Source organism: Kitasatospora sp. NPDC057500 (assembly GCF_042802195.1).
Lineage (GTDB): Bacteria > Actinomycetota > Actinomycetes > Streptomycetales > Streptomycetaceae > Kitasatospora.
The window spans coordinates 1-55,297 of the sequence record NZ_JBHVER010000008.1 but is presented as its reverse complement, the minus strand read 5'-3'; the positions used below and the strand labels follow the sequence as shown (position 1 = coordinate 55,297).

51 protein-coding genes and 1 pseudogene (1 of these 52 cut by a window edge) are annotated in these 55,297 nt (G+C 75.7%); 21 read left to right on the top strand and 31 right to left on the bottom strand.

Annotated features, from left to right (window positions below):
* A protein-coding gene (gene paaE, locus ACFU74_RS03355; RefSeq protein ID WP_380750993.1) for a 1,2-phenylacetyl-CoA epoxidase subunit PaaE crosses the window boundary here: on the top strand, positions 1-28 show its final stretch. The gene continues 1,118 nt to the left of window position 1, outside the view; 28 of the gene's 1,146 nt are visible here — the last part of the coding sequence; its start codon lies beyond the left edge, outside the window; its stop codon occupies positions 26-28.
* Between the two features lie 20 nt (positions 29-48).
* Here the strand turns inward: paaE and ACFU74_RS03350 are convergent, their stop codons facing one another.
* On the bottom strand, positions 49-1,041 hold the full coding sequence (locus ACFU74_RS03350; RefSeq protein ID WP_380750990.1) for an NAD(P)H-binding protein: 993 nt from the start codon (positions 1,039-1,041) through the stop codon (positions 49-51).
* 76 nt (positions 1,042-1,117) lie between these two features.
* Between ACFU74_RS03350 and ACFU74_RS03345 the strand changes: the two genes are divergently transcribed.
* Positions 1,118-1,492 carry a winged helix-turn-helix transcriptional regulator gene (locus ACFU74_RS03345; protein ID WP_380750987.1) on the top strand — a complete coding sequence of 125 codons (375 nt, stop codon included), beginning with the start codon at positions 1,118-1,120 and terminating at the stop codon, positions 1,490-1,492.
* A 40-nt stretch (positions 1,493-1,532) separates the two neighbouring features.
* Here ACFU74_RS03345 and ACFU74_RS03340 read toward each other — a convergent pair whose 3' ends face one another.
* Together ACFU74_RS03340 and ACFU74_RS03335 are read right to left on the bottom strand one after the other, a co-directional pair.
* Positions 1,533-2,618, bottom strand: coding sequence for an NAD(P)-binding domain-containing protein (locus ACFU74_RS03340; RefSeq protein WP_380751090.1), 1,086 nt, complete (start codon positions 2,616-2,618; stop codon positions 1,533-1,535).
* 210 nt (positions 2,619-2,828) lie between these two features.
* Complete coding sequence (locus tag ACFU74_RS03335) at positions 2,829-3,203, bottom strand: YbjQ family protein (RefSeq protein WP_344330409.1); 375 nt, start codon at positions 3,201-3,203, stop codon at positions 2,829-2,831.
* Positions 3,204-3,350: 147 nt separating this feature from the next.
* Here ACFU74_RS03335 and ACFU74_RS03330 point away from each other — a divergent pair, with 147 nt between their 5' ends.
* Together ACFU74_RS03330 and ACFU74_RS03325 are read left to right on the top strand one after the other, a co-directional pair.
* A complete protein-coding gene (locus ACFU74_RS03330; RefSeq protein ID WP_344330407.1) occupies positions 3,351-4,283 on the top strand; it encodes a hypothetical protein in 933 nt (310 codons plus the stop codon).
* A gap of 44 nt (positions 4,284-4,327) precedes the next feature.
* Positions 4,328-5,077 carry an aminoacyl-tRNA hydrolase gene (locus ACFU74_RS03325; protein WP_380750983.1) on the top strand — a complete coding sequence of 250 codons (750 nt, stop codon included), beginning with the start codon at positions 4,328-4,330 and terminating at the stop codon, positions 5,075-5,077.
* A 100-nt stretch (positions 5,078-5,177) separates the two neighbouring features.
* Here ACFU74_RS03325 and ACFU74_RS03320 read toward each other — a convergent pair whose 3' ends face one another.
* From ACFU74_RS03320 to ACFU74_RS03310, 3 genes are all read right to left on the bottom strand, one after another.
* Positions 5,178-5,579 (bottom strand): hypothetical protein, encoded by a 402-nt coding sequence (locus ACFU74_RS03320; RefSeq protein WP_380750980.1) that lies wholly within the window; start codon positions 5,577-5,579, stop codon positions 5,178-5,180.
* A 90-nt stretch (positions 5,580-5,669) separates the two neighbouring features.
* The gene (locus tag ACFU74_RS03315) at positions 5,670-6,443 is read right to left on the bottom strand and encodes a hypothetical protein (RefSeq protein WP_380750977.1); all 774 of its coding nucleotides are present in this window, start codon (positions 6,441-6,443) and stop codon (positions 5,670-5,672) included.
* Positions 6,440-7,348, bottom strand: a complete 909-nt coding sequence (locus ACFU74_RS03310; RefSeq protein ID WP_380750974.1) for an ATP-binding cassette domain-containing protein — start codon at positions 7,346-7,348, stop codon at positions 6,440-6,442. The genes ACFU74_RS03315 and ACFU74_RS03310 overlap by 4 nt, the downstream gene beginning before the upstream one ends.
* A gap of 143 nt (positions 7,349-7,491) precedes the next feature.
* On the opposite strand from ACFU74_RS03310, the gene ACFU74_RS03305 reads away from it, so the two are divergent.
* Both ACFU74_RS03305 and ACFU74_RS03300 read left to right on the top strand, forming a co-directional pair.
* Complete coding sequence (locus ACFU74_RS03305) at positions 7,492-8,808, top strand: sensor histidine kinase (RefSeq protein ID WP_380750971.1); 1,317 nt, start codon at positions 7,492-7,494, stop codon at positions 8,806-8,808.
* Positions 8,808-9,470, top strand: a complete 663-nt coding sequence (locus ACFU74_RS03300; RefSeq protein ID WP_380751087.1) for a response regulator — start codon at positions 8,808-8,810, stop codon at positions 9,468-9,470. The genes ACFU74_RS03305 and ACFU74_RS03300 overlap by 1 nt, the downstream gene beginning before the upstream one ends.
* A 26-nt stretch (positions 9,471-9,496) precedes the next feature.
* On the opposite strand, the gene ACFU74_RS03295 is transcribed toward ACFU74_RS03300, so the two are convergent.
* The 3 genes from ACFU74_RS03295 to modA form a co-directional block, all read right to left on the bottom strand.
* Positions 9,497-10,576 (bottom strand): ABC transporter ATP-binding protein, encoded by a 1,080-nt coding sequence (locus ACFU74_RS03295; protein WP_380750968.1) that lies wholly within the window; start codon positions 10,574-10,576, stop codon positions 9,497-9,499.
* An 88-nt stretch (positions 10,577-10,664) separates the two neighbouring features.
* A complete protein-coding gene (locus tag ACFU74_RS03290; protein ID WP_380751084.1) occupies positions 10,665-11,495 on the bottom strand; it encodes an ABC transporter permease in 831 nt (276 codons plus the stop codon).
* Positions 11,495-12,298: a molybdate ABC transporter substrate-binding protein gene (modA, locus tag ACFU74_RS03285; RefSeq protein WP_380750965.1), complete on the bottom strand. Its 804-nt coding sequence runs from the start codon at positions 12,296-12,298 to the stop codon at positions 11,495-11,497. Before modA ends, ACFU74_RS03290 begins: the two co-directional genes overlap by 1 nt.
* 244 nt (positions 12,299-12,542) lie before the next feature.
* Between modA and ACFU74_RS03280 the strand changes: the two genes are divergently transcribed.
* The 4 genes from ACFU74_RS03280 (at position 12,543) to ACFU74_RS03265 (ending at position 17,183) form a co-directional block, all read left to right on the top strand.
* Positions 12,543-13,610, top strand: coding sequence for an RNA ligase (ATP) (locus tag ACFU74_RS03280; protein WP_380750962.1), 1,068 nt, complete (start codon positions 12,543-12,545; stop codon positions 13,608-13,610).
* Between the two features lie 133 nt (positions 13,611-13,743).
* A complete protein-coding gene (locus tag ACFU74_RS03275) occupies positions 13,744-15,261 on the top strand; it encodes a cytochrome P450 (RefSeq protein ID WP_380750959.1) in 1,518 nt (505 codons plus the stop codon).
* A 266-nt stretch (positions 15,262-15,527) separates the two neighbouring features.
* A complete protein-coding gene (locus ACFU74_RS03270) occupies positions 15,528-16,139 on the top strand; it encodes an RNA polymerase sigma factor (RefSeq protein WP_380750956.1) in 612 nt (203 codons plus the stop codon).
* A gap of 42 nt (positions 16,140-16,181) precedes the next feature.
* Positions 16,182-17,183 carry a hypothetical protein gene (locus tag ACFU74_RS03265; protein ID WP_380750953.1) on the top strand — a complete coding sequence of 334 codons (1,002 nt, stop codon included), beginning with the start codon at positions 16,182-16,184 and terminating at the stop codon, positions 17,181-17,183.
* A gap of 139 nt (positions 17,184-17,322) precedes the next feature.
* On the opposite strand, the gene ACFU74_RS03260 is transcribed toward ACFU74_RS03265, so the two are convergent.
* The gene (locus ACFU74_RS03260) at positions 17,323-18,759 is read right to left on the bottom strand and encodes a cation:dicarboxylate symporter family transporter (RefSeq protein ID WP_380750950.1); all 1,437 of its coding nucleotides are present in this window, start codon (positions 18,757-18,759) and stop codon (positions 17,323-17,325) included.
* Between the two features lie 291 nt (positions 18,760-19,050).
* Between ACFU74_RS03260 and ACFU74_RS03255 the strand changes: the two genes are divergently transcribed.
* Genes ACFU74_RS03255 through ACFU74_RS03245 form a run of 3 tightly spaced genes read left to right on the top strand, consistent with a single transcriptional unit; the run spans position 19,051 to position 22,453 of the window.
* Positions 19,051-20,742: an ATP-binding protein gene (locus ACFU74_RS03255; RefSeq protein ID WP_380750947.1), complete on the top strand. Its 1,692-nt coding sequence runs from the start codon at positions 19,051-19,053 to the stop codon at positions 20,740-20,742.
* Positions 20,739-21,494 carry a response regulator gene (locus ACFU74_RS03250; RefSeq protein ID WP_380750944.1) on the top strand — a complete coding sequence of 252 codons (756 nt, stop codon included), beginning with the start codon at positions 20,739-20,741 and terminating at the stop codon, positions 21,492-21,494. The genes ACFU74_RS03255 and ACFU74_RS03250 overlap by 4 nt, the downstream gene beginning before the upstream one ends.
* A 53-nt stretch (positions 21,495-21,547) precedes the next feature.
* On the top strand, positions 21,548-22,453 hold the full coding sequence (locus ACFU74_RS03245) for an NADP-dependent oxidoreductase (protein WP_380750941.1): 906 nt from the start codon (positions 21,548-21,550) through the stop codon (positions 22,451-22,453).
* Between the two features lie 25 nt (positions 22,454-22,478).
* Here ACFU74_RS03245 and ACFU74_RS03240 read toward each other — a convergent pair whose 3' ends face one another.
* The gene (locus ACFU74_RS03240) at positions 22,479-22,844 is read right to left on the bottom strand and encodes a PH domain-containing protein (RefSeq protein WP_380750938.1); all 366 of its coding nucleotides are present in this window, start codon (positions 22,842-22,844) and stop codon (positions 22,479-22,481) included.
* A gap of 65 nt (positions 22,845-22,909) precedes the next feature.
* Positions 22,910-23,623, bottom strand: coding sequence for a class I SAM-dependent methyltransferase (locus ACFU74_RS03235; RefSeq protein ID WP_380750935.1), 714 nt, complete (start codon positions 23,621-23,623; stop codon positions 22,910-22,912).
* Between the two features lie 180 nt (positions 23,624-23,803).
* Here ACFU74_RS03235 and ACFU74_RS03230 point away from each other — a divergent pair, with 180 nt between their 5' ends.
* Together ACFU74_RS03230 and ACFU74_RS03225 are read left to right on the top strand one after the other, a co-directional pair.
* A complete protein-coding gene (locus ACFU74_RS03230) occupies positions 23,804-25,255 on the top strand; it encodes a diaminobutyrate--2-oxoglutarate transaminase family protein (protein WP_380750932.1) in 1,452 nt (483 codons plus the stop codon).
* Positions 25,252-26,748 (top strand): pyridoxal phosphate-dependent decarboxylase family protein, encoded by a 1,497-nt coding sequence (locus ACFU74_RS03225; protein ID WP_380750929.1) that lies wholly within the window; start codon positions 25,252-25,254, stop codon positions 26,746-26,748. Before ACFU74_RS03230 ends, ACFU74_RS03225 begins: the two co-directional genes overlap by 4 nt.
* A gap of 40 nt (positions 26,749-26,788) precedes the next feature.
* On the opposite strand, the gene ACFU74_RS03220 is transcribed toward ACFU74_RS03225, so the two are convergent.
* From ACFU74_RS03220 to ACFU74_RS03175, 10 genes are all read right to left on the bottom strand, one after another.
* Positions 26,789-27,586 (bottom strand): inositol monophosphatase family protein, encoded by a 798-nt coding sequence (locus ACFU74_RS03220; RefSeq protein ID WP_380751081.1) that lies wholly within the window; start codon positions 27,584-27,586, stop codon positions 26,789-26,791.
* A gap of 169 nt (positions 27,587-27,755) precedes the next feature.
* Positions 27,756-29,009: a type III PLP-dependent enzyme gene (locus tag ACFU74_RS03215; RefSeq protein ID WP_380750926.1), complete on the bottom strand. Its 1,254-nt coding sequence runs from the start codon at positions 29,007-29,009 to the stop codon at positions 27,756-27,758.
* The gene (locus tag ACFU74_RS03210; RefSeq protein ID WP_380750923.1) at positions 29,006-30,727 is read right to left on the bottom strand and encodes an IucA/IucC family protein; all 1,722 of its coding nucleotides are present in this window, start codon (positions 30,725-30,727) and stop codon (positions 29,006-29,008) included. Before ACFU74_RS03210 ends, ACFU74_RS03215 begins: the two co-directional genes overlap by 4 nt.
* Positions 30,724-32,070 carry an MFS transporter gene (locus tag ACFU74_RS03205; RefSeq protein ID WP_380750920.1) on the bottom strand — a complete coding sequence of 449 codons (1,347 nt, stop codon included), beginning with the start codon at positions 32,068-32,070 and terminating at the stop codon, positions 30,724-30,726. Before ACFU74_RS03205 ends, ACFU74_RS03210 begins: the two co-directional genes overlap by 4 nt.
* On the bottom strand, positions 32,067-33,857 hold the full coding sequence (locus ACFU74_RS03200; protein ID WP_380751078.1) for an IucA/IucC family protein: 1,791 nt from the start codon (positions 33,855-33,857) through the stop codon (positions 32,067-32,069). The genes ACFU74_RS03205 and ACFU74_RS03200 overlap by 4 nt, the downstream gene beginning before the upstream one ends.
* Before the next feature lie 179 nt (positions 33,858-34,036).
* Complete coding sequence (locus ACFU74_RS03195) at positions 34,037-35,281, bottom strand: acetyl-CoA carboxylase biotin carboxylase subunit family protein (protein ID WP_380750917.1); 1,245 nt, start codon at positions 35,279-35,281, stop codon at positions 34,037-34,039.
* 95 nt (positions 35,282-35,376) lie between these two features.
* Positions 35,377-36,396, bottom strand: coding sequence for an ABC transporter substrate-binding protein (locus ACFU74_RS03190; RefSeq protein ID WP_380750914.1), 1,020 nt, complete (start codon positions 36,394-36,396; stop codon positions 35,377-35,379).
* Between the two features lie 111 nt (positions 36,397-36,507).
* A complete protein-coding gene (locus ACFU74_RS03185; protein ID WP_380750911.1) occupies positions 36,508-37,380 on the bottom strand; it encodes an ABC transporter ATP-binding protein in 873 nt (290 codons plus the stop codon).
* Positions 37,380-38,441, bottom strand: coding sequence for a FecCD family ABC transporter permease (locus ACFU74_RS03180; protein WP_380750908.1), 1,062 nt, complete (start codon positions 38,439-38,441; stop codon positions 37,380-37,382). Before ACFU74_RS03180 ends, ACFU74_RS03185 begins: the two co-directional genes overlap by 1 nt.
* Positions 38,438-39,496 carry a FecCD family ABC transporter permease gene (locus ACFU74_RS03175; protein WP_380750905.1) on the bottom strand — a complete coding sequence of 353 codons (1,059 nt, stop codon included), beginning with the start codon at positions 39,494-39,496 and terminating at the stop codon, positions 38,438-38,440. Before ACFU74_RS03175 ends, ACFU74_RS03180 begins: the two co-directional genes overlap by 4 nt.
* 133 nt (positions 39,497-39,629) lie before the next feature.
* Here ACFU74_RS03175 and ACFU74_RS03170 point away from each other — a divergent pair, with 133 nt between their 5' ends.
* Together ACFU74_RS03170 and ACFU74_RS03165 are read left to right on the top strand one after the other, a co-directional pair.
* Positions 39,630-40,565: a (2Fe-2S)-binding protein gene (locus ACFU74_RS03170; RefSeq protein WP_380750902.1), complete on the top strand. Its 936-nt coding sequence runs from the start codon at positions 39,630-39,632 to the stop codon at positions 40,563-40,565.
* Between the two features lie 92 nt (positions 40,566-40,657).
* The gene (locus ACFU74_RS03165; RefSeq protein WP_380750899.1) at positions 40,658-41,059 is read left to right on the top strand and encodes a VOC family protein; all 402 of its coding nucleotides are present in this window, start codon (positions 40,658-40,660) and stop codon (positions 41,057-41,059) included.
* A gap of 181 nt (positions 41,060-41,240) precedes the next feature.
* Here ACFU74_RS03165 and ACFU74_RS03160 read toward each other — a convergent pair whose 3' ends face one another.
* From ACFU74_RS03160 to ACFU74_RS03150, 3 genes are all read right to left on the bottom strand, one after another.
* The gene (locus ACFU74_RS03160; RefSeq protein WP_380750896.1) at positions 41,241-41,948 is read right to left on the bottom strand and encodes a bleomycin resistance protein; all 708 of its coding nucleotides are present in this window, start codon (positions 41,946-41,948) and stop codon (positions 41,241-41,243) included.
* Positions 41,949-41,994: 46 nt separating this feature from the next.
* A complete protein-coding gene (locus tag ACFU74_RS03155; protein WP_380750893.1) occupies positions 41,995-42,258 on the bottom strand; it encodes a hypothetical protein in 264 nt (87 codons plus the stop codon).
* A 709-nt stretch (positions 42,259-42,967) separates the two neighbouring features.
* Positions 42,968-43,480: a GNAT family N-acetyltransferase gene (locus ACFU74_RS03150; RefSeq protein WP_380751075.1), complete on the bottom strand. Its 513-nt coding sequence runs from the start codon at positions 43,478-43,480 to the stop codon at positions 42,968-42,970.
* 282 nt (positions 43,481-43,762) lie between these two features.
* On the opposite strand from ACFU74_RS03150, the gene ACFU74_RS03145 reads away from it, so the two are divergent.
* On the top strand, positions 43,763-45,787 hold the full coding sequence (locus ACFU74_RS03145) for an SMI1/KNR4 family protein (protein ID WP_380750890.1): 2,025 nt from the start codon (positions 43,763-43,765) through the stop codon (positions 45,785-45,787).
* A 74-nt stretch (positions 45,788-45,861) separates the two neighbouring features.
* Here ACFU74_RS03145 and ACFU74_RS03140 read toward each other — a convergent pair.
* The 3 genes and pseudogenes from ACFU74_RS03140 to ACFU74_RS03130 all read right to left on the bottom strand — a co-directional run.
* Positions 45,862-46,356: pseudogene (locus ACFU74_RS03140) on the bottom strand (GNAT family N-acetyltransferase); the annotation flags it as partial.
* 26 nt (positions 46,357-46,382) lie between these two features.
* Positions 46,383-47,366, bottom strand: coding sequence for an ABC transporter substrate-binding protein (locus ACFU74_RS03135; protein WP_380750887.1), 984 nt, complete (start codon positions 47,364-47,366; stop codon positions 46,383-46,385).
* 174 nt (positions 47,367-47,540) lie between these two features.
* Positions 47,541-48,323, bottom strand: a complete 783-nt coding sequence (locus tag ACFU74_RS03130; RefSeq protein WP_380750884.1) for a MerR family transcriptional regulator — start codon at positions 48,321-48,323, stop codon at positions 47,541-47,543.
* A 182-nt stretch (positions 48,324-48,505) separates the two neighbouring features.
* Between ACFU74_RS03130 and ACFU74_RS03125 the strand changes: the two genes are divergently transcribed.
* Genes ACFU74_RS03125 through ACFU74_RS03115 form a run of 3 tightly spaced genes read left to right on the top strand, consistent with a single transcriptional unit; the run spans position 48,506 to position 52,016 of the window.
* Entirely contained in the window at positions 48,506-50,125 is a 1,620-nt protein-coding gene (locus ACFU74_RS03125) for a flavin-containing monooxygenase (protein ID WP_380750881.1), read from the top strand.
* Positions 50,122-51,126, top strand: a complete 1,005-nt coding sequence (locus ACFU74_RS03120) for an alpha/beta fold hydrolase (protein ID WP_380750878.1) — start codon at positions 50,122-50,124, stop codon at positions 51,124-51,126. Before ACFU74_RS03125 ends, ACFU74_RS03120 begins: the two co-directional genes overlap by 4 nt.
* A complete protein-coding gene (locus ACFU74_RS03115) occupies positions 51,123-52,016 on the top strand; it encodes an SDR family oxidoreductase (RefSeq protein ID WP_380750875.1) in 894 nt (297 codons plus the stop codon). Before ACFU74_RS03120 ends, ACFU74_RS03115 begins: the two co-directional genes overlap by 4 nt.
* 72 nt (positions 52,017-52,088) lie before the next feature.
* On the opposite strand, the gene ACFU74_RS03110 is transcribed toward ACFU74_RS03115, so the two are convergent.
* From ACFU74_RS03110 to ACFU74_RS03100, 3 genes are read right to left on the bottom strand one after another with little or no spacing between them, the layout of a single operon-like run.
* Positions 52,089-53,234, bottom strand: coding sequence for a serine hydrolase domain-containing protein (locus ACFU74_RS03110; protein WP_380750872.1), 1,146 nt, complete (start codon positions 53,232-53,234; stop codon positions 52,089-52,091).
* Positions 53,235-54,212, bottom strand: coding sequence for a DUF6895 family protein (locus ACFU74_RS03105; RefSeq protein ID WP_380750869.1), 978 nt, complete (start codon positions 54,210-54,212; stop codon positions 53,235-53,237). It lies immediately after the preceding gene.
* On the bottom strand, positions 54,209-55,096 hold the full coding sequence (locus ACFU74_RS03100) for a hypothetical protein (RefSeq protein WP_380750866.1): 888 nt from the start codon (positions 55,094-55,096) through the stop codon (positions 54,209-54,211). The genes ACFU74_RS03105 and ACFU74_RS03100 overlap by 4 nt, the downstream gene beginning before the upstream one ends.
* Positions 55,097-55,297 lie beyond the last annotated feature (201 nt).

Here is a 55,297-nt window from a genome sequence, read left to right as displayed (position 1 = left end):
GAAGGTCACGGTCGACTACGACCGCTGAGCGGTCCCCGGCCGGGCGCGTCACGGCGATTGCGCCAGCAGTTCGGCGCGGTGGGCGGCGAAGAACCCGGTGAGCGTGACCGGTGCGCGCCCGAGCAGCCGCCGCGTGGTGCCGTCGTCGGGGACGTCGAACCAGCCCCGGCGCCGGAACGCGTCGTTCTCGCCCCAGCCCGCCGCCAGCGGCGCGGGCACGCCGAGGGCGGTCAGTGCGCCGTGGACGTCCGCGTCGGCCACCGGGCGGTGCCGTACCGGCCGTCCGGTGGCCTCGGCGAGCGCGGCGGCGACGTCGGCGTCGGTCAGGCCCGGGCCGGTCACGTCGAGGACCGTGCGGGTGCCATCCGCTCCGCCGGCGCCCGTTCCGCCGGCGCCCGTTCCGCCGGCGCCCGTTCCGTCGAGGGCCGTTCCGCCGCGGGCCGCGACGCTGCCGGCCCCGGCGGGGGCGGCTTCGGTGAGGACGCGGGCGGCGGCCCAGGCGGTGTCCTCCCGGGTGATGTAGCCCACCCGGCCGTCGGCTGCGCTGCTGGGCAGCTCGCCGTGTGCGACCGCGAGCCGGGCCAGTCCGGTCAGCAGCAGCATCTGCGGCCAGACGTTGAATCGCAGGACGGTGTGCGGGAGGCCGGATCCGGCGAGCAGCAGCTCGGTGCGCCGGTGGTCGGCGGCCTCGGGAACCGGGTTGCCCGGGTCGGCCGCGCGGACCACCGAGGTGTAGACGACGTGCTCCACCCCGGCGGCGACCGCCGCTTCCACGGCCGCCTCGTGCAGTCGCAGGCGTCGGGGCGAGCGCTCGGTGCTGACCAGCAGCAGCCGCCTGACCCCGGCCAGCGCCGACGGAAGGGTGTCGGGGCGGGCGAAGTCGGCCTGCCGGACGGGCACGTCGGGGCGGTCCGGGTCCGCGCCGGCCCGGGCCGGATCGCGGGTGAGGGCGACCACGTCGGCCCGGCCTTCGGTCAGGGCGAGTACCGCGGTGAGCGCCAGCAGGCCGAAGCGGCCGGTCGTTCCGGTTACTGCGAGCATGTGAACTCCTCGACTGTTTCGGCGTCCTGCGGAGATCATGGGTGCGGCCGCCGGTTCGTCGAAAGAAGGAACATCCATGTCCACTGGCGCGGACGACCCGCAGGCCGGCGCCGCGGCACCGGTCACCGCCGAGGACCGCGCGCGGTGCCCGGCGACGGCGGTGCTGCACCGGATCGGGGACCGCTGGAGCGTTGTGCTGATCTGCCTGCTCGCTGAACGCCCTTACGGATACAACGAGTTGGACCGGGCCGTCGCGGACCTGAGCCGCCGGGTGCTGACGCGTGTGCTGCGCACCCTGGAGGCCGAGGGGTATGTGAGGCGCACCGCCCGCACCGAGCCCCCGTACCGGGTCGAGTACGCGCTGACCGACGTCGGGAGGTCGCTGCACGCGGCGGTGGCGGAGCTGGGCGTCTGGGCCGATGCGCGGCACGGCGGCCCGCGGGCGCGGTGAGCGCCGGCCGGCACCGCCGCGCCCGTCAGCTGTCAGCCGGTCAGCCGGTCACCAGGGGTGCCGCGGCCCCCGTGGGGGCCGGGTCGCCGAGCAGCCGGACGATCTCGTTGACCGCCGCGCGCCCGGCCCGGTTGGCGCCGACGGTGCTGGCGGACGGCCCGTAGCCGACCAGGTGGACGCGCGGGTCGGCGGTGGCGCGGGTGCCGGTGAGGGCGATCCCGCCGCCGGGGGAGCGCAGGCCGAGCGGGGCGAGGTGACCGACCTCGGGGCGGAACCCGGTGGCCCAGACGATCGCGTCGACCTCCAGCTCCTCGTCGCCCCAGGCGACCCCGCGCTCGGTGAGGCGGTCGAACATCGGGCGGCGGTGCAGCGCGCCCAGCTCCTCGGCGCGGCGGTAGGCGACCGACGGGCCGAGCCCGGTCACGCTCACCACGCTGCGCACCGGCAGCCCCCGGCGGACCCGCTCCTCGACCTTGGCGACCACCGCGCGGCCGTACTCGGGGGTGAACGGCCCCTCGTGGTAGACGGGCGGGGTGCGGGTGACCCAGACGGTCTCGCCGACCGCCGCGACCTCCGACAGCACCTGGATCGCGGACGCCCCGCCGCCGACCACCAGCACCCGCCGGCCGGCGAACTCCTCCGGGCCCCGGTAGGCGGCGTAGTGCAGCTGGCGCCCGCCGAAGCGGCCCGGGTAGTGGGGCAGGAAGGGGCGGGTCCAGGTCCCGGTGGCGTTGATCAGTGCCCGGGCGGACCAGGTGCCGGAGTCGGTCCCGACCAGCAGCCGGGCGTCCGGCCGGGCGGACTCGGAGCGCACCGCCAGCACCGTGACGGGGCGTACGACGGGGAGCGCGTGCTGGGCCTCGTACGCCGCGAAGTACCCCGGGACGACCTCGCGCGCGGGCGCGTCCGGGTCGGGCTCGGGGAGCTCGACGTCGGGCAGGTCGTGGAAGCCGTGCACGGTGGCCATCCGCAGGGACGGCGAGCGGTGCGCCCAGGCGCCGCCGGGGGCGCGGTCGGCGTCGAGGACGACGAACCCGCCGTCGGTGTCCGCGCGGTGCGGTGCGAAGCCGCGTCGGCGCAGGTGGTAGGCGGCGGACAGGCCCGCCTGGCCCGCGCCGATCACCAGGACGTCGACCCGCCGTCCCGCATCCGACGGGACGGCGCCGTCGGTGGCCGCGCCGTCGGTGGCCGCGCGGTCGGTGGCCGCGCCGTGAGCGGCCCCGTGAGTGGTTGCACCGTAAACAGTCACAGCCGTGAAACATCCGCCGGACGGGCCGTGTTCCCGGCTGCGCGAACGCGCGTTCCCGCCGTCACGGCCCGTCCGTCCGGACCGGGGTCAGGCCGTGGCCGGGGAGATCACCACCGCCGTGCCGTAGGCGCAGACCTCGGTGCCCACGTCGGCCGCCGCCGCGACGTCGAACCGGAACATCAGCACCGCGTTCCCGCCGCGCGCCTTGGTCTGCTCGACCAGCCGCTCCATCGCCTCGTTGCGGCTCTCCACCAGCGTCTTCGTCAGACCGCGCAGCTCGCCGCCGACCAGCGACTTCAGCGAGGCGCCGATCTGGCTGCCGATGTGCCGGCTGCGCACGGTCAGGCCGAAGACCTCGCCGATCACGTGGTCGACCCGGTAGCCGGGGATGTCGTTGGTGGTCACTACCAGGACCTGGGCGTCCGGGCGCTGCCCGCCGCCGTACTCGTCGATGTTCGTCATACGGCCCATCCTGCCGGGAATTCGGACGTCGTCGAACAGGGACGCGCGGGGCGTGCGCGGGAACGCGCGGGGCGGTAACGGCGAGAACGCGTAGGGTAGCCGGTACAGACCGGTGATCGGCGGGCCGAAAAGCCGTACCGTAGGCCCATGGGCGAGCGAAGCGATCATCCACAGGGGCCGGGCGCGGCGGAGGACTCCGGCGCGCAGGAGATCGAGGCGACGGTGGTCCTGGGCCTGCGGATCACGAACTGGCCGGCACTGCGCGCCGCGGCCATCGCGGCCGTGGAGGAACTGGACTTCGAGGGCATCGATCCGGCCGGGCAGCGCCGTGAGCTGCTGCGCGAGGTGGCCGAGGACGCCAACGCGGCGCTCGGCGCGCTGCTCCACCCGGACCGGCTGGTGGCGGCGATCCCGGGGGTCGAGGCGATCGGCGGCACGCTGGAGATCAGCGTCACCGAGGACTTCGCGCCCGACTTCGCCGAGCTGTTCCCGCTGGACGGCGACGAGGAGGAGGGCGGCGGCGCGGCCGGCGACTGGACGCTCACCCCGCGCACCGCCTGCCTGCTGCACGCCCAGCTGCTCGGGCTGGCCGATGCCGCCTACGACGACCTCGACGAGCACGAGGACGAGCCGGTCGCCGACGGCGAGGAGGCCGACTGGACGGTGTTCGGACGGCTGCCGCAGCGCACCTGGCGGCTGCACCGGGGCTGGCGCCGGGCCATGGCCCGCACCTTCGACGACCTCGCCGACGACCTCGCGCTCGGCGAGTGGCCGCTGCCGCGCTGCCTGGCGGAGGAGATCGCGCTGCGGATGGCGCTGGTCGACGCCCGGGCGCTGCTCGGCGCGCAGCCCGAGTCGGTCGCCGACATGATGGGCGACCTGCCCGCGGACCTGTACGACTACGACTGGGACGGCTGCCACGACGAGCTGTTCGGCGTCTACGGGCCGGACGACGGCGATCCGGAGCTGACCGCGGAGCAGCGCGCCGAACTGCTGCTGACGGCCACCCACCCGGAGGGCTGGTTCCTCACCTACGACGATGCGGAGGAGCGGGACCCGCAGCGCGGCTACCGCCGCTGAGAGGTGGAGCGGAGGGGTGGAGCGGCGGCTGGCATGCTGGTCGGGTGACTTCTCCCTTCGACGCCCCGGCTCCCGCCTCCGTCCCCGACTCCGTCCCCGACCTCGAACCCGGACCGACGCCCGAGGACCGCGACGCCCGGCCGCAGTACGTGCTGCCGCTGGTGGTCCGGCTGGAGCGCGCGACGCCGCCCGGGCGGACCGACGCGCTGGAGACCTCGGCGCGGGCGGTGCTCACGCTGCTGGACGACCCGCGGGTCGTCGAGGCCGAGGGGGAGTGGGCCGGGCTCGTCGCGGCCTGGGAGGACGCGCGGATCCGCAAGGTGGTCCGGCGGGCGCGCGGCGGGGAGTGGCGCCGGGCCGGGGAGCTGCCCGGCATCACGGTGCCCGGCCGGGAGGCCGAGGTGCGGGTCTTCCCGCCGGTCCCGCTGGACGGCTGGCCGAAGGAGCTCGCCAAGCTCCAGGTGTCGGGCACCGACCTGGAGGAGAGCGGTCCCGTCGGCGCCCCGGCGCCCGGCGTGCCGGTGCTCTGGCTCAACCCGGAGCTGGAGATGAGCGCCGGCAAGACGATGGCGCAGACCGGCCACGCCGCCCAGCTCGCCTGGCGCCGCCTCGACCGGGCGCACCGCAAGGAGTGGGCGGCGAGCGGCTACGCGCTCGCCGTCCGCACCGCGACGCCGCAGGCGTGGGCGGACCTGGTGGCGAGCGGCCTTCCGCTGGTGCAGGACGCGGGCTTCACCGAGATCGCCCCGGGCAGCTGCACGGTGGTCGCGGACCACCCGGCGCTGCGCGGCTGACGTCCGACGGCGGACGGCTGACAGATGACAACTGACAGATAACAGATTCTGAAATCTGTTATCTGTCATCTGAAATCTGTCAGTTGTCATCTGTCAGCCGTCACCGGCGGGGCGTGAGGATGAGGCGCTCCGTGTGGCAGGCGAACTCGGTGAGCCTGCGGGTCCAGTCGGTGCGGTTCTGCTCGAAGCGCGACCGGGCGGCCTCCCGGGGGGAGGTGGGGGAGGCGAAGCCGCTCTCCGCCACGCGCAGGCGGGTGTGGTCGCCCGGCTCGGTGGTCAGGGTGACGGTGACCAGGGTGGAGCCGCCCCCGGTCGCCTCCTCGCCGGCGGCGCCCGGCGGTCGACGGAGGGCGAGGACGGTGGGCGGGTCCGACTGCTCGATCCGGGCGGGGGTGCCCGCGCCGAACCAGGTGCTCAGGGACTCCGCCCGGGTGAGCACCTCCCAGACCCGCTCGCGCGGCGCCGCGATGGTGATCTCACGCTCGATGCTGTCGGCGACCATGCCGTGAACCTCCTCGATCCGTTGCCCGAGGGTCGCATGTTCCGCCCGCCATGTGCAACTCGCGGGTTGCACATGGCGGGCGGCGGTGCGTCAGGCCGCGTGGCGGCGCAGGCTGCACAGGCCCCCGTACGCGGCCACCGCCGCCCACAGGGCCGTGATCAGCAGCCCGGTCCAGTGCCCGTAGGCCACCTGCGGGTCGTCGGCGTACCGCAGGGCGTACTGGCCCGCCCGGTCCGGGAGGAACTGCACGGCGCGGCGCACGCCCGGCACGCCGGACAGCAGCGGGGAGAGCAGGAAGACGCCCGGCAGCAGCAGGCCCATGGCCGCCGTCAGATTGCGCAGCACGGCGGTCAGGCCGAGGCAGAACACCACCAGCAGCACCGGGTACAGGACCCCCGCCGTCGCGCTGCGCGCCAGCGCGGGCGCGTCCCAGACGTCCGGCACGAACGCGGCGTAGCCGATGAACGAACCGGCGGTGCCGAGCACGCCGACGCCGAGGGCGACGGCCGCGCCGAGGGCGAGCTTCGCGCCGTAGAGCCGGCCGCGGTGCGGGACGGCGGTGAGCGAGACACCGATCATGTGGGTGTTGAACTCCTGCCCGAGCAGCAGGACGGCGAAGCAGACCAGCGCCGCCTGGCCGAAGTTGAGTCCGTAGTGGATACCGAGGCCGGGGTCGGCGGTGAGACTGTCGTCCTTCGTGCCGACCACGGCGGCGACGGCGGTGCCGAACCCGACGGTGAGCAGCAGGGCGACGAGCGGGGTGGTCCAGAGCGAGCGCAGCGTGGTGAGCTTGATCCGCTCTGCGCGCAGCACGTTCCGGGTGATGGAGGCGCTCGTGGCGGTGGTGGCGGTCGCGGCGCTCACGCGGCCACCGCCCGGTACTCGACGCTGTCGGCGGTCATCCGCAGGAACGCCTCCTCCAGGGAGTCCTGCCGGACGGCGATCTCGTACAGCACCACCCCCTCCGCGGCCGCCAGGGCGGCGAGTTCCTCGGGCGCCGCGCCGGTGACCTCCCAGGCACCGTCGTCCACACGCTGCGCCTCCAGGCCCGAACGGCCCATCAGCGAAGCCAACTTGTCCGGATCGACGGCCCGCACCCGGACGCTGCTCCGGCCGTGGCGGTCGATGAAGTCCTGGGTCGCCGCGTCCGCGAGCAGTCGGCCCCGGCCGATCACCACCAGGTGGTCGGCGGTCAGCGCCATCTCCGTCATCAGGTGCGAGGAGACCAGCACCGCACGCCCCTCGGCGGCCAGGTCGCGCAGCAGCGCGCGGATCCAGCGGATGCCCTCCGGGTCGAGGCCGTTCACCGGCTCGTCGAGCATCAGCACCGGCGGGTCGCCGAGCAGCGCGGCGGCCACGCCCAGGCGCTGGAGCATGCCGAGCGAGAAGCCGCGGATCCGCCGGCCGGCCGCGTCGGCCAGCCCGACCTGGTCGAGCACCTCGCCGACCCGGCGCTCCGGCAAGCCGTTGCTCGCGGCCAGCCAGCGCAGGTGCCCGCGCGCCGTGCGGCCGCCGTGCAGGGCGTGCGCGTCGAGCAGCGCGCCGACCCGCCGCAGCGGGACGTCCAGTTCGGCGTACGGACGGCCGTCGATCAGTGCCCGGCCGGCGGTCGGGCGGTCGAGTCCGAGGACCAGCCGCATCGTGGTGCTCTTCCCCGCGCCGTTGGGCCCGAGGAAGCCGGTCACCACCCCGGGGCGGACCTCGAACCCGAGACCGTCCACCACCCGCACCCCGCCGTACTCCTTGGTGAGGCCCTCCACCTTGATCACGGCCGTCCTCCCTCTCTCCCGTTCTCCGGTGACGTCATCCATGGGAACCGATCCGGGCGGTCCGGCGGATCCCGCCGGGGAGGGGAGTGCCCTCCCTCCCGAGAGGGAGGCCGCGCACGGCGCTGACCTGGCAGGATGGCGCGGTGCCCCGAATATTCGCGCCCCTGCTGAGCGCCGCCACCTACGCGCGCTGGCTGCACCTGCTGATCGGCTGGATCTTCGCCGGGGTGGTGCTGATGATCTATCCGGGTGTCGAGGGGCGGAGCCTCGACGAGGTGCTGGCGCGGGCGCTGCCGCTGGACCTCGCGCTGCTGGCGCTGTTCGCGCTGATGCCCGCGATGCGCCGGGCGGAGGGCGTGCAGGCCCGGCTGCTGCTCGTACCCGACCGCGAGCAGGACATCGCCGTTGAGCCGGCCCGCAGTTGGGCCGACCGGCGGCGGACGGCGGGCTGGCTGATCGGGCGGTTCGTCCTCGGCGGGGTGGTCGGCGCCGCCTCGGTCCTCGGGCCCGCCACCGCCTACGACCTGGCCGTGCGGCCGGAACCGGAGGTGTTCGGCGTGCGGGTGCCAGGCGGGGGCGTGCCGCACTGGGGGCTGCTGCTGTCGCCGCTGCTGCTGTTCGGGCTCGGCTGGCTCGTCGTGTGGGCCGGGCGGCTCCAACTCGCCATGGCGGTGAGACTTCTGGGGCCGTCGCCGGCGGATCGGCTGGCCGCGGCCGAGCTGCGCGCCGAACGGCTGCTGGAGCGCAACCTGTTGGCGCGCGAGCTGCACGATTCGATCGGCCACGCCCTGACGGTGACGGTCCTTCAGGCGGGCGCGGCCCGCGAGGTCGGCGACCCGGTGTTCTCGGCCAAGGCGCTCGAAGTCATCGAGGAGACCGGCCGGCAGGCGATGGACGACCTCGAACGCACCCTCGCCCTGCTCCGAGACCCGGGCGACCCGGGCGACCAGGGCGACCCGGCCCTCGACCCGGGCGCCCCCGTCGGCGCGGGCGCCCGGGGCGGGCCGCCCGGGGAGGACGTCCGCGAACGGCCCGGCATCGACCGGCTCCCCGCCCTCTTCGAGACCGCCCGCGCCGCCGGAAGCCCCGTCGAGGCCCGGGTCGACGTGCCGCCCGCCGGCCTCCCCGGCGTGCTCTCCCGCGAGGGCTACCGGATCGTCCAGGAGGGCGTCACCAACGCCCTCAAGTACGCGCCCGGCGAGCCGATCAGCGTCCGCGTCGCCGTCCGCGACGGCCGACTGGAGCTGCGCTGCGCCAACCCCCTGCCCCCGCACCGGGGCGCACCGCACCGCAGCACGCTGCCCCGCAGCACACCGCACCACGCGCCACCGCGCCGGGGCGGCAAGGGACTTCGCGGAATCCGCGAGCGGGCCGTGCTGCTCGGCGGCGAGGCCAGCGCGGGCGCCGAGTCCGGCGAGTGGGTGCTGGCCGTTCGGGTACCCCTACGCTTGGGCGCGTGATGATCGACATTCTGCTGGCCGACGACGAGGAACTCGTCCGGGCCGGCCTGCGGGCGGTGCTGGAGGCGCAGGGCGACCTGCGGGTGGTCGGGGAGGCGTCCGACGGCGCGGAGGCGGTCGCGCTGGCCCGCCGGCTGCGCCCGCACGTGGTGCTGATGGACGTCCGGATGCCCGGTACGGACGGCCTCGCCGCCACCCGTGAACTGGTGCGCGACGGCGCCGCGCCCGGTGGCCGCCCGCCGAAGATCGTCGTCGTCACCACCTTCGAGATCGACGACTACGTCTACCAGGCGCTGCGCGCCGGGGCCGACGGCTTCCTGCTCAAGCGCACCCGGCCCGCCGAGATCGCCCAGGCGGTACGGCTGGTCGCGGCCGGCGAGTCGCTGCTCTTCCCCGCCCAGATCCGCCGGCTCGCGGCCGGCCGGGGCAACGCGTCCGCGCGCGCGGCGATGGCGCGGGCCGCCCTGACGGAGCGCGAGGCCGAGGTGCTGCGGCAGGTGGCGCGCGGACTGACCAACGGCGAGATCGCCGAACAGCTCTTCCTCGGCGTGCAGACGGTGAAGACGCACGTCAGCAGCGTGCTGGCGAAGCTCGGGGCGCGCGACCGCACCCAGGCCGTGATCCTCGCCTACGAGTCGGGGTTCGTCGCGCCGTCCGACTAGCGGAAGGAGCCCACCGGGGCGCGATCTCAGGCCGGATAGGCGTGCGTCTGAGCGGCCTTGACGGCGGCCCAGACCGCCGCGCCGGGTGCGAGCCCGAGTTCCGCGGCCGCCGCCGGCGTCAGGTCGGCGGCCATCGGCACGGCGCCCGCGAGGTCGGCCCGCACGTGGTCGCCGTGCAGGTCCAGGCCGGCCACCGTCAGCTCCCAGACGTTGCGCGCGCTCCCCTCCGGCCGGGCCCGGTGCAGGGTCACCGCGGACGGCGGGAACGCGACGAACGCGGGCCCGGCCAGCTCCTCGTCCGTCGTCAGCACCGCGCCCTGCGGCAGGGTCACCCGGTGCCCGTCCGCCGTGCCCCGGTAGAGGTTGAGGCCGACCAGCCGGGCGATGTAGTCGGTGCGCGGCCGGCGTGCGATCTCCGCCGGGACGCCGGACTGCACCTCGTGCCCGTCCTCGATCACCACCAGCCGGTCGGCCAGTACCATCGCGTCCAGCGGGTCGTGCGTCACCAGCACCGCGACCGCCTCGAACTCGGCGAGGTGGCGCCGAAGTCGGGCCCGGACGTCGAGCCTGGTGCGGGCGTCCAGGGCGGCCAGCGGCTCGTCCAGGAGGAGCAGTCGCGGCCGTACGGCCAGCGCCCGGGCCAGCGCCACGCGCTGTGCCTGGCCGCCGGAGAGCCGGCCCGGCCGGGTGTCCGCGTGCTCGGCCAGGCCCATCCGCTCCAGCCAGCCGGCCGCCTCGGCGCGCGCCTCGCGCTTGGAGCGGCCCCGGCAGCGCGGGCCGAACGCCACGTTGTCCAGCGCGCTCAGGTGGGGGAACAGCAGGTAGTCCTGGAAGACCACGCCGACCGGGCGCTCCTCGGCGGGGGTGTGCAGCCGTCGGGCCGGATCCTCCAGGACACGGCCGTCCAGCCGCAGGTGGCCGGCGCCGAGCGGGAGCAGGCCGGCCAGCGCGCGCAGGGCGGTGGACTTGCCGGCGCCGTTCGGGCCCAGCAGGGCGACCACCTCGCCGGGGGCGGCGGTGAGCGCGAGGTCCAGGGTGAACGCGGCGCGCTCGACCCGCAGCCGGGCGTCCAGTCCGGGGGCGGGCCGAGCGATCGGGGCGGTCATCGGCGGGAGCCTCCGGGGACGGGGACGGGGACGGGAACGAGGGCGAGGGCGGGTACGGGGACGGACCCGGACCCGGAAGCGGCGAGCGTCACGGTGCGGACATCCAGCGCTCGCGCAGCCCGGCCAGGACCGCGATCGAGACCACCAGCAGCACCAGCGACAGCGCGATCGCCGCCTCCGGGTCCGACTCCATCGCCAGGTAGACGGCGAGCGGCATGGTCTGGGTGCGGCCGGGGAAGTTGCCCGCGAAGGTGATCGTCGCGCCGAACTCGCCGAGCGCCCGGGCCCAGGCCAGCACCGCGCCGGCCCCGATGCCCGGGGCGATCAGCGGCAGCGTCACCCGGCGGAAGACGGTCAGCCGGGAGGCGCCCAGTGTCGCGGCGGCCTCCTCGTAGCGCGGGTCGGCGGCGCGCAGCGCGCCCTCCACGCTGATCACCAGGAACGGCATCGCGACGAACGCCTCGGCGATCACCACACCCGTGGTGGTGAACGGCAGGGTCACGCCGAAGGCGGAGTCCAGCCAGGAGCCGACGATGCCGCGCCGGCCGAGCACCAGCAGCAGCGCCACGCCGCCGACCACCGGCGGCAGCACCAGCGGCAGCGTCACCAGGGCCCGGGCCAGCCGGCGGCCCGGCAGTTCGGTCCGGGCCAGCAGCCAGGCCAGCGGCACGCCCAGCACCAGCGACACGCCCGTGGCCGCCGTCGCGCAGACCAGCGACAGGCGCAGCGCCTCCCACACCTGCGGGCTGGTGAGCTGGTCCGACAGCGTGCTCCACGGTGCCCGGACCAGCAGCCCGACCAGCGGGAGGACGAGGAACGCCAGGCCGAGCATGGCCGGGAGCAGCAGGGCGACCGGCACCCGGTGCGCCCGGCGCCGGCCGTGCGGGCGCGGGTGGATGCGGGGGAGCGCGCGGCGGATCACGGGGCCTGGAAGCCCGCCGCGGTCAGCACCTGCTGCGCCTCCGGCGACTGCACGTAGGCGACGAAGGCGGCGGCAGCGCCCTTGTTGGGCGCCTTGGCCAGCGCGGCGATGGGGTAGTCGTTCACGGCCTCGGCGGCCTCGGGGAAGTCCACGCCGTCGATCTTCCCGGCACCGGCCCGCACATCGGTGCGGTACACGAGGGAGGCGTCGACCTCGCCCAGTTCGACCTTGGTCAGCGCGCCCTTGACGTCCTGCTCCAGGGTGACCGGGGTGAGGTCGACGTTCGCGGCCTTGAGGGCGGTCAGCGCGGAGGCGCCGCAGGGCACCTCCTTGGCGCAGAGCGCGACCTTCACGCCGGGGGCGGCCAGGGCGGCGAGGCCGGTGATGTGCTTGGGGTTGCCCTTGGGGACGGCGATGGCCAGCGTGTTGCGCACGAAGGTCTTCGGCTCGCCCGAGGCGCCGCCCGCGTCGGTGACGGTCTTCATGGTGGCGGGGCTGGCGGCGGCGAAGACGTCGGCGGGGGCGCCGGAGTTGATGCTGGTGGCGAGGGCGGAGCTGCCGCCGAAGTTGAAGGTGACCTTGGTGCCGGGGTTGGCGGCCTCGAACTTCCTGCCGAGGTCGGTGAAGGTCTCCTTGAGCGAGGCGGCCGCGAACACGGTGACCGGGCCGGACGCCTTCGAGGCGTCGGCGCCGGCCCCGCCGTTGCGGCCGTCCGGGCCGCCGCTGCTTGCGCAGGCGGTGGCGCCGAGGGCGAGGACGAGGGCCGCGGCGCCGGCGGCGGTGAGTCTGCGGATGGTCATTCCTTCGCTTCCCCTCCTGGGCGCGCCTTCGGAAGGGCGCGGTTCCACGGCCGCAGCTGCGGCCTCCATGGCGATCATAGTGCCGCATTTGCGGTCAGATAATCGTCTCTACCATCGCAGGGGCGAGGGGGCGTGCAGGGGGCTTGCGGACCCGGAAAACCGTTCGCGCGCGGACGCGCCGGGGCGGGAGAGTGGCGCCGTCAGTCCACGGACCGACCGGCCGAGCCGGGGAAGGAGCACACCCATGTCCACACTGCGGGTCACCGCCGAGCGGTTGACCGTCCTGGAACACCCGAACGCCGACGCGCTGGAACTCGCACAGGTCGGCCTCTATCGCGCGGTGGTCGCCAAGGGCGCCTACCGCACCGGCGACTGGGCCGTCTACATCCCGGAGCAGGCCGTGCTGCCGGCCCCGCTGATCGCGGAGCTGGGCCTGACCGGGCGGCTCGCCGGGAGCGGCGCCGACCGGGTCAAGGCGGTGCGGCTGCGCGGCGAGCTGTCCCAGGGCATCGTCTGCCGGCCCGCCGCACTGGCCGGCACCGACCTGGAGGCCGCGGCCGGACGCGGCGAGGACTTCGCCGCGCTGCTCGGCATCACCAAGTGGCAGCCGCCGGTGCCCACCTCGATGAGCGGCGACGTGGTCGCGGCCCCGGACCTGCTGCCCTGGGTGGACGTCGAGAACCTCAAGCGCTTCCCGGACGTCTTCGCGCCCGGCGAGCCCGTCGTGGTGACCGAGAAGCTGCACGGCAGCTGCTGCCTGCTCACCTACGACGCCGCCACGGGCGAGGTGCGGGTCTCCTCCAAGGGCCTCGCCGCGCGGGGGCTGGCGCTCGCCGAGGACGGCCGCAACCTGTACTGGCGGGCGGTGCGGGCGCACGGCGTCGCCCGGGTCGCCGAGCGGCTGGCCGAGCGGCTCGGCGCCGCGCGGGTCGGCGTCTTCGGCGAGGTCTACGGCGCGGGCGTGCAGGACCTCACCTACGGCGGGACCGGCCGCGGCGAGGTGCCCGGCTACGCGGTGTTCGACGTGTCGGCGGTCGTCGACGGGCGGCTGAGCTGGCTGCCAGCCGCCGAACTGCTGGACGGGGAGCTGCCGCTGGTGCCCGAGCTGTGGCGGGGGCCGTTCGCGCCGGACACCGTGCTGGAGCTCGCGCAGGGCCGCGAGACGGTCTCCGGGCGCGGGCTGCACGTGCGCGAGGGTGTGGTGGTCCGGCCGGTGACCGAGCGCTACAGCCCGGTGGTGGGCGGTCGCGCCATAGCCAAGGCGGTCGGGGACGCCTACCTCACCCGCAAGGGCGGCACGGAGTACGAGTAGGACGGACAGGGGGGCGTGAAAGGCCCGGCGCGCGCCGTACGGCGACCGCCGGGCCGACCAGTGCGCTCCTTCTGCTCTGATTACCACTCAGTTACGTTGGTGGTGGTACGAGGGGTACGACCGAGGAGGGGACATGGCACACACCATCGCCGCCGGGACCGTCGCTGCGGCCTCACGCGCCGGCTCCGGCGCGGACGCCGCGAAACGGATACCGGGCCCGCCCGGACTCCCCCTGGTGGGCTCGCTGTTCGACCTGACGCGGCGCCCGCTGCGGACGTACCTCGACGCCCGCCGCGACTACGGCGACGTCGTCCGGTTCGTGGCCGGCCCGCCCGGGCTGCGCGCCGAGTTCTACGCCGTGTTCTCCCCGGAGGGCGCGCACCAGGTGCTCGGCAGCCAGGCCGCCAACTTCCGCAAGGACAACAGCTTCTACGACGAACTGCGGGTCAGCCTCGGCAACGGCCTGCTGACCAGCCTCGACGGCGACTACCAGCGCCAGCGCCGGCTGATCCAGCCGCTGTTCACCCGCCGCAGGGTGGACGGCTACGCGCAGGCGGTCGGCGTGGAGTGCCGGGCGCTGGCCGAACGGTGGCGGGCGGCGCCCGACGGCGTGGTCGACCTGGGCGGGGAGATGTCGCGCTTCGCGCTGCGCACGGTGTCCCGGATCCTGTTCGGGGCGGACGTGGAGGAGGCGGTGGAGGTGGTGCACCGCAGCTTCCCGGTGATAGGGGAGTTCGTCCTCGAACGCGGGTTCGCGCCGGTCCCGGTGCCCCGCTCCTGGCCGACGCCGTCCAACCGGCGCGGTGCCGGGGCGCGCCGTGACCTCTACGCGGTGTGCGACCGGATCATCGCCGAGCGGGCCCGGCGGGCGGAGCGCTCCGGCGGGGTGCCCGCGGTGGACGGGCCGGGCGGGCCGAACGGGCCGGACGGTTCCCACGGAGCGTCCGGCGCCGACGGCCCGGCCGGTACGGGCGGCACGGAGGACCTGCTGGAGCTGCTGACCCGGGCCCGCGGCGAGGACGGCGAGCGACTGGACCCGGACGAGCTGCGCGACCAGGTGCTGATCTTCCTGCTCGCCGGCCACGAGACCACGGCGACCTCGCTCGCCTTCGCGTTGTTCCTGCTGGCCAAGCACCCCGAGCAGCGCCGCCTGGCGCGCGAGGAGGCGGACGCGGTGCTGGCCGGGCGCGAGCCCGTGGCCGCCGACCTGGAGGCGCTGCCGTACCTGACCCGGGTGCTGAAGGAGGCCATGCGGCTCTACCCGGCAGCCTCGCAGATGGGGCGCCGCTCGGTGGAGGAGTCGGTGGTCGACGGACACGTCATCCCGGCCGGAGCCCAGGTGATCCTGGCGCCCTGGGTGACCCACCGGCACCCCGACCACTGGGAGGAGCCCGACCGCTTCGACCCCGACCGCTTCCTGCCCGAGCGGGAGAAGGGGCGCCACCGGTACGCCTGGTACCCGTTCGGGGGCGGGCCGCGGGCCTGCATCGGGCAGCACTTCTCGATGCTGGAGTCGGTGCTGGCGCTGGGCGCGCTGCTGCGGGAGTTCGACCTGGAGGCGATCGACCGAGGGGTGCGGCTCGGCCAGGGCATCACGCTCCAGGTGCGCAGCCCGATGCGGGTCCGTCTGACGCCGCGGGGCCGAGCGTAGACACGGCCGAGCGCCGACTCGGTCGAACGTGCGTCAGGGCGTCAGGGCGTCAGGGCGTCAGGGCGTTCGCCAGTGCGGGCGCTCGCCAGTGCGTTCGTGCGGGCGCGCGTGTGGTGGTGCGGGCGGGGCAGGACGGCGGGGCGGTACGCATCACCGGGATCCGCAGCGGGCAGGAGGACCGCGAACCGTGGCGGGAGACGCGTCGCGGGGGTTCCGGTCGGTGGCCGCCGACCGGGCTGCGGGGTGCCGAGTTCCGAGGGGGCGGCATGGCGAGCGCGCCGGGTTGTCGGGGCGAACGGGGTCCGGACCGCTGTTCCGGCGGCGAATCGGCGGAGTTCGACCGGCTGTTCACGGAACTGCTGCCCAGGCTGCACCGCGCTGCCGCGCGCCTGCTCGGAAGCCCGTTCGGCGCGGGGGACGTCGTCCACGAGGTGTATCTGCGCATCGCCCGGCGGCCCGCCCGCTTCCTCGGCCATCCGCGGCCCTATGCCTACGCGTTCACCGCGATGGTCAACGTCGTGCGCGACGAGTGGCGCCGTGACCGCCGCCGGCTGGTGCCGTTCGAGGCGCTGGAGGACGTCGAGGCGCTCGGCGGCGGGGAGGCGGGCGGGCAGGCCGAGTTGCAGGCGCACTGGGAGGTGGTGCGGCTGCTGGGCTGTCTGACGGCCAAGCAGGCGCGCGCCGTCCTGCTGGTCGACCTCGACGGGTACGGGCTGGAGGAGGCCGCGGCCCTGCTCGGCGTGCACCGCTCCACCCTGGCCCTCACCCGGCGGCGGGCGCTGGAGCGGTTGCGGACCGTCCTCGAACGGGAGCGCGAGACTGCCGAGGGGCGCGGGACGGTCGAGGGGCGCGGGAACGGCTCCGACGCGCCGGACTGACGGATCGTCAGGACGCGCCGGGTCCGGCCCGTACGCTGAACCGTGATCACGTACGAGGAGCATCGGCTCCGCTCCCTGGCGGACGAGGGTCGTTGGATCGAACTGCTGGGCGCCTACCGGCAGGCGCGGGCCGCGTCCGTCGCGTTCGGCCCGACGCGGGGCGGCCCTGCGCGGCTCCGCCCTGCACGGGGCGCCGTCGAGGCTGCCCCGCTCGGCCACCTGATCGCGTACGCCGCGCCGCCCGAGGTCGCTGCCCGGCTGTTCGACCCGGACGGCGGCCCCGGCACGGCCGCCGGTGTCGCCGACCACGACGCCGGGCCGCTCTGGGAGGTACTGGCGACCCGCCACTGCTGGCGGCGGCTCGCCCCGCTGCTCGGCCCGCCCCCGGTGCGGCGGCTGGTCGCGCAGACCCGGGTGCTGCTCGGCGAGGACCTCTCCCGGGACGCCGAGCCGGACGGCGAGGGCGTCCCGCTGCTGCTGGAGCGGTGGGAGGCGGCGGGCCGTGGCGAGGGCGCGCCGGTGCGGGAGTACCTGCGCGACGGCGGCTCGCGCAGCGCGCTGCTGACGCTGCCGGCCAGCCGCGAGGGCCTGGCCCCGGTGGACCTGCCCGAACCCGGCGCCCGGCTGCCCGGGCAGCCCGCCACCCGGGCGCTCGCCGAGCTGGCCGGGTGGGCGCGGGCGGTCTGCGTGCGGGGGTCGGCGCCGCACGCCGCCGCGCAGCTCGCGCCCGGGCGGGTGGTCACCGGCGGGTACCTGCCGTTCGCGCTCGCCTGGCCGGCGCTGGTGCAGGCGGGCGTCGCGGACCGGGCGCACGGCGCGGCGCACGGGCGGCTGGCGCTGTGGCGGGTGCTGGCGGCGATGACCGGGGCCGGGCGGCCGGGATGGCCGGACCGGGCGGACCGGGCGGAGGTGGAGGCGCTGGTCGCGCGGATGCGGTGCTTCACCTGGGAGGACCCGGCGGACCGGCTGCGGCACCTGCACCTCGCGCTGGAGGACCCGGCGACCGGCCTGAGCTGGGCGGTCAGCGGGTCCGAGGAGGTCTGAGGGGGCGGGCCCGGCAGGTGCTGACGGGCGCGGGGAAGGCGGAACCCCCGGTCCGGCGCCTTTTCCGGGGGGTTGGGCGGGGCGCCGGACCGGGGGAGTCAGGGGGTGGGGCGGCAGCGCGGCAGGGCGGTAGGGCGGCTCAGGCGGCGGTCGCCGGAACCGGTCCCGGGGCGGCGGCGGAGCCGGGCACGGACCCGGCCTCGTTGCCGGCCCCGGCGGCGGGGGCCGGTGCGTCGGTCCGGCCGTCGGTCCGGCCGTCGGCGTCCAGCAGTGTCCGCTCGTCGAACGGCACCGCTCCCGTCAGCACCTGCCGGGCCCGCTCACGGTCGAACTCCCCGGTCCACTGCCCGATCAGCACGGTGGCGACGGCGTTGCCCGCGAAGTTGGTCAGTGCCCGGGCCTCGGACATGAACCGGTCGATGCCGACGATCAGCCCGACCCCGTCCACCAGCGCGGGCTTGTGCGACTGCAGTCCGCCCGCCAGGGTGGCCAGCCCGGCGCCGGTGACCCCGGCCGCGCCCTTGCTGGCGATCACCATGAAGACCAGCAGCGACAGCTGCTCGCCCACCGACATCGGCTTGTCCAGCGCCTCCGAGATGAAGATCGAGGCCATGGTGAGGTAGATCGCGGTCCCGTCGAGGTTGAAGCTGTAGCCGGTCGGGACGGTGATGCCGACCACCGGGCGGCTGACGCCCAGGTGCTCCATCTTGGCGATCAGCCGGGGCAGCGCGCTCTCCGAGGAGGAGGTGGAGAGGATCAGCAGGAACTCGCGTCCCAGGTAGCGCAGCAGGGTGAGGACGTTGACGCCCGCGACCAGGCGCAGCAGCGCGCCGAGCACCACGACCACGAACAGCGCGCAGGTCAGGTAGAAGCCGACCATGATGACGGCGAGGCTCTTCAGCGCGGCGGTGCCGGTGGCGCCGACCACCGCCGCCATCGCTCCGAACGCGCCGACCGGCGCCACCCACATGATCATCGCCATCACCCGGAAGACCAGCCGCTGGACGTGCTCGACACCGCGCAGCACGGGCGCGCCGGCCGGGCCCATCGCCTGGAGGGCGAAGCCGACCAGGAGGGCGACCAGCAGGGTCTGCAGCACCTTGCCCTCGGTGAGCGCGGAGGGCAGGGAGGTCGGGATCATGCCGAGCAGGAAGTCGGTGGTGGACTGGGCGCCGCCCGCGGCCGCCTGGGCGTGGCCGGACTTGGCGAGCGCGGCGGTCAGGTGGAGGCCGCCGCCGGGTTCCAGCAGGTTGCCGACCAGCAGGCCGATGCCGAGCGCGACGGTCGACATGGTGAGGAAGTAGCCGAGTGCCAGGCCGCCGACCCGGCCGACCTTGGCGGCCTTGGTCACCGAGCCGATGCCGAGCACGATGGTGCAGAAGATGACCGGGCTGATCATCATCTTGATGAGGTTGACGAAGCCCGTGCCGACCGGCTTCAGCTCCACTGCGAATCCCGGCGCGGCCAGGCCCACCACGACGCCGGCGACGACCGCCGCGATCACGGCGAGGTAGAGGTAGTGGGTGCGGTCCTTCGCTCCGGCGGCCTTTCCCGCTGCTGCTCCGGTGATCGACATCTGCGGCTCCTTCGCCGTGCTGTGCCCGCACGGCGCGCCTGCGTGGGGGTGCGCGGCCGTGCTGTCCTGACGGCCCCGGGTGGTGGGCCGCTCCGACTATGCGGGCCGGCGTGACGCGGGTCACGCTTGCGTTCATAGAGTTCACGCGGGCACCGGGACACCGCGGTGCCGGGACGCCGGGGGAGCCGCGACACCGCGGGGGCCGGGGGTGCCGGGACACCGCGGGTGCCGGGGGAGCCGGGCCGCCGCGGGCGCACCGGGCCGCCGCGGTCGTGGTGCACACTGACAGGCATGTCCGCGCGTACCCCCACCCCGCCGCGCCGGCCGGTGCGCAGCCTGGCCGGACAGCTCTTCGTCGTCCAAGTGGTCATCGTCGCCGCCGTGGTGGCCGGCGGGGCGGTGCTCGCGTACCTGTTCACCGCCGAGCGCGCCGAGGACGCCGCCCGCCGCCAGGTCACCGCCGTCGCCCACGCCGTCGCCGACTCCCCGGACGTGCTCGCCGCCGTCGGCGGGCCCGACCCGACGGCCGTGCTCCAGCCGTACGCCGAGCGGGTGCGGGTCGACACCGGGGTCTCCTTCGTCACCGTGATGGACACCGACGGCGTCCGCTGGACCCACCCGCTGCCCGAGCAGATCGGGAAGACCTTCCTCGGCCACATCGACTGGGCGCTCGCCGGCCGGACCCGCAGCGAGACGTACACCGGCACCCTCGGCCCGTCGGTGCGGGTGGTCGCCCCGGTGCTGGACGAGCGGCACCGGGTGGTCGCCCTGGTCAGCGCGGGCATCACGGTGCAGTCCATCTCCGAACGGCTGCGTGGCCCGCTGCTCGCCCTGGTCGGCGTCGCGGCGGGCGCGCTGGCCCTCGGCGGGGCCGGCACCTACCTCGCCAACTCCCGGCTGCGGCGGCACACCCACGGCATGGGGCCGGCCGAACTCAGCCACCTCTACGAGTACCACCAGGCGACCCTGCACGCCGTCCGGGAGGGGCTGGTGCTGCTCGACCGCGACCACCGGGTGGTGCTCTGCAACGACGCCGCGCGTGAACTCCTCGGTCTGGAGGGGGCGGTGGAGGGGCGACCGGTCGCCGGACTGGGGCTGCCGGCGGCGCTGGTGGCCGCCGTCTCGGGGGCCGAGCCGGTCCGGGACGAGGTGCACCTGACCGCCGAGCGCGTGGTGGTGCTCAACACGTCCACCATCGGTACCGGGCTCGGCCGCGTCCTCACCCTCCGCGACCACACCGAACTCCAGTCGCTGAGCGGGGAGCTGGACTCGGTTCGGGGCTTCACCGAGGCGCTCGGCGCACAGGCGCACGAGGCCGCCAACCGGCTGCACGCCGTCGTCTCGCTGATCGAACTCGGCCGCCACCGCGAGGCGGTGGAGTTCGCCACCGCCGAACTCGCCCTCGCCCAGCAGCTCACCGACCGGGTGGTGGCCGCCGTCGGCGAGCCCGTGCTGGCCGCCCTGCTGCTCGGCAAGGCCGCCCAGGCGGCCGAGCGGGGCGTGGAGTTGACGCTCACCCCGGACAGCTCCATCGACGACGGGGTGCTGCCGCCGCACCTGAGCGCGCGCGACCTGATCACCGTCCTCGGCAACCTGATCGACAACGCCGTGGACGCCGCCATCGTCGGCGCGGCTGCGAACCCCGAGCCGCCGGAGGTCACCGTCACCGCCCGGATCGACGGCGGACACCTGCTGCTGCGCGTCGCCGACACCGGCGCCGGCATCGCCCCGGGGGCGGTGGAGGACGTGTTCCGGCGCGGCTGGAGCACCAAGGGCCAGGGGGACGGGCAGGGGGACGGGCAGGGGCACGGGCGCGGTCTCGGGCTCGCGCTCGTCGCACAGGCCGCCCGGCGCAACGGGGGCGCCGTCGAGGTCGGCCGCGAGCGCGGCGCCGTCCTCACCGTGCGCCTGCCGCTCGACCGGCCGGCGTGCACCGGTACGGGGGAGCGCGGGCGCGGTGGACATGTGGCGGTGGCCCCGTGAGCCCCGGCATCTCCGTCCTGGTCGTCGAGGACGACCCGGTGGCCGCCGACGCCCACGCCCGCTACGTCGACCGCGAACCGGGATTCCGCACCGCCGGCACCGTGCACGGCTGCGCGCAGGCGCTGCGCTTCCTGGAGCGCGAGCGCGCCGCGGGGCGGCCCGTCGACCTGCTGCTGCTCGACCTCTACCTGCCCGACGGCCACGGCCTCCAGCTCTGCGGCACGCTGCGCGCCGCCGGGCACACCACCGACGTCATCGCCGTCACCTCCGCCCGCGACCTCGCGATGGTCCGCCAGGCCGTCTCGGCGGGCGTCGTCCAGTACCTGCTGAAGCCGTTCGCCGCCGCCGCGCTGCACGACCGCCTGGAGCGCTACGCCCGCTACCGGGACACCCTCGCCCGAACCGGTCCGGCCACCGGGCAGGACGAGGTCGACCAGGCGCTCGCGCTGCTCCGCGCGCCCGAACGCACCGCCCTGCCCAAGGGATTGAGCGCGCCGACGCTGGACGCCGTCGCCGGCGTGCTGCGCACGGCCCGTACCGGCCTGTCCGCCGCCGCGGCGGGCACGGCGGCCGGGGTCTCGCGGATCACCGCCCGCCGCTACCTGGAGCACCTGGTCGACTCCGGCCTCGCCGTCCGCGAGCCCCGGTACGGCACGGTCGGCCGCCCGGAGCTGTGCTACCGCTGGACGGGCGGGGCCGCCCGCACCGGGGGTGCGGGCGCCGACACCGGCGGGCCGGGGGAATTCCGTTGATCACCACGGTTGTTGACCCTGCGGCAGCAACCGTCGTGTGAGAAGGGCCTCCCGTGCGCGCCATCCGGATCGACCGCTTCGGCACTCCCGACGTCCTGCGGGTCGCCGACCTCCCCGAGCCCGAGCCGGCTCCCGGGGAGGTGCTGATCCGGGCCGCCGCGACCGGCATCAACCCGGTCGACGACAAGACCAGGGAGGGCGCCATCGGCGAGGGGGCGCCGCCGCTGCCGATGACGCTCGGCTGGGACCTGGCGGGCACCGTGGTCGACGGCGGAGACAGCGGACTGCGCGCCGGGGAGCCGGTCGTGGCGATGTCGCACCAGCTCGCCTCCGGACGCGGGACGTGGGCGGAGCTGGTCGCGCTGCCGGCCGCGGCGGTGGCCCGCGCGCCCAGGACGATCGGACCGGCCGCGGCGGCCACCCTGCCGCTGCCCGGGCTGACGGCCTGGCAGACCCTCGACTGGCTGGCGGTGGAGGCCGGTGAGCGGCTGCTGGTCGCCGGCGCCGGCGGAGCCGTCGGCGGGCTGGCACTGCAGATCGCCCGGGCGCGCGGCGTCGAGGTGGACGCCCTGGTCTCCCGGGAGGAGCAGGGCGCCTTCGCCCGTGCGCACGGCGCCGGACTGGTCACCACCGACCGCCGCGCGCTGCGCGGGGGCGGCTACGACGCCGTGTTCGACACCTTCGGGGCCTTCGTCACCGGGGCGGTGGCCGACGGCGGTCGCTACGCCTCGATCGCCACCCAGGCGGGCCCGGTCCCCGACCTGTCCGGCCGGGGCGTGCGCACCACCGTCCACCAGGTGCGCGAGGACGGCGCGGCGCTCGGCGAGCTCGCCCGGCTGGTCGACGGCGGTGCGCTGCGGCCGCGGGTGCACGCCGTGTTCGCCCTGGACGAGGTCCGCCGGGCGCACGAGCGGTTCCGGCGGGGCGGGCTGAACGGGAAGCTCGCCCTGGTGTTCTGAGCGGTGCGCGTGCCGCCCGACGGGGTCAGCGGGTGACGAACTGGGTGAGCAGGGCCTGCACCTCGTAGATGTCCACGCCCTTGGTGAAGTTCTTGGAGATCGGCAGCGCGGCGCCCGATATCCAGATCTTCAGCTCGGCGTCCAGGTCGAAGCTGCCGGCGGTCTCCACCGAGAAGTGGGTGATGGAGCGGTAGGGGATCGAGTGGTACTCGGTCTTCTTGCCGGTGATGCCCTGCTTGTCGACGAGGATCAGCCGGCGGTCGGTGAACAGGAAGGAGTCGCGCACCAGCTGGTAGGCCGCGTGGACCTGCTCGCCCGGGCCGAACAGCCGGGCGAACTCCTTCTGGGCCTCGTTGTTCTCCACTCGGTGGGCGTTGCCGAAGAGCGCCATGCCGGCCCCTCTCGTCTGGCACCCGGGTCCGGGTGCGGTGGGCTATGAGTCTGCCATGCCGGTGATCATGCCCGGGCGGCGCCTTCGGCGGTGCCCGCGTCCGGACCGGTCCCGGTCCTGTTCCCGGCCCCGGCCCCGGCCCCGGCCCGCTCGGCGAGGGCGAGGTAGCGGTCGTCGACGTCCGTGTAGGAGGTGAGGCGCCAGCCGGCGGCGGCGAGCAGGGGGCGGAGGCTGGGTTCGGCCCGCAGGTCGTCCGGGGTGACGGCGCGGCCGTGGCGGGCGGCGAGCGCGGCGCGGCCGACGGGGTGGAACAGCGCGAGCCGGGCGCCGGGGCGTGCCACCCGGGCGAGTTCGCCGAGGGCGCGGGCCGGTTCGGGCAGGTGGGAGATCAGGCCGGCGGCGAAGACGGCGTCCAATGCGCCGTCGGGCAGCGGCAGTCGGGCGCAGTCGGCGAGCAGCAGGGCGGCGGCGCCCGGGTGGCGGGCGGCGGCCTCGTGCAGCATCTCCGGGGTCACGTCGGCGCCGAGCACCCGGCCTCCCGGGCCGACCGCCGCGCGCAGCGGCGGCAGGGCGCGGCCGGTGCCGCAGCCCGCGTCGAGCACCGACTCGCCCGGGCGCAGGCCGAGTTCGGCGACGGCGGCGGCGTAGCGCGGGCCGTCGTCGGGGAACCTGGCGTCCCAGCCGGCGGCGCGGACGGCGAAGAACTCGCGGGTGCGGGCCAGTTCGGCGGCGTACGCGTCGTGCTCGGGCGCGGGACGGGCGGGAAGCGAGGGCGGCATGCGGTGAGGGTAGCGCGGGCGGGAGGCCGGGGCGCGGCGTCGGAGCGTGACCTCGGGGCGGGTCGCTCGTTGGGGAAACGGGCCCGCTGTCACTCACACGGGTGGTTCCGGCGGCCTGGGGCGGATCCGGGCGAAGCGGAGAAGTAAGGTTAGGCTCACCTAATTTCTTGGGAGCCTGCCTTGACGCTCGCCGCTGAGCCCGCCACCGGTCCGACCGTCCCCGTCCCCGCGCCCGCCCCCGCCCAGGCCGACGCGGCCCAGGCCGTGGCCCCGGCCGCCGCCGTGCTGCGGCGCCAGCGCGTCCGCGAGTCCGCCGCCCGCACCTACGCGCGCTCGTTCCCGATCGTCCCCGTGCGCGCCAACGGCATGACCGTCGAGGGCGCCGACGGCCGCCGCTACCTCGACTGCCTCTCCGGCGCCGGCACCCTCGCGCTCGGCCACAACCACCCCGTCGTCCTGGAGGCGATCCGCCGCACCCTCGACAGCGGCGCCCCGCTCCACCTGCTCGACCTCGCCACCGCCGAGAAGGACGACTTCACCACCGCCCTCTTCGAGAGCCTGCCGCCCGCCTTCGCCGACGGCGCGCGCGTGCACTTCTGCGGCCCCGCCGGGACGGACGCCGTCGAAGCCGCGCTCAAACTCACCCAGACCGCCACCGGCCGCTCCGGCGCCCTCGCCTTCACCGGCGCCTACCACGGGATGACCGCCGGAGCCCTCGCGCTCACCGGCAACGTCGCCGTCAAGGAACCGCTGCCCGGCGGCGGCGAGGTGGTCCGGCTGCCCTACCCCTACGGCTACCGCTGCCCCTTCGGAGTCGGCGGGGAGCGCGGCGCCGCCCTGTCCGCCACCTACGTCGAGCGGCTGCTCGACGACCCGTCCGGCGGCGTCGTCCCGCCCGCCGCGATGATCCTGGAGGCCGTCCAGGGCGAGGGCGGCGTCGTCCCCGCGCCCGACGACTGGCTGCGCGCGATGCGCCGGATCACCGCCGAGCGCCGCATCCCGCTCGTCGTCGACGAGGTGCAGACCGGAGTCGGCCGCACCGGCGCGATGTGGGCCGTCGAGCACAGCGGCATCCTGCCGGACGCGATGGTGCTCTCCAAGGCCATCGGCGGCAGCCTGCCGCTCGCCGTCGTCGTCTACCGCGAGGAGTACGACGGCTGGCGGCCCGGCGCGCACACCGGCACCTTCCGCGGCAACACCCTCGCCATGGCGGCCGGCGCCGCCACCCTGCGCTACGTCGCCGCCAACGGACTCGCCGAACGGGCGGCGGCGGTCGGCACGCGGATGACCGAACGGCTGCGGGCACTGGCCGGGGAGCTGCCGGTGATCGGCGACGTGCGCGGGCGCGGGCTGATGATCGGCGTGGAGCTCGTCGACCCGGCCGCCGAACCCGACACCTGCGGGGCACGGCCCGCCGCCCCCGAACTCGCCGTCCGGGTGCGGGAGGCGTGCCTGGAACGCGGCCTCATCGTCGAACTCGGCGGACGGCACGACGCCGTGCTGCGCCTGCTGCCCCCGCTCACCATCACCGACGAACAGGCGGCCGCGGTGCTGGACCGGCTCGCCGACGCCATCGCGTCGGCGTCGGCGTCGGGGGCGTCGGCGGCAGGGGCCGCGGGGGCCTCCGCGTGAACGTGGACGACGACGGCCCGCTGCTCGACGCCCTGTCCGGCGGTGTCGGCGGGCCCGCGGCCCTCGGCCCGCTGCTCGCCACCGTCCTCGACGCGCTGGAGACCGGCGCCACCCGGCGCGGCGGCCCGCTGCCCCCCGGCCACCCCGCCGACCTCGCCGCCCGCACCGCCGACACGTTCACCGCCGCACACGGCCCCGACGCCCTCGCCCGCCTCACCGAACTCCTCGCCCACGGCGCCGCCGACCCCGCCGACCCCTACTGCGCCGCCCACCTGCACTGCCCCCCGCTCGCCGTCGCCACCGCCGCCGACCTCGCCGTCAGCGCCCTCAACCCCTCCCAGGACTCCTGGGACCAGGCCCCCGCCGCGACCGCGCTGGAGCGCGCGCTGCTCGCCGAACTCGCCACCCTGGTCGGCTACGACCCCGCCCGCGCCGCCGGCGTCCTCACCTCCGGCGGCACCGAGTCCAACCTCATGGGCCTGATGCTCGCCCGCGACCAGCGGCTCGACGGCATCGTCGAACTCGACGGCCTGCTCGGCCTGCCCGCCGGCACCCGGCCCCGGATCCTCGCCTCCCGGGCCGCGCACTTCTCCGTCCAGCGCGCGGCCGCCCTGCTCGGCCTCGGCGAACGGGCCGTCGTCCCCGTCGACGTCGACCGCGACCTGCGCATGGACCCGGCCGCCCTCGAACGCGCCCTGGCGGAGGCCGTCTGGGCCGGCGACACCCCCGTCGCCGTCGTCGCCACCGCCGGCACCACCGACACCGGCGCCGTCGACCCGCTGCCCGCCGCCGCCGACCTCGCCGCCCGCTACGGCGCCTGGCTGCACGTCGACGCCGCGTACGGGGGCGGCGCGCTGCTCTCCGAGCGGCTCGCCCCGCTGCTGGCGGGCATCGAACGGGCCGACTCCGTCGCGCTGGACTGGCACAAACTCGGCTGGCAGCCCGCAGCCGCCGGCGTCTTCCTGGTCCGCCGCGCCGAGACCTACGTCTCGCTCGCCCGCCGGGCCGCCTACCTCAACCCGGCCGACGACGAACAGGCCGGATACCCGAGCCTGCTGGGGCTCTCGCTGCGCACCACCCGGCGGCCGGACGCCTTCAAGCTCGCCGTCACCCTGCGCACCCTGGGCCGCGCCGGACTCGGCCGGCTCGTCGACGCCTGCCACGACCTCGCCCTCGCCGCCGCCGACGCCGTCCGCGCCGAGCCGGACCTCGAACTGCACGCCGAACCCGTGCTGACCGCGCTGCTCTTCCGCTACCGCCCGGCGGACGCCCGGGACGAGGCCGCCGTCGACCGGGTCAATGCCGGGCTGCGCCGGGAACTGCTGCGGGCCGGCCGCGCCGTGGTCGGCCGCACCGAACTGCCCGGCGAGGGGCCGGGCCGGGTGCGGCTCAAACTCACCCTGCTCAATCCGCACACCACGCCCGAGGAGGTCGCCGGCCTGCTCGGCGAGGTCGCCCGTGCCGGCCGGGAGGCGTGGGTGGCGGGGCGGTAGCGGGGGTGGGGGCGGCTGGCCGGGGCGGCGGGCCCGGCTGCTACGGCGCGAGCAGGATCTCGCGGCAGCGCTCCCAGGTGGCCGGGTCGGCGGCGACGAGCAGGCCGTCCTCGCCGCCGGGGGGCTCGGGGTGGTAGGGGGTGCCGTCGAGGCGGGCGGAGCGGCCGCCGGCCTCGGTGAGGAGGAGGGAGCCCGGCGCGTGGTCCCAGGGGAGGGTGCGCCAGTAGAGCATGAAGTCCGCGGCGCCCTCGGCGATGTCCGGGTACTCGAAGCCCGCGGCGTGGCGGCCCGGGGTCATCTCGCCGAAGGCGGCGGTGTTCGCCTCCAGCAGGCGGCGGCGGGACGGGTCGAGGAAGCGGCTCTTCACCGAGCCGCGCCACTTGGCGGGGTCGGCGCCGGCGGGGGCGCGGGTGAGGCGGTGGCCGTCGCGCCAGGCGCCGGAGCCGAGTTCGGCGGTGTAGGTGGTGGACGTGACGGGGTGCCGGATCCAGGCGGCGACCGTCCGGCCGTCGCGCACCAGGGAGACCATGAGCGCGTACTCGGGCCGGCCGGCGATGAAGTTGGAGGTGCCGTCGACGGGGTCGACGAGCCAGACGGCGGGTTCCGCGAGCAGCGCTCCGGCGAGGTCAGGGTCGGCGGCGACGGCCTCCTCGCCCACCACGGGGACGGGCAGCAGCTCGCGCAGGCGCCGGGCGATGATCACCTCGGCCTCCCGGTCGGCGACGGTGACCACCTCGCCGGGGGCCTTCTCCATCACCTCGCCGGCCGCCAGCGCCCGGAACCGGGGCTCCACCACCTCGGCCGAGGCCTCGGCGATGATCTCCGCCACCTTGTCCATCAGCACGTGCCCGCTCCCTTCGCCGGTACCACTTTCGCACGTCAGTGCGGAGTCGGCGTGCGGCGGGGCGGGCGGCGTGGCGGGGGCTGACAAATGACAGCTGACAGATAACAGATGACAGATAACAGATTTCAGAATCTGTCATCTGAAATTTGTCAGCTGTCAGCCGTCAGCCGCCGAGGTAGTGGAAGCCCGGGCGCGGATGCATCAGGAAGTCGTGGTGCGAGATGTTGAACGCGTACGCCCCCGCCATGCCGAAGAGCACCCGGTCGCCCGTGCGCAGGCCGGCCGCCGCCGGGGCGGCGTGGGCGAGGACGTCCTTCGGGGTGCAGAGCTGGCCGGTCAGGGTCGCCCGGCCGGTGGTCACGGCCGGGCGCGCCCACGGGTGCGGCCAGGCGGCGACCGGCAGCGGGTCGAACGGCTGGCTGTGGCCGCGGGTGGCCGGGGTGCGCAGGTGGTGGGTGCCGCCGCGGACGACCGCGAAGTCCTCGCCGTGGCTGCGCTTCACGTCCAGCACCTCGGTGGCGTACCAGCCACAGTACGCGGTGAGCGCCCGGCCGGGCTCGATCCGCAGGACCGGACCCGGGTGGCGCTCCAGCAGCCGGCCGAGGCCCTCACCGAACGCCGCCCAGTCGAAGCGCGCCGCCGGGTCGTCGTAGTCGACGGCCATGCCGCCGCCCACGTTGACCTCGTCCAGCGCGAACGCGTGCCGCTCCGCCAGCCGGACGGACCAGGCGACGATCCGCTCGGCGATCGCCAGCTGCTCCCCGGCCGCCAGCCCGCTCGCCAGGTGGGCGTGCACGCCGCGCAGCCGCAGGCGCCGCCGCACCGGGCCCAGCGGCCCGACCGGCTCGGTGAGCAGCCGGACGGCGGCCTCGGCCCGGTCCGGGTCCAGCCCGAACGGCGTCGGCCGCCCGCCCATCGCCAGCGCCACCGAGTCCAGCGTGCCCTCGCCGACCGGTAGGTTGACCCGCAGCAGCACGTCCACCACCGCGTCCGGCCGGTCGGCCAGCACGGCGGCGAGCCGGCGCAGTTCCTGCTCGCTCTCCACGTGCCACCGGTGCACGCCCGCGTCCACGGCGGCGGCGATCTCGGCGGGCGTCTTGCCCGGCCCGCCGAAGGCCAGCGGCGCGTCCGGCACGGCCGCCCGCACATGGGCCAACTCGCCGCCGCTGGAAACCTCGTAGCCGTCCACGGCGTCACGCAGCGCGGCCAGCACCGGCGCCTCGGGGTTGGCCTTGGCGGCGTAGTAGAGCTCGACGCGCTCCGGAAGGGCGGCCCGGACGGCCGCCGCGTGGGCCCGCAGCGCCGCCAGGTCGTAGACGTAGGCGGGCAGTTGCTCCGCCGCCAGGCCCGCGACGTGGCGCCGGACGGCCTCGGTCACGGAAGCGGCGGCGGAGGTAGCGGGGGCGGGGGGGGTCATCGGGTCCTTCCGGCGGGAACGGGCGGGGCCTGCACGGGGTTCGGGGCGTGCGCCGCCTCGGCCAGCACGGAGCGCGCCAGCGGCGAGGCGAGACGGACATAGCCGGCCGCGCGGTCGGCCTTGCGCTCCCAGCGGGTGAGCAGATTGGCCTTGCCGGGCAGCGGCACGCCCGCCAGCAGCGCCCGCAGCCGCGGCGGGCACCCGTGCACGGCGGCGTACTCGGCCAGGACGCGGCGCACCGCCTCCCACAGCGCCCCCTCGGCCGCCGGGTGCAGGTCGGCGAGGGCGGCGAGCAACTCGGCGACGTGGTTGACCAGCAGGCAGTAGACCACCCGGTCCCAGCCCCGCTCGGCGTCGTACGCCATCGGCCCCGCCACCTCGGGCGGCAGCGCGGCGAGCAGGGCCGCGTGCCGCTCGGGGACGAGCTTGGTCCCCTCCAGGTCGCGGAAGAGCACCTGGACCGGCCGCCCGGCGGCGTCCACCCCGATCAGCACGTTCTGCAGGTGCGGCTCCAGGACCACGCCGTGGTCGAAGTAGGCGGCCAGCACGGGCGGGAGCAGCAGCCGCAGGTAGGCCGTCCACCAGTCGAGCGCCCCCGCCGCGTCCGCCGCGCCGGGCAGCAGCCGGGAGACGTGCGCCGAGCTGGTCGGGTACTCGTCGGCGACGGCGGCGGCCAGCAGCGGGGTGACGCCGGGGCGCAGCGCGCCGCCGAGGCCCTCGCGGACGATCAGCCCGAACCCCTCGTAGAGCGCCCGGTCGGGCCGGCCGTCGGCGCCGGGAACGGCGAGGGTGCGGAACGCGGGTTCGCGCAGCACGGCCGCGTCCGGGAACCGTTCGGCGAGGTCGGCCAGCACGGGGGCGAGCAGCCGGGTGAGGGTGACGGCGCCGGTCAGCTCGTAGGCGGCGTTCTTGCGCAGGCAGTTGGTGATCCGCACGTTCAGGCTGAACTTGAGGAACGCGCCCGCGCCGTAGAGGGTCCGCACCGAGGCGGTGGCGGCGAACGGCGCGCCGCCGGGGCCGAGGTCGAGGATGTCCCCGCTCTCCAGCGCGCCCCTCAACAGCGGGTGGTCGCCGATCAGTTGGTACTGCCACGGGTGGGCGGGCAGCAGCCGGTAGCCGTCCGGGGCGGGGCCGAGCCCGTCGAGCAGCGCGGTCGCGGCCGGATCGGCGGAGGACTCGGCGACCAGTTCCCGCCGCACGGCGAGGTGGCGCAGCGGGAACGCGGCGCGCGCCTCGGGGGCGTAGTCGCGCCAGTCGCCGTGCTCGGCGGAGCGGGACTTGGGGGCGGGGTGGAAGCGGTGTCCGAACAGCAGTGCCTGCTCGGATTCGAGGTAGCGGTCGGCGCCCGGCTCCGGGCGTCCGGCCAGGGCGGCGGCGACGGCCGCGTGGCTGGAGGCGAGCTGGCCGAGGAACTCCTCGTTGACGGTGCCGGTGCGCAGCTCCAGTTCGCCCTGGACGTGCCGGGCGAGCCCGTCCCGGTCCAACTCGCGCCAGCCGTCCTCGTGCTGCTCCTCGACCGGGCCGGTGAAGCGGTGCGCGCCGAGCAGCGAGGTGCGGCGCAGGGCGACCCGGAGCAGGGCGCCGCGCCGGGGCAGGCGGATCAGCAGCCGGCCGTCGGTGACGGCGGTCTGGTGCTCGGGCGCGGACACCTCGCGCAGCAGGCAGTTGACCAGGGTGTGGGCCACCGCGTGGTCGGCGGTGGGCAGTTGGTGTGTCATGAGTGACTCCAACGCTGGCGGACGGGGGAGCTGAAGGCGGTGGCCGCGACGGCGGCCAGCAGTGCGGCGGCGGTGCCGGCCAGCACGGGGGAGGCGGCACCGAACCGGCCGTTGGCCAGCGCGGCGACGGCTCCGGCGGCGACGGCGCCGCCCTTGGAGACGAATTCGAGGGTGCCGAACATCCGCCCGGGCGCCCGGCCGCGGGCGGCCTCGGCGGCCAGCACCGCGAGGCAGACCAAGCCGAGGGTGAGCCCGGCGCCGAGCAGCAGCCGGACGGTGACGAAGACGGGCAGCGAGTCGGCGAGGGCGTGTCCGGCGAGGCCGAGCGCGACGAGGACGAAGCCGAGGGCGAGGCCGGTGTGCGGGCGGTGCAGGAAGGCGGTGTGGGTGCGGGCGGCGAACGCCAGGTAGCACAGGTGGGGCAGGGCGAACAGCACGCCGGTGGTGGTGCCGGAGACGCCGGGCAGGCGCTGCTCGGCCAGGGATATCAGGTAGGGGAAGGAGATGACGGTGGCGAAGACGAAGGCGAACTCGAAGGCGTAGAGCACGCGCAGCGACCCCCGGCGCGGGGCCTCGGCGGACGACGAGGCGTCGGCGACGCCCCCGCCGCCGCCGCTGACGTCCCCGCCGCCCCCGCCGTCCGGGGTGTCCGGGGCCTCCTCGGTGGCTGCGGCACCCTTTCCGGGCCCGGCGCCCCCACTGCCCTTGACGCCCCGCCCCGCGCCGGGAACGCCCGGCCGGCCCGGCTCCGGCAGCAGCGCGAGCAGGCCGGCGGCGGCCAGTGGCAGGGCGGCCATCAGCAGGTACTGCCGGTGCGGGTCGATCCACGGCGACAGCGCGCCGACCAGGATCGGCGCCGCCACCAGCGACGCCCGGGCACTGCCCTGCATCAGGGTGAGCGCCCTGGACAGTCGCGCGCCGTCGAGGGCGGCGGCCAGGTAGCCGTTGGTGGCGGCGAAGGTGCCGCCGAGGAAGCCCTGGAGGACGAGGGCGAGGGTGAACGCGGTCAGCGAGTCGGCGGCGCCGGCCAGCAGGAAGGAGACGGTGAGGCCGAGTTGGGCGCGCAGCAGCAGCCGCTTGCGGCCGAACCGGTCGGCGAGCCGCCCCCAGAGCGGGGCGCCGAGGGCGCTGAACACCGTCGGGACGATGTAGAGGACGCCCGCCCAGCGGCCGTCCGGGTCGCCGAGGGCGGGCAGGATCGCGGTCAGGTACGGCGGCAGGCCGAGGGCGGCGAAGGAGGCGACGAAGTAGCAGGCGGCGACGGCGTGCACCTGGCGGCGGCCGAGCCCGCCGGGGTCCACGGCGCCGAAGCCGCATGTCCGGGGCGCCGCGTCGACCGTCATCGCCCGCTTCCCGTCGTGCCGGAACCGTTGTGCGGGAGGAGGTAGTTGGGGCCGTCGGTGTAGTGCTTGTTGATGTCGGCGGCGCCCGAGCGCTGCTTGCTGAGCAGGGTTCCGGCGGTGACCATCGCCTTGACCGGCAGCCGTTCGGCGTCGAGCAGGGCGGCGCGCAGCGGTTCGGCGGCCGGTCCGGCCCGTTCGACGGCCGCGGCGAGCCGCTTGCGCAGCAGCGCCAGCAGGTCGTCGAGTCCGGCCCGCCCGTGGGCGGCGAGGCCGAACGCCAGGGCGCCGGTGCACAGGTGGCCGGTGATGGTGGCGAACAGGTCCGTGAGCGGGCGGTCGTCCTCGGTGAAGACCCGGGCGTCGTCGAACTCCTCACGGGCGGGCGCCGATTCACCGAGTGCGGCGACGAGGCGGCCGGTGTGGACGCGCGGGCCGTCGTCGTCCTTGAAGAGCAGGCGCGGGGCGCCGCCGTCCTCGTCGAGGACCAGCGAGGTGTTCTGCTGGTGGGACTCCAGTGCGACGCCGTACCCGAAGAGGGTGGTCTGCCAGTCCAGCAGCAGTTCCAGCAGGGCGTCGTAGAGGGCGACCGGGTCGCCGCCGAAGAAGCGGTCGGCGAGGTGGTCGACGACCAGGCGCCCGCTGGTGCCGCTGCCGCTGCCGCTGCCGTCACCGCTGCCGCCGCCTGTACCGGCCCCGCTCCCGGGAGCGCCCGTGCGGGGCGCCGCGGCGAGCAGGGCGGCGAGCGGAACGGTCACGGACCGCTCCAGCCCGGCCGGTTGGCGGCGCAGCAGCACCGCCAGCAACTCGTGCCCGGCGTGCGCCCAGGTCTGCTCGTCGGCGTGCAGGATCCGCCCGGCGAAGCGCGGTTCGCGCGCCAGCACGGCCTCGACCAGCCGCTGTCCGGCGGCGCCGTCGCGCAGGGTGCCGGGCTTGATGGTGCGGCGGTTGAGCCGGCCGAGGGTCGCGGTGGCCAGCGGGAGCTTGAGGTGGTGGACGGGGTCCTCGGCGACGGCGACGGTGCGCATCGACAGGGTGGGGACGACGGTCAGGTACGGGCGTTCGGCGAGTACGGCGCGCCCGTCGAGGCCGGTGGCGCGGAGCGCCTCGTCCAGGGCCGGGCCGACGGTGAGCGGGTGGACCGGCAGGGTCTCCCAGGCCTGGTCGCCGCCGGGCAGGTCGAGGCCGAGCCAGCCCTGGGTGGGCCACCAGCGCGGCAGCGGCCGCTCGCCGTGCCGGGTGAGCGTGCCGGCCGGCAGGGCGAGCCAGCGCAGCTCGAAGGCCGGGTGGAACTCCGGTGCGTGGGAGCGCAGTTGCGTCTCGTCGAGGCCGGACCGGCCGCGCGCGGTGGGGTAGACGGGGTGGTCGAGGTAGGCGGCCAGGGTGTCGTGGCCGAGGGCGGCGGCGGGGCCGCTCCAGCGGGCCGGGTCGGCGCCGTACAGGTCGGTGAGCGCGGTGTGGACCTCGTCGCGGACCCGCTCGTGCAGTTCCATGGTGGCGAGGGTCTGGCGGCACTCCTCGGCGAACGCGGCCCAGCCGGGCCGGTCCTCCGGGTCGGCGTGCCCGGCGAGGGCCGTGAGGACGGCGTCCAGGCCGCGGACGGGGCGGCCGTCGAGTTCGACGAGCGGGAGCCGGGCGGCGTACTCGCTCTGGAAGCCGTCGGCGGCGACGGGGACGGCGATCCGCGGTCCGGCGGACACCAGCCAGTCGCCGTCGGCCCGTTGCTCCACGGCGGCGCGGGTGCGCAGGTGGAGCACGTCCTCGCGCAGCAGCGCGGACAGCACCCGCAGTGCGAGGGCGTCGGCGGCGGAACCGGAGGAGGCGGGACCGGAAGCGGCCGAACCGGAGGCGGCGGGACCGGTGGCGGCGGGACGGGAAGCGGTGGGACGGGAAGCGGCGGAACCGGCAGGGGAGCCGGCGCCGGACAGGTGACCGAGGGCGGGCGGCGAGCCGGCGCGGGCGGCGGCGCTCACGGGGTGATCTCCCAGCGGTTGGCGGCCGTGAAGCGTGCCACGGCGGCATCGACGGCGGCCTGCTCCGGGCCGACCGCCCAGATCACGCCCAGGTAGTCCCGGTTGGTGCGGTAGTGCTCGTGCCGCTCGCCGAGGGCGCGCAGCGGCCGGTAGGCGAGCCGCACCCCGTCGGCCCGCTCCTCGGCCCGCGCGTCGTACGGTCCGGGCGCGGCGGTGAGCGTGCCGGCCCGGTCGGCGCAGACCGGCTCGTTGCGGGCCCGCAGGGTGGTGGCGGCGCAGCGTTCGCCGAGGTCGGCGGGCAGTTCGCGGCCGAGGTGGGCGGCGAGGATGTGCTCGAACAGCGGGATGCCGAGCACCTCGGCGAGCATGAGGTCGCACTGGTCGCCGATGGCGCGGTAGTTGACCTCGATGATCCGGGCCCGGCCGTCCGGCTGGACGACGAACTCGGTGTGGCAGGCGCCGAGTCCGACGCCCATCGCGTCCAGCTGGGCGAGTACCTGCGCGACCACGGCCGGCGGGTGCGCGGGGACGAACTCCAGCATCTCCTCGATGAAGTCCGGCAGCGGCGAGAGCCTGGTGCGAAAGCCCCCGAGGACGTGCCGGCGGCGGCCGTCGCCGAGCGTCTCCAGGGTGCACAGCGCCCCGTCCAGGAACTCCTCGGCGACCAGCGCGGCGCCGGGCCGTCTGGCCTGGATCTCCTCGGCGAGCCGTACCAGCTCCGCGGCGTCGGCGGCCAGTGTGACGTCCTCGCTGGCGACGCCCTCGCGCGGCTTGACGACGACGGGGAAGGGCAGGCCCGCCTCGCGCAGCACGGACGGGTCCTCGTCCGGGGCGAGTTCGGCGGAGCGCACGGTGTCGAGGCCGGCGGCGGCCAGGTGGCGGCGCAGCTGGCCCTTGTTCTTGGCCCGCAGGGTGGCCTTCCAGTCCTTGCCCGGCAGCCCGAAGTACTCGGCGGCGAGGGCGGTCTGGGTCTGCAGGTGGTCGCTGTTGCTGAAGACGGCGAACGGCGTGCGGCCTTCCCGGGTGAGCCGCGAGATCAGCCCGACCACCTCGCGGAAGTCGTGCACCTCGCACTCCACCACCTCGGGCCGGTGGGGCAGTTCGGCGTAGGCGTCGCTGTGGGCTTCGGTGTGGCGGGCGGGCGTGAGGACGGTGACGTCGAGCCCGAGCCGGGCGGCGGCCGGCAGGAATCCGTCGGTCACCGAGTCGGTCGGGTTGAGCGCGAGCAGGTAGAGGCGCATGGCCGGGTGGGTCCTCTCCGCGGGTGGTGTGGGGGAGGACGGGGGACGGGCTCCGCACGGCCCGCCCCCCGGTGCCTCCGGGCGTGGGGCCGGGCCTACTTGGGCGCGTCGACGCCCGCGGCCTTGGCGATGTCGACGAGCATGGCCTCGGCGGCCTGGACGCCGATGCCCGACATCCAGGTCTCGTCCGGCACGTTGAAGACCTTGTTGTTCTTGACGGCGTTCAGGCCCTGCCAGACCGGGGTGTTCTGGACCTCGCTCTGCTTGGTCTTGGTCGGGTCGTCGGCGACGGTGACGAAGACCAGGTCGGCGTCGGCCTGGTTGATCTGCTCGGCGCTGACCTCCAGCATCGACTTGTCGACGTCCTGCGAGGCGGGGCGGCCCAGGCCGGCGTCCTTCAGCACGACGCCGCTGAACGACTGCTTCTGGTAGAGACGGGTCGGGCCGGCCACGAAGCGGACCACGGAGGCGGTCGGCGCGGTGCCGCCGTTCTTCGCCTTGATCGCCTCGCCGAGCTTGGCGGCGCGGGCCTCGTAGTCGGAGAGCGCCTTCTTGGCCTCCGCCTCCTTGCCGAGCGCCTGCGCGTAGAGGGCGAGGTTCTCCTTCCACGGGAAGCCGGTGGTCTCGGCGAGCACGGTCGGGGCGATCGCGTTGAGCTTGTCGTAGACCTTGGCGTGCCGGACCTTCGAGGAGAGGATCAGGTCGGGCTTGAGGGAGGTGATCAGCTCCAGGTTCGGCTCGTTCATCGGGCCGACGTCCTTGGTGTCCTTGATCTTGTCCTTGAGGTAGCTCGGGAAGCCGCCCTCGGTCTTCATGTGCGGGGAGACCGCGCCGACCGGGGTGATGCCGAGCAGGGTGACGTCGTCCAGCTCGCCGCTGTCCAGGACCACCACGCGCTTGGGCTGGGCCTTGATCTCGGCGGTGCCGGCGGCGTGGGTGACGCTGCGCGGGAAGACGGCGGCGGAACCGGCGGCGGAGGCGTCCCCGGCGGGCTTGGCGGCGCTGTCGCCGCCCTTGGAGTCGCCGCCGCTGCCGCAGGCGGCGAGCAGGGTGGTGGAGAGCGCGACGGCCAGGACGGCGACGGGGAGTCTGCGGGCGCGGGTGGAGCGGTTCATGAGGGGGTTCCTTCTCTGGTTCCAGGGCAGGGGCAGGGCGGGGACAGGGGGGACGGGGTGACGCGGCCGGGTGACGCGGACGGCGCCGGGCCGGGCGGGACGGCGGTGAGGTCAGCCGCGGGCGGCGGCGGCCCGTTTCGACCGGGCCTTGGGGACGACCAGCGGTGTGCCGGTCTCGGGGTCGGGCACGACCTGGCAGGGCACCTGGAAGACGCGCTCCACCAACTCGGCGGTGAGGACCTCCCCCGGCGCCCCGGCGGCGGCCAGCCGCCCGTCCTGGAGGACGACCAGGTGGTCCGCGTACCGGGCGGCCTGGCCGAGGTCGTGCAGCACCATGACGACCGTGCGCCCGGCCTCGGCGTGCAGGTCGGCGACCAGGTCGAGGACGTCGAGCTGGTGGCGCAGGTCGAGGAAGGTGGTGGGCTCGTCGAGCAGCAGCAGGTCGGTGTCCTGGGCGAGCGCGAGCGCGATCCAGGCGCGCTGGCGCTGGCCGCCGGAGAGCCGGTCGACCTGCCGGTCGCGCAGCGCGTCCATGCCGGTGCGCTCCAGCGCCTCGTCGACGGCGGCCTGGTCGGCCTTGGACCACGGGGTGAGCATCCGCTGGTGCGGGAAGCGTCCGAGCCGCACCAGCGCCTCGACGGTGACCGCCTCGGGCGTGACGGGCTGCTGGGGCAGCAGGCCCATCCGCCGGGCGAGCGCCCGGGCGGGCATCCGGTGGATGTCGGAACCGTCCAGGGTGACGGTGCCGGCGGCGGGGTCGAGCAGGCGGGTCAGGCCGCGCAGCAGGGTGGACTTGCCGCAGGCGTTGGGCCCGACGATGGCGGTGACGGAGTTGCCGGGCAGGTCGAGGTCGAGGCCGTCGACGATGGTCCGGTTGCCGTAGCGCAGGCCGAGGCCGTGCGCGGCGAGCCGGTTCGTCGCCCGGTCGAGGTCCGGGGCGCCGGGGGCACCGGGGGCGCCGGCGGCGGCCGTGTCGGGGGTCATCAGCTGCTCCTCTGGGGAAGCCGGCCCTGGCGGATCATCAGCACCAGGAGCCAGGGCGCGCCGAGCGTGGCGGTGACGGCACCGACCGGCAGGCCGTGGACGGGGATCACGTGGAGCACGAGGAGGTCGGAGGCGAGCAGCAGCAGGGCGCCGGTGAGCGCGGTGAGGCCGAGCGTGCCGAGGGTGGGCGGCCCGGCGAGCAGCCGGACCAGGTGCGGCACGGCGAGTGCGACGAACGCGACCGGACCGGTGAGCGCGGCGGCGAGCGAGGCCAGCGCGATGGTGAGCAGGAGCAGCAGGACGCGGTCGCGCTGCGGGCTCAGGCCCAGGCCGCCGGCCGAGTCGTCGCCCAGGTCGAGGACGGCGACCCGGCGCTGGCAGAGCACCACGGCGGCGGCGCCGGCCGCGATGGCGGTGCCGCCGATCCACACCTCGGTCCAGTTGCGGCCGTAGAGCGAGCCGGTGGTCCACTGCATCGCGGAGGAGGCCAGCTCGGCCGGGAAGCGTACGATCATCAGATTGACGGCGGCGGCGAGGCCCTGCTGGACCGCCAGGCCGACCAGGACCAGCCGGGTGACGGCCATCCGGGAGCGCCAGGCGAAGCCGCCGAGCAGCAGCGCGGCCAGCAGGCCGCCGCCCAGCGCGGCCAGCGGGATGAACTGCTGCGAGGCGCCGGTGGCGAGCATCAGCACCGCGCCGAAGGAGGCGCCGCCGGTGACGCCGATGGTGTCGGGCGAGGCGAGCGGGTTGCGGAACAGCCGCTGGAGCATCGAGCCGGCCACCGCCAGCCCGGCGCCCGCGATCAGCGCGGAGACCACGCGCGGGGCGCGGAACTCCTGGACCACCAGGACGTTGCCGGAGTCGCCGGTCCCGGCGAGCGCGCGCAGCGCCTCCCAGACGGTCATCCGGACCTGCCCGGTGCCGAGCGCGACCCCGGTGAGCAGCACCAGCAGCGCGGCGACGGCCACGGACCAGGCGGCTGTGCGGGCGCGGCGGCGGGCGGCGGAGGTACCCGTGCGCGGGCCGGCGGCGGCGGTGCGGGCGGGGGCCGGGGCGCTCATCGGGCCGCCTTGCGGGCCAGCACCGCGAGCAGCGGCGCGCCGAGGAAGGCCGTCACGATGCCGACCTCCAGTTCGGAGGGCCGGGCCACCAGCCGGCCGAGCACATCGGCGGCGAGCAGCAGCACCGGACCGACGACCAGGCAGCCGGGCAGCAGCGCCCGGTGGTCGTTGCCGAGCAGCGGGCGCACCAGGTGCGGGGCGGCCAGGCCGATGAACGCGACCGGCCCGGCGACGGCGACCGCGGAGCCCGCGAGCATCACCACGGCGAGTCCGCCGAGCACCCGGATCCGGGCCACCGGCACCCCCAGCGACTGGGCGGTCTCGTCGCCGAGCGCGAGCGCGTTGAGGGCGGGCGCGACGGCGAACGCGCCGACCAGGCCGAGCGCCAGGAACGGCAGCACCTGCAGCAGGACGTCCAGGTGGCGCCCGGCGACCGACCCGGCCAGCCAGAACCGGGCCTCGTCCAGGGTGCGGTGGCTGGCCAGCATCAGCGCGGACGTCCACGAGGTGAGCACCACGGTCAGCACGGTGCCGCCGAGCGCCAGGCGCACCGGGTCGAGGTCCCCGCCGCGGCGCGACATCGCGTACGCGGTGACGGCGGCGAGCGCCGCTCCGGCGAAGGCGAACCAGATGTACTCGATCGGGCGGGTCAGTTCGAAGGTGTAGATCGCGGCGACCACGGCGAAGCCCGCGCCCGCGTTGATGCCGAGGGTGACCGGCGAGGCGAGCGGATTGCGGGTGACGCCCTGGGCGACGGCCCCGGCGACGCCGAGCGCGGCGCCGACGGCGAGCCCGATCAGCGTGCGCGGCACCCGCAGGCCCGTCACCACGTCGGCGTCGCCGCCGTGCTCATCACCGGTCAGCGCGCCGATGACGGTGCCGAGCGGGATGGTGCGGGATCCGAGCGCGAGGCTCAGCGCGACGCACAGCGCGAGTACGCCGAGCGCGGCGGCGAGCACCAGCGGGAGCCGGGCCGGCGAGCGGCGGTTCGGAGCCGGGGCCGCGGGGCCCGGTGGATCGGTTGTCAGCACGGGGGGAGATATTAGGTTAGGCATGCCTAATACCGTCAAGCCCTGGCGGGATTGGTCCGTACCGGGGGTGTCGGCGGGCGAACTTCCGGAGGTGGCGGGAGGCGGTCTCCGAGTGCCTATAAGGTGAGGCTCACCTAACTCGATCTCGGGAGTGCCGATGATCTTCTCGGGTTCGTCCCTGGCTGCCGACGTGCCCGGCGCCGTGCCCGCCCCGCCCGCCGCCGCGCCCGTCGCGTCGCGTTCCGTGAACCCGCTGGACGCCGACTACCGGTTGCTGCTGGACCTCTGCCCGGCCCTCCGGGTGCGGCTGCTCACGGCGGACGTGCCCGCCCCCGACCAGGCCCAGGGCTGGTACTCCGCCGACGAACTCTCCTGCGAGCCGGACGCGCTGGCGCGGGCACTGGCCGGCGAGGCCGCCCGGATCGCCCCCGTCGCCGCCGCACACGGCACCGCCCCACGGCCGCACGTGGCCGCCTCCCGGCTGCTGCACCACTACCTCTGGTCGCTGTGCGTGCTGACCGCAGGCCCCTGGTGGCTCGCCCGGCGCGTTCCCTCGATCGACGGCGCGAACCTGTGGCTGCACGCTCCCACGGGTGATCTCGCACTACGTCCGGGCGCCCATGTCACGCTCCCCGGCGAGGACGAGCTGCGCGCCGAACTGCGCGCCTCCGTCGTCACCCACGCCGAACCGCTGCTTGCCGCCTTCGCCGCCCCCACCCGGCGCGGCACCCGCGCGCTGTGGGGCATGGTCACCGACGACCTCGCCTCGGCGATCTGGTACCTCGGCAAGCGGCTCGACGCGCGCGCCGCGGATGCCGGCTCCGGGACCGGCGCGGGGGTCGGTGCGGGCGCGGGGACCGGGGCCGGTGCCGTCCACGAGGACGCCGCCGTCGCGGCCGCCGGGGCCGTCCTGCCCGGCCGTACCGACCCGCTGCCCGGCGCCGCCGACTTCCGGCGCCTGCGCGGCGAGGACGGCCGCGGCCACCACACCCGCACCCGCCTCGGCTGCTGCCTCTACTACGCCGTCGAACCCGAACGGGCCTGCATCACCTGCCCGCGCACCGGCGACGAGGAACGGCTGCGCCGGCTCTGAGCGTCTTCCGCGGCGCCGGCTGCTCCGACGGATCCGGTCGCACCGACGGCTGCTCCGATGCTCCGGGGCGCGCGTGGGTAGGCTCGGCGCCCGTGATCGACTCCACCACCCACATCCGGGTCGCGCGCCCCTCCCGGGACCTCGCCGCGGCCGAGCGGTTCTACGTCGACGGCCTCGGCCTCGCCGTCCTGTGGCGCACCGCCGAGCGCGTCCCCGGCGAGCACGACCTCCTGATGGTCGGCCCGTCCGGCGGCGGCTGGCACTTCGAACTCACCCGCGACCCCGAGCGCCCCGTCGAACCCGCGCCCACCGTCGACGACCTCTTCGTCGTCTACCTCGGCGCCCCCGTGGACGAGGCGCTGGTGCGGCGCCTGGAGGGCGCCGGCGGGACGCGCGTGCCCTCGCACAACCCGTACTGGGACGAGTACGGCGTCACCGTCGCCGACCCGGACGGCTACCGCCTGGTGCTCTCCACCCGCAGTTGGAGCTCCTGACCGCGCGCAGGGTCCTTGAGCGGCGCGCCGGCTGCGGCGTGCGCGCCTTCCGCGCGGTGTGCTCCGCGCGGGCCGCGTGCACCGTTCGCGCCGGGCACACCGCTTCGCACTCCTTCGCACGCTTTTCGTGCCGTTCGCGCCGCTCAAGGACCCTCGGGCGTCTGACCCGTCTGACGCCGGGTCAGAGCAGGACGTCCGCCAGCCGCTTGAGGTCGTCGCGGACCGACTCCCTTTCCTCCTCGGTCAGTTCGTCGGCGGTCGCGTCGGCCCGCCGGGCGAACGCCTCGGCGCTCGCGCCGTCCGCGAGGCGGTGCGCCAGGTCGGTGCGCAGGGCCAGGATGCGGAACAGCAGCACCGGCGCGGGCGGTCCGTCCGGCCGGGCCAGCGCGCGGTCCAGCACCCTGGCGGCCGCGGCCGGGTCCTCCTTGGAGTCGGCGAACAGCGCCGCGTGGTGCAGCGCCTTCGCGAACGGCTCCTCGGGGGCGGGCTGGTGCCGCTGGTCGGTGCGGATCGGCTGCCCGATCCGCAGGCAGTTGCCGCCGGGGTCGGTCACCAGGAACTGCCGCACGCCGTGCGAGGTGTCGCCGACCGGACCGATCCGCGGCAGGCCGCGGGTCGGTACCCGCCCGTAGGCGGAGCGCAGGCCTTCCTGGAACGCGGCGTGCAGCGCGTCCACGTCGTCCGTGCGGACCAGGCAGGTGCTGTAGGAGGCGCCCGGGTCGTACTTCTTCATGCCGAAGAAGTGCAGCTGGATGGCGCCGCGCTGGACCACGGCGTACGGGTTGGGACTCCGCTGATGGAGCGTCACCTCGAAGCCGAGCGCGGTGTAGAACTCGAGAACTGGCGGGAGGGCCTGACAGGGCAGGATCGGAACCGTCGATTCGACCATGCCCGCTGACTTTACCCCTGGTTGACAGTGAATCGGACGCTTCCGGTCAGATGTCGACCCCGGGAACGTTGCGCCCGTACGCGAGGAGGAGCGGCTCCTGGCCCGGCCGGGTGACCGTCCGACTACCGCTTCCGTACGACCGGTCGGGGTCGGTGGCGCGCGGTGCGACGCCGTCCAGGCGGGCGCCGAAGAACCGCAGGGTACGCGCAGTGACGCCGGCCGGCAGTGGACGCGGCCGCCCGGCGGGCGCCCGGCGGTCGAGGCCGGGGGCCGCCGTGATGTCCGGGCCGTGCGCGACGTCGTGCCCCAACGCGGCGGCGAGCCCGCCGACCGGCGGCTCCCGGGGGTGGTGCGCGTTGTCCCGTGGCGCGGCGACGAGTTGGGCCCCGCTTCGCCCGCAGCGGCCTTGCCGCGGGCGAAGCGGTCGGTCATCCGGTGCGGACCTCCGCCCGGTCGGACCGGTTCGACGGCGATCCGCGGGACCTGGTGGCGAAAGCCCGTGATCAGGTGCCCCGCCACCTCACCCACCCGCCGACCCAACCCGGACCCGGCGCTCAGATCCGCCGACTGGCAGGCGAGTTGGGCCGTCGGCTGCGAGAACGCGGCGGACGCTCGGTCACCCTGACGGAGGCCGGGCCGCCGTGCTTCCGTCCGCACGGGCGGCGCTCGTCGCCGTCGGGAGGGGGCGTGCGGCGGACGGCCCGGGCGTACGCCGGACTGCTGACGGGGCCGGTCGTGGTCGGCACGGTGGCGGGCGTGCCGGGAGGCTCTCGGGGGTTCGGTCTCGCGGCCGTGCTCGCCGACTTCCGCACCGGGCGCCCCGGAGTGGAGATCTCGCCGCGCGCATCGACCTCGGAACGGATGCTCGCCGCCCCGCGGCGCGGCGAGCCCGGAGTCGCGCCGGTCGGCCTGGAGAGCGCCGAAGCACTGCCCGCCGCTGCGCGCCCACCTCGCCGCCCGCGCCCTGCTCGCCCGCCGGCGGACGGCCTTCGACGCGGCCGACGCGGCGGCCGTCCCGCTCACCCCGTGAGCCGCTTGACCATCACCCGCTCGGCCGTTCCGTCCGGTCCCTCCGCCCTGTCCGGCCCCTCCGGGGGGCCGGTCTCGACGAACCCGTGCCGCCGGTACAGCGCGACGGCCGCCGTGTTGCCCGGCAGCACGGCGAGCCGCAGTGCCGCGCTGCCCCGCAGCCGCGCCCACGCCTCGACGGCGGCGATCAGCCGGTCCCCGACGCCCTGGCCGCGCGCACCGGGCCCGACCCACACCGAGCGCAGCTCGCTCACCCCGTCCCCGGGCACCCCGCCCGCGAGACCGACCGGCCGCCCGTCCGCCGCCACGGCCACCACGTGCAGGGCGTCCACCCGCGCGAACCGGGCCCGCCACTGTTCCTCGCCGCCCGCGGACCAGTCCGCCAACCGCACCTTGAACGCGTACGGCGCGTCCGCGAGCGCGGCCGTCCGGGCGTCCCGCCACAGCGGCCAGTCGGCGGGATCGGCGGGTGTCAGCGCCCGGAGCGCGAAGCCCGCGTTCACCGGCCCGCCGCCACCGCACCGGTCCGCGGGCCGCCTGCGCACGCCCGCCGCCGCCGGCAGCCCGCCCGTCTCCTCGGGCGTGGACCACCCAGCCGCCGGCGCCAGGCTGTTCGCCACCGGGACCCCGGGGCCGTCCTCGTACTCACGCCTCGCCATGCCCGCCGTCCTCCCGCCGGTTCCCGCCCGCGGCCTGTGCTCTCGACCGATTGTCAGCCTGGCTTTGCACCAGTGAACCTGATGGGCGGGCGGGAATTGTCGGAGGTGCGTGCAAGGATCACCGCCATGACGGATCAGGTGTTCGACTGGCGGCCCTTCCTCGTCCGCTGGAGCGAGGAGTGGGCCGGGGCGTGCGCCGACCCGGCCGAGCTCCGTGAGGGGGACGAGGAGGCGTGGCGGGCGCGGTGGCTGGGGTTCGACGGCGCACCGGCCGAGCGCGTCGCGGCGGCGGAGGCCGGGCTGGGGTGCGAGCTGCCGCCGTCGTACCGGGAGTTCCTCGCGGTCAGTGACGGGTGGCGGCACGCGGGCGGCTTCGTGTACCGGCTGGCCGGGACGGACGGCGCGCGGTGGCACCGGGACGCCGACGGGCTCAGCGAGTACTTCGACGACGGGGAACTGGAGGGCATGTGGCAGCGCGCCCTGCAACTCGACGTCGAGTCCGATGCGACGCTCGTCCTCCTCGACCCGGCCGACGTCGACGGTGACGGCGAGTGGGCGGTGTACTGCTTCGCCTCGTGGCAGGGCGCGCCGCCGCGGCGGTACGCGTCGTTCCGCGCGTTCATGCGGGCCATGTACCGGGAGTTCCATTGCCTGAGCACCGGCCGGTACGGCGCGGCGTTCGTCAACGCCACCACCCGTGAGGCCGACGCGCGGGTCGGGGCCGCCCGCCTCGACGCCCTGGCCGGGGCCTGGGAACGGGCGGAGGAGGCACTGGCCGAGGCCGTCGGTCTGGGACGGCCGCGCGCCCTCGGCATGCTCGACCAGTTGCGCCGGTTCACCCGGCCGCAGTCCGCGCCGACGTTCGGGGACCTGCCGCGCGACCCGGCCTACCTCGGGGAGGTGGTGCCGGTGCTCGCGGCCGACCATGTGCGGAGCGGGCACGACGGTTCGGTGTGGGGCTACAAGCTGCGGGTCGACTCCGGGGAGCTGCGGACCGAGGCCGACGAGGTGCTGCGGCAGGTGCGCGGGCGCGAGTACCGCTACGCCCCGCCGGGCCCGTTCGGGGAGGCCGTCGACCGGGCGCGGGCACAGGCGCGATGGGGCGGCGCGGACGCCGCCTGGCGGACCCTGCGCGCCGCGCTGCCGCTCTGGACGCCGGTGGGGCCGGACCACCTCGCGCCGGTCGGGCTGCTCGCGGACACGCTGCTCGGGCCGCTGCTCACGGCGGAGCGCGGGCGGGACGTGCTGGCCACGCCGCGCGGCCTGGCCGACGGGGCGGTGGGGGAGCGGACGGAGGAGGAAGCGGTCGCCGGGTGCGAGGGCCTCGCCTGGCTGGCCCTGGAACCGTTCGCCGGCCGGCCCGAGCCGTACCGTTTCGTGCTGGTGGAGGGGGTGCCGCCGGAGGGGCTGCCGGCCGTCCTCGCCGGGGAGGGGACGGTGCTGGAGCCGCCCGCGACCCGCTGGGAGGCCGACCGGGCCCGGTTCCTGGACCGGACGGTCTTCTCGTCCGAGGACCCGGCGCCCGCCCCCGGCGGTCACCCGGGCGGGGACGGCGGGGCCGACTGGAGCTTCGCCTTCGAGGCGGGGGAGTCGTCGGGGGGCCCCGGCGCGCGCCAAGCGGCGCCCGCCGGGGCCCCCACCCGGCGGCCGGGCGGGCGCGCCCTCGCGGTCTTCGCCGTACCGGAGGAGGGCTTCTTCCACCTGTCCGTGGCCGAGGGCGGGGCGGAGCGGTACGGGTTCACGGTGCGCGGACCGGAGATCGCCCGCAGGGGAGCGGCGGAGGTCCCGCCGTCCCTCGACCCGGAGCGCCACTTCGGTCCGCACGCCCACGGCCGCCAGGGCGAGCACGGCCTGCTGGCCGCGCTCGCCGCCGAGTTCGGGGTGGCGCTGCCCCGGTTCGCGCTCACCGGCGGGCGGCTGCACTTCTTCGCGGACCGGTCGTGGGCGCCGCCCCGGCTGCCGGGCGAGAGCTATTCGGTGGCGAGGATCGTGCTCACGGAGCCCCAGCCGACATCGGACACCCGGGAGGCGCTCTCGGCGCTGTGGTCGCGAACCGCCGGGGGTGCTTCGGGTGCCTCGGGGGCGTCGGGGCCGACGCCGGGGCCGGGCGCGGCGGGTGGCCCGACGGAGCGGCCCCCGGGGTTGTCGTGAGTGCCGTCGGGGTTGCTGCGGCGGCGCCGTTCCTCCCACTCCTCGCGGAGCATGCCGAACAGGAGGCGGTCGTAGCGGACGCCCGCCAGCAGGACGGCGGAGCGGCGGCGGCCCTCCTCCTGGAAGCCGAGGCGGGTGAACGCGCGGGCGGCGCGGGTGTTGCCGCTCCAGGTGTCCAGCTCGATCCGGTGCAGGGGGAAGGTGCCGAACAGGTGGTCCACCAGTAGGCCGAGGGCCTCGGAGCCGTAGCCGCGGTCCCAGAACTTCCGTTCGCCGATGGCGACTCCGACCTCGACGACGCCCTCGTAGGGGTCGAGGCCCCGGTAGTCGACCAGGCCGATCGGGCGACCGCCGGCCGTCTCCTCGACCGTCAGCATGGCGGCCTCGCGCGGGTTGAGGCGCAGTATCCGTTCGAACCGCTCCGCCAGCGCCTCGGCGGTGGTCGGGCCGAAGCGCGGGTCCCCGGCCGCCGCCATCCGGACCACTTCGGGGTCGTTGCGCCACCGCAGTTGGTGCTTGGCGTCCTCGGCACGCATGGCGCGCAGTCGTACTGACTTACCTTCGATCATGACCGGATGGTAGGGCCGCGGCGCCGTCAGCCGGCGAGGTGGTGGCGGATCTGGTCGAGGATCAGGCCGGCACCGGTGTAGCCGATGCCGAGCATCCAGAGGTTGTCGTCGACCTGGTAGACCTTGCCGTTGCGGACGGCGTCGAGGCTCTTCCACAGTGTGCCGTCGACGATCCTCGGCTGGTCGGACTTGGTCGCGTCGCCGTAGACCGAGTAGAAGATGACGTCGGCGGCGGCCTGGTCGACCTGCTCGGGGCTGATCTCGATGGAGAAGCCGGGCTTGTTCTGGTTGGCGGGGCGGCCGACGCCGAGGTCGGTGAGGACCGAGCCGATGAAGGTGTCGTTGAGGTAGAGGCGGGTCGGCGCGCCGGCCAGGAAGCGGGCCATCTCGACCTTGAGAGCGACCGCCTTCTCCTTGCCGCCGAGCGCGGTGACCAGGTCGGCGAGCTTCGCCCGGTACGCCTGTTCGGCCGTCGCCGCCTCGCTCTGGCGGCCGAGGGCCTCGGCGTGCAGGCGGACGTTCTCCTTCCAGGCGGGGCCGGTGGTCCTGCTCAGCACGGTCGGCGCGATCTTGGAGAGCTCGTCGTAGCGCTTGTCGTCGCGGACCTGGTTGCCGAGGATGACGTCCGGGCGGAGCGCGGCGACGGCCTCCAGGTCGGGCGCGCCAATGGTGCCGACGGTCCTGGTCCCGGCGAGGCGTTCGGCGGGGAGGTAGGCGGAGAGCGGTGCGCCGGCGGCGACCGTGGTGGCGCCGACGGGGGTGATGCCGAGGGTGACGGCGGAGTCCAGGGCGTCGGTGTCCAGGACGACGACCCGGCCGGCCCGTGCCGGGACGGTGCTCTCGCCGCGCGCGTGCCGTACGACGCGCCCGTCCGGGGCGTTCGACGCGCCCGTCTTCGCGGGGCCGCCGGAGCCGCAGGCGGTGAGCCCGAGCCCGCAGGCGAGCCCGGCGGTCAGCGTGAGCAGGCGGCGGCGGGTCAGAAGCGCGGGGAGGGCGGGGGCGTCGGGCATCGGGCGACTCCGTTCCGGAGGCAGACGGCGAGGCGTCCGTTCCCTGCCCGGCGGCGCGGATCGTTACGCCTGGGGGCCGCCGGGGCCGCCGGGGACGACTGACAAATGACAGCTGACAGATTTCAGATGACAGATAACAGATTTCATCATCTGTCAGTTGTCATTTGTCAGTCGTCAGTCCTCGTCGTCCTCCCGGTGCTCCATGCGCTGGCGGAGCAGTTCGTCGTACTCGGCGTGCACTCGGCGGTCCATCGCCAGCGCGAACTGGGCGTCGGTGACCGTCCGGGCGAGCGGGCGGATCCGCAGGACCTGCTCGGTCAGCCTGGCGGCCTCGCCGGGTGGCAGCGGGCCGTCGGCGGCGAGCACGCCGAGCAGGTGGTCGCGCACCAGGGAGGTGAAGATCTCGGCGATCGCCGTCACGTGCTCCTGGGTCTGCCGGCTGGCCTCCAGCACCACCGAGAGCGGCACGCCCTCCTCGACCAGCGCCGTGGTGGCGTCCATCAGCCGCCGGCTGACATGGGTGATCCCGTCCTCCTCGACCGTAATGAAGCCCTGGGCGATGGACTCGGCGGTGTTCTCCTTGGTGAGCTGGTCGCCGAGGGATGCCTTCAGCTCCTCCCAGTCGAGGTGGACCGGCGTCTCGTCGGACCACGGTGCGACGATCGCCGCCCCCAGGCCGATCAGCTCGGCGACGTCCCGCCCGCTCTCGCCCGCGCCGATGAGTTCGGCGATGCCGCCCAGGGTGTGGCCGCGCTCCAGCAGTTCGGCGATCATTCGCAGCCGGGCCAGGTGGGCCTCGCCGTACCAGGCGATCCGCCCCTCCCTGCGGGGCGGCTGGAGCAGCTTCCGCTCGCGGTAGAAGCGCAGGGTGCGGGTGGTGATGTCGGCCGCTTTGGCCAGTTCCTCCACCCGGAACTCGCGATGTCTGTCCTGACCGGCGGCCTCTTCCTTGTCCACGGCGCTCAGCATAGGACCGGCGATCGCCCGATCGGGTCGGTCGGGCTTCTTCCATCAACTGTCAGCAAGGGCTACCCTGCCAATCGCGCCAGTGATTGCTGGCGCGGTTGGCGTGACCCGCGGCGCCGCTCCGAACAGCGGCTAAGCGCGCTCCACGGCCCCCACCCCCAGGAGGACGCCGCATGGCATCCAGCAGCAAGCGCCCCCGCCCCAGCGCGTCCGACGCCGACGCCGACGCAGCCACCCTCGACGCCACCGCCGACGCGCGGCCCGCCGGGGAGCAGCCCGTCCCGCACGTCCGGGTCGCCGTGATCGGCTCCGGCTTCGGAGGCCTCGGCGCGGGCGTCCGGCTGCGCCGCGCCGGCATCACCGACTTCGTCGTCCTGGAGCGAGCCGACTCGGTCGGCGGCACCTGGCGCGACAACAGCTACCCGGGCTGCGCCTGCGACGTCCCCTCGCACCTCTACTCCTTCTCCTTCGCTCCCAACCCGGACTGGCCGCGCAGCTTCTCCGGCCAGCCGGACATCCGCGCCTACCTGGAGAAGGTCGCCGACGTCTTCGGCCTCCGCCCGCACCTGCGCTTCAACACCGAGGTCGTCGAAGCGCGTTGGGACGTCGAGCGGACCCGTTGGCGGATCACCACCACGGCCGGCCGGTGGACCGCCGATGCCGTCGTGGCCGCCGCCGGACCGCTCGCCGACCCGCAGATCCCCGACCTGCCCGGCCTGGACTCCTTCCCGGGCAAGGTGTTCCACTCCTCCCGCTGGGACCACGACTTCGACCTCACCGGCAAGCGCGTCGCGATGGTCGGCACCGGCGCCTCCGCCGCCCAGATCGTCCCGGCGATCCAGCCGAAGGTCGGCAGGCTGACGGTCTTCCAGCGCACCCCGGCCTGGGTCCTGCCGCGCCGCGACCGGACCATCACCGAGCTGGAGAAGTGGCTGCACGGCCGGTTCCCGTTCACCGCCAAGGTCCGCCGCGGCGCGCTGTTCGCGCTGCGCGAGCTCCAGGTGGACGCCTTCGTCCGGCGGCCCGCACTGCTCAGGACGGTCCAGCGGATCGCCGAACGGCACATCGCGGACGGCATCGCCGACCCTGCCCTGCGCGCCCGGCTCACCCCCGACTACCGGATCGGCTGCAAGCGCATCCTGCTCAGCAACACCTACTACCCGGCGCTCGCCGCCGCCAACACCGAGGTGGTGTTCGGCGGCCTGCGCGAGGTGCGCGGCTCGACCCTGGTCGCCGCCGACGGCAGCGAGCACGAGGCGGACGCGATCGTCTTCGGCACCGGCTTCCACGTCACCGACATGCCGCTGGGATCCAAGGTGTTCGGGGCCAACGGCACCAGCTTCGCCGAGGAGTGGAAGGAGGGCATGGAAGCACTGCGCGGCTCCACCGTGCACGGCTTCCCGAACTTCTTCTTCGTCATCGGCCCCAACACCGGCCTCGGCAACAGCTCGATGATCCTGATGATCGAGTCGCAACTGAACTATCTGATCGACGCGTTGACCACCCTTGACGAGATCGGCGCGACCGCCATGCAGCCCACCGCCCGGGCGCAGCGCCGCTGGAACCTCGAACTCCAGCACCGGATGGACCGTACCGTCTGGACCACCGGCGGCTGCCGCAGCTGGTACCAGGACAGGAGCGGCAAGAACACCGTGCTCTGGCCGGGATCGACCACCGCGTTCCGCCGCGCCACCCGCAAGGTCGACCTCACCGAGTACGAACTGATCCTCCGTCAGGAGGACCGGCCGGGTCTTCCCGCGACCGCCGCCGGGGCCGGGGAGGTCCTGGTATGAGCCGCCCGCCGATCCCCGCCGACTTCCTCCCGCCCGTTCCCGCCGAGGAGTTGGACGTCCGCTCGGCCGACGGGACCAGGCTGCATGTCGAGGTGCACGGGCAGCCCGGCGCGCCGACCGTGGTGCTCGCGCACGGCTGGACCTGCTCGACGCTGTTCTGGGCGCCGGTGATCCACCGGCTCGCCGACCGCTACCGGGTGGTGGCCTACGACCAGCGCGGCCACGGCCGCAGCGAGGTCCCGCCGAGTCGCGTGCGCTACTCCACCCGCGCGCTGGGCGAGGACCTGGCGGCGGTGCTCGCCCGGGCCGTCCCGCCGGGGGAGCGGGCCGTGCTGGCCGGTCACAGCATGGGCGGCATGACGGTCATGGCGGGCGCCGCCCGGCCCGAGGTCGCCGAGCGCACGGCAGCCGCCGTCCTGGTCTCCACCGGGCCGTCGGACCTGGTCGAGGAGTTGCGGGTGGTCCCGGGGGCGGTGCGATCGAGGGGAGTGCGGCGCTTCCTGCACCGGCGGATCCTGCGCTCGCGGCTGCCACTGGGGCCGGTCGGGCCGGTCACCCGGGCGGCGCTCGGCTACGCGATCATGGGGGCCGGCGTGCCCACGGGCCGCGTCGAGGCGGCGGTCCGGATCGTGCACGCCTGCCCGACCGGCGTCCGTGCCAACTGGGCGCGGGTGCTGGAGCGGTTGGACGTCCGCGCGGGGCTGGCCCGGCTCGCGGCGCCGACCTCGGTGGTCGTCGGCTCCGAGGACCGGCTCACCCCGCCGGTGCACGCGCACCGGATGGTCGCGGCGCTGGCCGACCCGCAGGGACTGCTCCTGCTGCCCGGCGTCGGCCACATGGCGCCGCTGGAGAGGCCGGCCGAGATCGCCGCCGAGATCGACCGGATGGCGAGCGCCCACCTGCCGGGCGCTCGCTCCGGCGGTGCCGAGTCCGGAGCCGGAGCCGCGAGCACCATCGATCCCGCGAGCACCATCGACCCCGAGAGGACCGCCGTCGCATGACCGTCACCCCGCCGCTCTCCGCCCAGGTCGCCGTCGTCACCGGAGCCGCCCGCGGCGTCGGCGCCTCCCTGGCCCGTGGCCTCGCCCGCCGTGGCGCCAAGGTCGCGCTGGTGGGCCTGGAGCCGGAGGAGCTCAAGGCCGTCGCCGCCCGGTGCGGCCCGGACGCCACCGCCTGGGAGGCCGACGTCACCGACGTCGAGGCACTCACCGCGCTCGCCGGGCGGATCAAGGAGCACTACGGCCGGATCGACACCGTGGTCGCCAACGCGGGCATCGCGATCGGCGGCCCGCTGCTGCAGAACGACCACCGGGCGTTCAGCCGGGTGATCGAGGTCAACCTGCTCGGCAGTGTGGCCACCGCCCGGGCCTTCCTCCCCGCGCTCGCCGAGAGCCGCGGCTACCTGTTGCAGATCGCCTCGCTGGCCGCGCTCACTCCGGCGCCGCTGATGAGCGCGTACTGCGCGAGCAAGTCCGGGGTCGAGGCGTTCGCCCACGCGATCCGCGCCGAGGTCGCCCACGAAGGCGTCAAGGTCGGTGTGGGCTATCTGAGCTGGACCGACACCGACATGGTGCGCGGGGCCGACGAGGACGCTGTGCTCAAGCAGATGCGCTCGCGGCTGCCGTGGCCGGCGAACAAGACCTATCCGCTGGAGCCGGCGGTGGACCGTCTGGTCGCCGGCATCGCCCGGCGCTCCGCCCACGTCTACGCGCAGGCCTGGCTGCGCGGCATGCAACCGGTCCGCTGGGCCCTGCCGTCGCTGATCGCACTGGTCGGCTCCCGTGACGTGGCCCGCCTCGCGCCGCAGCTCGCCGCCACCGCCGCCACCCGTCTCCGCGCGGTCGGCGCCGGCGGGGACGCCGACACGGCCGTACGCGCCGAGCGGCGCTGACGAACGACGGCTGACAGCTGACAACTGACAGATATCAGATAACAGATGACAGATTTCAATATCTGTCATCTGTCATCTGTCGGCGCCACCCGCCTCACCCCCGTCCGCCGCCCCGGCGAACCGCTTGAACACGTCGTACGCCGCCTGCGCGAAGTTGTCCCGCCGGGTCGGGCCGGCGTTGCAGAGGGCGGCGACGGCGGTGGCGGTCTGGGGGCAGAAGGCGATGAGCGAGGTGCAGCCGCGGGTGCCGCCGGAATGGAAGAGGACGTCGCGGCCGTCCGGGGTGCGTCGGTGGTTCCAGACCAGGCAGAGCTGGTCACCCGAGCGCGGCAGCCTCAGCCTCGGCCGCTGCACCTCCCGCAGGGCGCCTCCCAGCGAGCCCAGGCCCACAGCCCCGGCGCCCTCCGCCCCAGCGCCCACCGCCCCGTCCCCCTCCGGCCGCAGGTGCGCCCGCAGGAACCGGAGCAGGTCGGCGCCGCTGGAGCGGACGGCGCCCGCGCCCGGGAGGCCGGGGATGAGCCACGGCGGCAGCGGACGCCCGTGCCGGTGGCCGATCGCCCGGTGCGGCGGGTCGGGCGAGCAGGTGGTGGCGCGCATCCCGAGCGGGCGGCAGACCCGGTCGGCGAGCAGTTCCGGGTAGCCGGCGCCGCGCCCCGCCTCGGTGAGCAGCCGCCCGAGCAGCCCGACCCCGAAGTTGGAGTACCCGAACCGCTCGCCGGGCCGGTGCCGCACGGTGGTCCGGGCCAGGCCCTCCCGCAGCCGCCCCTCGTCGTACGCGGCGTACGGATTGCTGCCCCAGGCCGCGACGGCACTGCTCATCAGCCCGGGCGGCAGCCTCGGCAGGCCGGAGGTGTGGGTGGCCAGGTGGAGCAGCCGGACCGGCCCGCCGTGCCGGACCTCGGCGCGCCGCCAGCCGTTGGGGAGGTGCCGCTCCACCGGGTCGTCCAGGGCGAGTTCGCCCCGCGCGGCCAGCTCGGCGAGCAGCAGGGCGGTGAACGTCTTGGTGATGGAGCCGAGTTCGAAGACGGTGTCGGGCGTACAGGGCTCGCCGGAGCCGTGGTCCAGCCGCCCGGCGCACCGCACCGCCTGCCGGTCGCCCCGCGCCACGGCGAGCGTCACGGCGCTGGCGCCCGGCCCGGCGGAGCGGACCAGGTCCGCCAACTCCCGCTCGCCCCAAGCGCTGTCCTCCGCTCGCGCGGGTGCGTCGAGGGCGGTCACCTAGCTCTCCGGCGACGCGCCGAGCGTCACCACCGGCGCGCCCGCGGACGCCCCGGCCGTGCCGCCGAGGGCGCGGGCCAGGGTGGTGGTGGCGGCGACCACGGCGACCACGGCCGTGTGCCCGTGGTCGGCGAGCAGCTGGGCGGGATCGCCCTCGGTCGCAGTGTTGGCGTCCTTGGGCAGGAGCCCGTCGGGCAGTTGGGCGGACGCCAGCGCGGCCCAGCCCGTCGTGCCCTGCTCCAGCTCGCCGATGCAGGCGGCGACGATGAGGAGTTCGCCCACCAGGTCCCAGTGGCCGACCTCCTGCCACACGTCGAGCCAGGCCGGCAGCCAGTCGCGCAGGTAGTCGCGGATGTGCGGGGACAGGCACTCGGGGCGGGCACCCCAGTCGGTGAGGTGGAAGACGGAGTGGGTGACGTAGTAGGCGGTCAGCCAGTCGATCAACCACGGTTCGGGCGTGGCGCCCAGCCAGGTGGCGGCGGCCAGCGCGTCCCAGTCCTCGAGCTGGTCCAGGCCGATCACGCGCCGGGCGTTGGCGGAGGCCAGGCGGCGGCTGGGGAGTTGTTCGGCGGCCCGGACGGAGTGCAGCCGGTTCAGCGTCGCCAGCTGCTCCTCCAGGGGCCGGTGGCGGTAGCCGGCCCGCGCGAAGTGGACGTAGACCTCCAGCGGGTCGGTCATCAGCGGGTAGCGCAGCTGCCGGTCGTAGAGCAGGTCCCCCTCGCGCAGTTCGGCCCAGGCGAGGTCGATGACCTCGCGGGCGACCCGGGTGTCGTCGGCGCCGGCGACTCCCTCGCGCAGCAGCAGGCCGGTGGCCAGGGCGACTTCGCCGAGCGGCTTGTAGATGTCGTTGGGGTTGGCGAGGTCGAACGTGGCCTCGTCGCCGAAGCCGCCGAGCCCGCGGTCGTAGTAGGAGTGCAGCCAGCGCAGGGCCTGTGAGCCGACCTGCTGGGCGGTGGCGATGATCTGGGCGTTCGTCATTCTGCCGCTCCGTCCGGGGAATCACCGCTCCGGCCGTGGGCCGGGGGCGGCCGGTCGCCGGGCCGGTCATCATCCGCAGGCGCTTCGCCGCCCGACAGCCCGTTGGTGATGGAGAGTTCGAGCCACATGCGGGTGCTGCCGTCGCCCACTGCCCGGATCCGGTCCACTACGGGGCCGAGTTCGAGGTGTGCCGCGCCGCCGACCGATTCGTTCCAGGCCAGCCAGCGGGCGAGCCGGGCGGCGGTGCGGTAGTCGCGGCGGAGCATGGACCGGGTGACGCCGCGGGCCAGTGTCAGCGAGTGGCGCCGGGCCAGGTCGTGCACGGGGCCGTCGAGGCGGGGGAGGGCGAGGGCGGAGAGTCGTGCCATGGCCACGGACCAGCGCGGCCAGTCGGCCGCCGTCGGCTCCGGGGGGCACACCGGTTCGGGGCCGGTCGCCGGGGCGGGGCGGCCCGCCAGTTCGACGAGGCGCGCGGTGGCCCGGTCGCGCCAGGCGTTGGCGAGCGCGGCATCCGGCGGGGCCGGGGGTGTCGGCGCGGTGGTTCCGGGCGCAGGGGAGGCGCCGGTCATCGGGAAGGTGTCGAGGGCCTCGGCGGCGGCGTCGGCGGTCGGCCCGTCGAGGGGCAGTCCGGCGATCAGCGGGGCGGCGAAGAGGTCGGGTCCCAGCACCCGCACCGCCGCCAACGCGGCCTTGGAGAGGGGGCCTTCGTCCAGGAGGGGCCCCTCGGGCGTCGGACGGGCGGTGGGCCGGGTCGTGCCCGGGGCGGACGGGCGGGTGGGCGCGGCCGGGTCCCCGGCACCCCGGAGGGCGTCGAGGACCCGGCCCGCCACTCGCTCGACGGCCGCCGCGTACTCGTCGCGGAGCGTGGTGTCGGCGAACGGCATGGAGTGGGATTCTCCTGTCTGGAGCGTGCTCGGGACCTCGGGGCCGGCCCGATGCCCCGGTCACCGGGGCCGCGGGCCGGTCAGGGCCCGGCGGGGCTGTCGACCCGGCCGAGGACTCGGCCGGGGGGGCCCGCTCCCGGGGGGCGACGTTTGCGTTGGCGCCGTCTGCGGCGCCACCCGGCTTTGTGCGCGAATCCAGAG

Coding starts and splice junctions, on each gene's coding strand:
- ACFU74_RS03185 (WP_380750911.1), bottom strand. CDS start 37,380: ATGACCCCCGACACGGCCGCCGCCGGCGCCCCCGGTGCCCCCGGCGCC.
- ACFU74_RS03350 (WP_380750990.1), bottom strand. CDS start 1,041: ATGCTCGCAGTAACCGGAACGACCGGCCGCTTCGGCCTGCTGGCGCTC.
- ACFU74_RS03345 (WP_380750987.1), top strand. CDS start 1,118: ATGTCCACTGGCGCGGACGACCCGCAGGCCGGCGCCGCGGCACCGGTC.
- ACFU74_RS03205 (WP_380750920.1), bottom strand. CDS start 32,070: ATGACGGTCGACGCGGCGCCCCGGACATGCGGCTTCGGCGCCGTGGAC.
- ACFU74_RS03170 (WP_380750902.1), top strand. CDS start 39,630: ATGATCTTCTCGGGTTCGTCCCTGGCTGCCGACGTGCCCGGCGCCGTG.
- ACFU74_RS03235 (WP_380750935.1), bottom strand. CDS start 23,623: ATGCCGCCCTCGCTTCCCGCCCGTCCCGCGCCCGAGCACGACGCGTAC.
- ACFU74_RS03320 (WP_380750980.1), bottom strand. CDS start 5,579: ATGGTCGCCGACAGCATCGAGCGTGAGATCACCATCGCGGCGCCGCGC.
- ACFU74_RS03115 (WP_380750875.1), top strand. CDS start 51,123: ATGACCGTCACCCCGCCGCTCTCCGCCCAGGTCGCCGTCGTCACCGGA.
- ACFU74_RS03175 (WP_380750905.1), bottom strand. CDS start 39,496: ATGCCTAACCTAATATCTCCCCCCGTGCTGACAACCGATCCACCGGGC.
- ACFU74_RS03180 (WP_380750908.1), bottom strand. CDS start 38,441: ATGAGCGCCCCGGCCCCCGCCCGCACCGCCGCCGCCGGCCCGCGCACG.
- ACFU74_RS03260 (WP_380750950.1), bottom strand. CDS start 18,759: ATGTCGATCACCGGAGCAGCAGCGGGAAAGGCCGCCGGAGCGAAGGAC.
- ACFU74_RS03275 (WP_380750959.1), top strand. CDS start 13,744: ATGGCACACACCATCGCCGCCGGGACCGTCGCTGCGGCCTCACGCGCC.
- ACFU74_RS03145 (WP_380750890.1), top strand. CDS start 43,763: ATGACGGATCAGGTGTTCGACTGGCGGCCCTTCCTCGTCCGCTGGAGC.
- ACFU74_RS03215 (WP_380750926.1), bottom strand. CDS start 29,009: ATGACCCCCCCCGCCCCCGCTACCTCCGCCGCCGCTTCCGTGACCGAG.
- ACFU74_RS03295 (WP_380750968.1), bottom strand. CDS start 10,576: ATGACCGCCCCGATCGCTCGGCCCGCCCCCGGACTGGACGCCCGGCTG.
- ACFU74_RS03100 (WP_380750866.1), bottom strand. CDS start 55,096: ATGCCGTTCGCCGACACCACGCTCCGCGACGAGTACGCGGCGGCCGTC.
- ACFU74_RS03335 (WP_344330409.1), bottom strand. CDS start 3,203: ATGACGAACATCGACGAGTACGGCGGCGGGCAGCGCCCGGACGCCCAG.
- ACFU74_RS03255 (WP_380750947.1), top strand. CDS start 19,051: ATGTCCGCGCGTACCCCCACCCCGCCGCGCCGGCCGGTGCGCAGCCTG.
- ACFU74_RS03125 (WP_380750881.1), top strand. CDS start 48,506: ATGGCATCCAGCAGCAAGCGCCCCCGCCCCAGCGCGTCCGACGCCGAC.
- ACFU74_RS03240 (WP_380750938.1), bottom strand. CDS start 22,844: ATGGCGCTCTTCGGCAACGCCCACCGAGTGGAGAACAACGAGGCCCAG.
- ACFU74_RS03120 (WP_380750878.1), top strand. CDS start 50,122: ATGAGCCGCCCGCCGATCCCCGCCGACTTCCTCCCGCCCGTTCCCGCC.
- ACFU74_RS03135 (WP_380750887.1), bottom strand. CDS start 47,366: ATGCCCGACGCCCCCGCCCTCCCCGCGCTTCTGACCCGCCGCCGCCTG.
- ACFU74_RS03270 (WP_380750956.1), top strand. CDS start 15,528: ATGGCGAGCGCGCCGGGTTGTCGGGGCGAACGGGGTCCGGACCGCTGT.
- ACFU74_RS03220 (WP_380751081.1), bottom strand. CDS start 27,586: ATGGACAAGGTGGCGGAGATCATCGCCGAGGCCTCGGCCGAGGTGGTG.
- ACFU74_RS03160 (WP_380750896.1), bottom strand. CDS start 41,948: ATGGTCGAATCGACGGTTCCGATCCTGCCCTGTCAGGCCCTCCCGCCA.
- ACFU74_RS03280 (WP_380750962.1), top strand. CDS start 12,543: ATGTCCACACTGCGGGTCACCGCCGAGCGGTTGACCGTCCTGGAACAC.
- ACFU74_RS03210 (WP_380750923.1), bottom strand. CDS start 30,727: ATGACACACCAACTGCCCACCGCCGACCACGCGGTGGCCCACACCCTG.
- modA (WP_380750965.1), bottom strand. CDS start 12,298: ATGACCATCCGCAGACTCACCGCCGCCGGCGCCGCGGCCCTCGTCCTC.
- ACFU74_RS03190 (WP_380750914.1), bottom strand. CDS start 36,396: ATGAACCGCTCCACCCGCGCCCGCAGACTCCCCGTCGCCGTCCTGGCC.
- ACFU74_RS03195 (WP_380750917.1), bottom strand. CDS start 35,281: ATGCGCCTCTACCTGCTCGCGCTCAACCCGACCGACTCGGTGACCGAC.
- ACFU74_RS03330 (WP_344330407.1), top strand. CDS start 3,351: ATGGGCGAGCGAAGCGATCATCCACAGGGGCCGGGCGCGGCGGAGGAC.
- ACFU74_RS03105 (WP_380750869.1), bottom strand. CDS start 54,212: ATGACGAACGCCCAGATCATCGCCACCGCCCAGCAGGTCGGCTCACAG.
- ACFU74_RS03300 (WP_380751087.1), top strand. CDS start 8,808: ATGATCGACATTCTGCTGGCCGACGACGAGGAACTCGTCCGGGCCGGC.